The 56,887-nt window shown below is 65.8% G+C and carries 55 protein-coding genes and 1 pseudogene (2 of these 56 only partly in view); 18 read left to right on the top strand and 38 right to left on the bottom strand.

Features of this window, described 5'->3' with window-relative positions:
* The 3 genes from A5773_RS10040 to A5773_RS10030 form a co-directional block, all read right to left on the bottom strand.
* Positions 1–234, bottom strand: the 5' portion of a protein-coding gene (locus tag A5773_RS10040) for a type I polyketide synthase (protein ID WP_067790762.1). The gene continues 9,012 nt to the left of window position 1, outside the view; only the first 234 of its 9,246 coding nucleotides appear in the window; it begins with the start codon at positions 232–234; its stop codon lies off the left edge, out of view.
* Between the two features lie 539 nt (positions 235–773).
* The gene (locus A5773_RS10035) at positions 774–1,496 is read right to left on the bottom strand and encodes a DUF1906 domain-containing protein (protein WP_067260994.1); all 723 of its coding nucleotides are present in this window, start codon (positions 1,494–1,496) and stop codon (positions 774–776) included.
* A 60-nt stretch (positions 1,497–1,556) separates the two neighbouring features.
* Entirely contained in the window at positions 1,557–2,459 is a 903-nt protein-coding gene (locus A5773_RS10030) for a MerR family transcriptional regulator (RefSeq protein WP_066958613.1), read from the bottom strand.
* Between the two features lie 40 nt (positions 2,460–2,499).
* Here A5773_RS10030 and A5773_RS10025 point away from each other — a divergent pair, with 40 nt between their 5' ends.
* A complete protein-coding gene (locus A5773_RS10025) occupies positions 2,500–3,651 on the top strand; it encodes an SRPBCC family protein (protein WP_067790760.1) in 1,152 nt (383 codons plus the stop codon).
* Here the strand turns inward: A5773_RS10025 and A5773_RS10020 are convergent.
* Entirely contained in the window at positions 3,634–4,995 is a 1,362-nt protein-coding gene (locus A5773_RS10020; RefSeq protein WP_066958617.1) for a lipocalin-like domain-containing protein, read from the bottom strand. The genes A5773_RS10025 and A5773_RS10020 overlap by 18 nt on opposite strands.
* Positions 4,996–5,086: 91 nt before the next feature.
* Here A5773_RS10020 and A5773_RS10015 point away from each other — a divergent pair, with 91 nt between their 5' ends.
* Positions 5,087–6,553, top strand: a complete 1,467-nt coding sequence (locus A5773_RS10015) for an aldehyde dehydrogenase (protein ID WP_066958619.1) — start codon at positions 5,087–5,089, stop codon at positions 6,551–6,553.
* Positions 6,554–6,706: 153 nt separating this feature from the next.
* On the opposite strand, the gene A5773_RS10010 is transcribed toward A5773_RS10015, so the two are convergent.
* The 6 genes from A5773_RS10010 to A5773_RS09985 all read right to left on the bottom strand — a co-directional run bounded on the left by A5773_RS10010 (position 6,707) and on the right by A5773_RS09985 (position 11,483).
* The gene (locus tag A5773_RS10010; protein WP_067790758.1) at positions 6,707–7,252 is read right to left on the bottom strand and encodes a maleylpyruvate isomerase family mycothiol-dependent enzyme; all 546 of its coding nucleotides are present in this window, start codon (positions 7,250–7,252) and stop codon (positions 6,707–6,709) included.
* Positions 7,233–7,688, bottom strand: a complete 456-nt coding sequence (locus A5773_RS10005; protein WP_067260988.1) for a MaoC family dehydratase — start codon at positions 7,686–7,688, stop codon at positions 7,233–7,235. Before A5773_RS10005 ends, A5773_RS10010 begins: the two co-directional genes overlap by 20 nt.
* The gene (locus A5773_RS10000; RefSeq protein WP_197505333.1) at positions 7,685–8,158 is read right to left on the bottom strand and encodes a MaoC family dehydratase N-terminal domain-containing protein; all 474 of its coding nucleotides are present in this window, start codon (positions 8,156–8,158) and stop codon (positions 7,685–7,687) included. The genes A5773_RS10005 and A5773_RS10000 overlap by 4 nt, the downstream gene beginning before the upstream one ends.
* Positions 8,159–8,220: 62 nt before the next feature.
* Entirely contained in the window at positions 8,221–8,646 is a 426-nt protein-coding gene (locus A5773_RS09995; protein ID WP_067790756.1) for a nuclear transport factor 2 family protein, read from the bottom strand.
* A gap of 95 nt (positions 8,647–8,741) precedes the next feature.
* Positions 8,742–10,328: an AMP-binding protein gene (locus A5773_RS09990; protein WP_067790754.1), complete on the bottom strand. Its 1,587-nt coding sequence runs from the start codon at positions 10,326–10,328 to the stop codon at positions 8,742–8,744.
* Positions 10,329–10,349: 21 nt separating this feature from the next.
* On the bottom strand, positions 10,350–11,483 hold the full coding sequence (locus A5773_RS09985) for a Rieske 2Fe-2S domain-containing protein (protein WP_156744794.1): 1,134 nt from the start codon (positions 11,481–11,483) through the stop codon (positions 10,350–10,352).
* Positions 11,484–11,635: 152 nt separating this feature from the next.
* Between A5773_RS09985 and A5773_RS09980 the strand changes: the two genes are divergently transcribed.
* Complete coding sequence (locus A5773_RS09980) at positions 11,636–12,874, top strand: cytochrome P450 (RefSeq protein WP_066958631.1); 1,239 nt, start codon at positions 11,636–11,638, stop codon at positions 12,872–12,874.
* Between the two features lie 60 nt (positions 12,875–12,934).
* Here the strand turns inward: A5773_RS09980 and A5773_RS09975 are convergent, their stop codons facing one another.
* Both A5773_RS09975 and A5773_RS09970 read right to left on the bottom strand, forming a co-directional pair.
* Positions 12,935–13,126 carry a ferredoxin gene (locus A5773_RS09975; RefSeq protein WP_046185638.1) on the bottom strand — a complete coding sequence of 64 codons (192 nt, stop codon included), beginning with the start codon at positions 13,124–13,126 and terminating at the stop codon, positions 12,935–12,937.
* A 17-nt stretch (positions 13,127–13,143) separates the two neighbouring features.
* A complete protein-coding gene (locus A5773_RS09970) occupies positions 13,144–15,528 on the bottom strand; it encodes a CoA transferase (RefSeq protein ID WP_066958633.1) in 2,385 nt (794 codons plus the stop codon).
* Between the two features lie 99 nt (positions 15,529–15,627).
* Here A5773_RS09970 and A5773_RS09965 point away from each other — a divergent pair, with 99 nt between their 5' ends.
* Positions 15,628–16,449 (top strand): FadR/GntR family transcriptional regulator, encoded by an 822-nt coding sequence (locus A5773_RS09965; protein WP_066958635.1) that lies wholly within the window; start codon positions 15,628–15,630, stop codon positions 16,447–16,449.
* Positions 16,450–16,459: 10 nt separating this feature from the next.
* Positions 16,460–17,179, top strand: coding sequence for an SDR family oxidoreductase (locus A5773_RS09960; protein ID WP_066958637.1), 720 nt, complete (start codon positions 16,460–16,462; stop codon positions 17,177–17,179).
* A 3-nt stretch (positions 17,180–17,182) separates the two neighbouring features.
* Here A5773_RS09960 and A5773_RS09955 read toward each other — a convergent pair whose 3' ends face one another.
* Positions 17,183–18,040, bottom strand: a complete 858-nt coding sequence (locus tag A5773_RS09955) for an LLM class flavin-dependent oxidoreductase (protein ID WP_067260984.1) — start codon at positions 18,038–18,040, stop codon at positions 17,183–17,185.
* 77 nt (positions 18,041–18,117) lie between these two features.
* Here A5773_RS09955 and A5773_RS09950 point away from each other — a divergent pair, with 77 nt between their 5' ends.
* Genes A5773_RS09950 through A5773_RS09930 form a run of 5 tightly spaced genes read left to right on the top strand, consistent with a single transcriptional unit; the run spans position 18,118 to position 23,864 of the window.
* A complete protein-coding gene (locus A5773_RS09950) occupies positions 18,118–19,191 on the top strand; it encodes an acyl-CoA dehydrogenase family protein (RefSeq protein ID WP_066958641.1) in 1,074 nt (357 codons plus the stop codon).
* Complete coding sequence (locus tag A5773_RS09945) at positions 19,188–20,285, top strand: acyl-CoA dehydrogenase family protein (RefSeq protein WP_067790751.1); 1,098 nt, start codon at positions 19,188–19,190, stop codon at positions 20,283–20,285. Before A5773_RS09950 ends, A5773_RS09945 begins: the two co-directional genes overlap by 4 nt.
* Positions 20,282–21,439, top strand: a complete 1,158-nt coding sequence (locus tag A5773_RS09940) for an acyl-CoA dehydrogenase family protein (protein WP_197507868.1) — start codon at positions 20,282–20,284, stop codon at positions 21,437–21,439. Before A5773_RS09945 ends, A5773_RS09940 begins: the two co-directional genes overlap by 4 nt.
* Positions 21,436–22,371, top strand: a complete 936-nt coding sequence (locus tag A5773_RS09935) for an acyl-CoA dehydrogenase family protein (RefSeq protein WP_067790749.1) — start codon at positions 21,436–21,438, stop codon at positions 22,369–22,371. The genes A5773_RS09940 and A5773_RS09935 overlap by 4 nt, the downstream gene beginning before the upstream one ends.
* The gene (locus A5773_RS09930) at positions 22,368–23,864 is read left to right on the top strand and encodes a class I adenylate-forming enzyme family protein (protein ID WP_067790747.1); all 1,497 of its coding nucleotides are present in this window, start codon (positions 22,368–22,370) and stop codon (positions 23,862–23,864) included. Before A5773_RS09935 ends, A5773_RS09930 begins: the two co-directional genes overlap by 4 nt.
* Positions 23,865–23,882: 18 nt before the next feature.
* Here A5773_RS09930 and A5773_RS09925 read toward each other — a convergent pair whose 3' ends face one another.
* The 12 genes and pseudogenes from A5773_RS09925 to A5773_RS09870 all read right to left on the bottom strand — a co-directional run bounded on the left by A5773_RS09925 (position 23,883) and on the right by A5773_RS09870 (position 32,738).
* Positions 23,883–24,305, bottom strand: coding sequence for a hypothetical protein (locus A5773_RS09925; RefSeq protein WP_231989104.1), 423 nt, complete (start codon positions 24,303–24,305; stop codon positions 23,883–23,885).
* Between the two features lie 52 nt (positions 24,306–24,357).
* Entirely contained in the window at positions 24,358–25,176 is an 819-nt protein-coding gene (locus tag A5773_RS09920; protein ID WP_082948167.1) for an emopamil-binding protein, read from the bottom strand.
* Between the two features lie 38 nt (positions 25,177–25,214).
* The gene (locus A5773_RS09915) at positions 25,215–25,760 is read right to left on the bottom strand and encodes a carboxymuconolactone decarboxylase family protein (RefSeq protein WP_067790745.1); all 546 of its coding nucleotides are present in this window, start codon (positions 25,758–25,760) and stop codon (positions 25,215–25,217) included.
* Between the two features lie 9 nt (positions 25,761–25,769).
* Entirely contained in the window at positions 25,770–26,615 is an 846-nt protein-coding gene (locus A5773_RS09910; RefSeq protein ID WP_067790743.1) for a TauD/TfdA family dioxygenase, read from the bottom strand.
* Positions 26,616–26,642: 27 nt separating this feature from the next.
* Positions 26,643–26,978, bottom strand: a complete 336-nt coding sequence (locus A5773_RS09905; protein ID WP_066958654.1) for a hypothetical protein — start codon at positions 26,976–26,978, stop codon at positions 26,643–26,645.
* 4 nt (positions 26,979–26,982) lie between these two features.
* Positions 26,983–28,245: an aromatic ring-hydroxylating dioxygenase subunit alpha gene (locus A5773_RS09900; protein WP_067790839.1), complete on the bottom strand. Its 1,263-nt coding sequence runs from the start codon at positions 28,243–28,245 to the stop codon at positions 26,983–26,985.
* Between the two features lie 19 nt (positions 28,246–28,264).
* Positions 28,265–29,008, bottom strand: coding sequence for an SDR family NAD(P)-dependent oxidoreductase (locus tag A5773_RS09895; RefSeq protein WP_067790741.1), 744 nt, complete (start codon positions 29,006–29,008; stop codon positions 28,265–28,267).
* A 35-nt stretch (positions 29,009–29,043) separates the two neighbouring features.
* Positions 29,044–29,316 (bottom strand): annotated as a pseudogene (locus A5773_RS09890) (2Fe-2S iron-sulfur cluster-binding protein); the annotation flags it as partial.
* A 123-nt stretch (positions 29,317–29,439) separates the two neighbouring features.
* Positions 29,440–29,892 (bottom strand): MarR family winged helix-turn-helix transcriptional regulator, encoded by a 453-nt coding sequence (locus A5773_RS09885; RefSeq protein ID WP_066958660.1) that lies wholly within the window; start codon positions 29,890–29,892, stop codon positions 29,440–29,442.
* A complete protein-coding gene (locus A5773_RS09880) occupies positions 29,876–31,138 on the bottom strand; it encodes an amidohydrolase family protein (RefSeq protein ID WP_067790736.1) in 1,263 nt (420 codons plus the stop codon). Before A5773_RS09880 ends, A5773_RS09885 begins: the two co-directional genes overlap by 17 nt.
* On the bottom strand, positions 31,135–31,473 hold the full coding sequence (locus A5773_RS09875) for a hypothetical protein (RefSeq protein ID WP_197507867.1): 339 nt from the start codon (positions 31,471–31,473) through the stop codon (positions 31,135–31,137). The genes A5773_RS09880 and A5773_RS09875 overlap by 4 nt, the downstream gene beginning before the upstream one ends.
* Positions 31,470–32,738: an aromatic ring-hydroxylating dioxygenase subunit alpha gene (locus tag A5773_RS09870; RefSeq protein WP_067790734.1), complete on the bottom strand. Its 1,269-nt coding sequence runs from the start codon at positions 32,736–32,738 to the stop codon at positions 31,470–31,472. Before A5773_RS09870 ends, A5773_RS09875 begins: the two co-directional genes overlap by 4 nt.
* 168 nt (positions 32,739–32,906) lie before the next feature.
* Between A5773_RS09870 and A5773_RS09865 the strand changes: the two genes are divergently transcribed.
* The 3 genes from A5773_RS09865 to A5773_RS09850 all read left to right on the top strand — a co-directional run bounded on the left by A5773_RS09865 (position 32,907) and on the right by A5773_RS09850 (position 37,090).
* Positions 32,907–34,352 carry an aldehyde dehydrogenase gene (locus tag A5773_RS09865; RefSeq protein WP_082948166.1) on the top strand — a complete coding sequence of 482 codons (1,446 nt, stop codon included), beginning with the start codon at positions 32,907–32,909 and terminating at the stop codon, positions 34,350–34,352.
* A gap of 804 nt (positions 34,353–35,156) precedes the next feature.
* Positions 35,157–36,272 (top strand): FAD-dependent oxidoreductase, encoded by a 1,116-nt coding sequence (locus A5773_RS09855; protein ID WP_067790730.1) that lies wholly within the window; start codon positions 35,157–35,159, stop codon positions 36,270–36,272.
* 92 nt (positions 36,273–36,364) lie between these two features.
* Positions 36,365–37,090, top strand: a complete 726-nt coding sequence (locus tag A5773_RS09850) for a DUF4396 domain-containing protein (protein ID WP_232001825.1) — start codon at positions 36,365–36,367, stop codon at positions 37,088–37,090.
* Between the two features lie 75 nt (positions 37,091–37,165).
* Here A5773_RS09850 and A5773_RS09845 read toward each other — a convergent pair whose 3' ends face one another.
* Entirely contained in the window at positions 37,166–38,023 is an 858-nt protein-coding gene (locus A5773_RS09845) for an SDR family oxidoreductase (RefSeq protein WP_067790726.1), read from the bottom strand.
* A 184-nt stretch (positions 38,024–38,207) separates the two neighbouring features.
* Between A5773_RS09845 and A5773_RS09840 the strand changes: the two genes are divergently transcribed.
* On the top strand, positions 38,208–39,239 hold the full coding sequence (locus A5773_RS09840) for a hotdog fold thioesterase (protein WP_067790724.1): 1,032 nt from the start codon (positions 38,208–38,210) through the stop codon (positions 39,237–39,239).
* Positions 39,240–39,405: 166 nt separating this feature from the next.
* Positions 39,406–40,611, top strand: a complete 1,206-nt coding sequence (locus A5773_RS09835) for an amidohydrolase family protein (protein WP_067790833.1) — start codon at positions 39,406–39,408, stop codon at positions 40,609–40,611.
* Between the two features lie 71 nt (positions 40,612–40,682).
* On the opposite strand, the gene A5773_RS09830 is transcribed toward A5773_RS09835, so the two are convergent.
* The 4 genes from A5773_RS09830 to A5773_RS09815 form a co-directional block, all read right to left on the bottom strand.
* A complete protein-coding gene (locus tag A5773_RS09830; RefSeq protein WP_231989103.1) occupies positions 40,683–41,264 on the bottom strand; it encodes a DUF4396 domain-containing protein in 582 nt (193 codons plus the stop codon).
* Positions 41,265–41,374: 110 nt separating this feature from the next.
* Positions 41,375–41,914 (bottom strand): DUF421 domain-containing protein, encoded by a 540-nt coding sequence (locus tag A5773_RS09825; protein WP_231989102.1) that lies wholly within the window; start codon positions 41,912–41,914, stop codon positions 41,375–41,377.
* A complete protein-coding gene (locus A5773_RS09820; RefSeq protein ID WP_066957284.1) occupies positions 41,911–43,266 on the bottom strand; it encodes a NarK/NasA family nitrate transporter in 1,356 nt (451 codons plus the stop codon). Before A5773_RS09820 ends, A5773_RS09825 begins: the two co-directional genes overlap by 4 nt.
* 103 nt (positions 43,267–43,369) lie before the next feature.
* A complete protein-coding gene (locus tag A5773_RS09815) occupies positions 43,370–44,560 on the bottom strand; it encodes a phosphatidylserine decarboxylase (protein ID WP_066957155.1) in 1,191 nt (396 codons plus the stop codon).
* 209 nt (positions 44,561–44,769) lie between these two features.
* Here A5773_RS09815 and A5773_RS09810 point away from each other — a divergent pair, with 209 nt between their 5' ends.
* Positions 44,770–45,774 (top strand): tellurite resistance/C4-dicarboxylate transporter family protein, encoded by a 1,005-nt coding sequence (locus A5773_RS09810; RefSeq protein ID WP_066957158.1) that lies wholly within the window; start codon positions 44,770–44,772, stop codon positions 45,772–45,774.
* 59 nt (positions 45,775–45,833) lie between these two features.
* Here A5773_RS09810 and A5773_RS09805 read toward each other — a convergent pair whose 3' ends face one another.
* Positions 45,834–47,213, bottom strand: a complete 1,380-nt coding sequence (locus tag A5773_RS09805) for a PPE family protein (RefSeq protein WP_067790722.1) — start codon at positions 47,211–47,213, stop codon at positions 45,834–45,836.
* A gap of 73 nt (positions 47,214–47,286) precedes the next feature.
* A complete protein-coding gene (locus tag A5773_RS09800) occupies positions 47,287–48,498 on the bottom strand; it encodes a PPE family protein (protein WP_067790831.1) in 1,212 nt (403 codons plus the stop codon).
* 275 nt (positions 48,499–48,773) lie between these two features.
* Here A5773_RS09800 and A5773_RS09795 point away from each other — a divergent pair, with 275 nt between their 5' ends.
* Positions 48,774–49,160, top strand: a complete 387-nt coding sequence (locus A5773_RS09795) for a hypothetical protein (protein WP_067790720.1) — start codon at positions 48,774–48,776, stop codon at positions 49,158–49,160.
* Between the two features lie 6 nt (positions 49,161–49,166).
* Here A5773_RS09795 and A5773_RS09790 read toward each other — a convergent pair whose 3' ends face one another.
* Genes A5773_RS09790 through A5773_RS09780 form a run of 3 tightly spaced genes read right to left on the bottom strand, consistent with a single transcriptional unit; the run spans position 49,167 to position 51,505 of the window.
* Positions 49,167–49,499: a hypothetical protein gene (locus A5773_RS09790; RefSeq protein ID WP_231989101.1), complete on the bottom strand. Its 333-nt coding sequence runs from the start codon at positions 49,497–49,499 to the stop codon at positions 49,167–49,169.
* A 1-nt stretch (position 49,500) separates the two neighbouring features.
* Positions 49,501–50,991: a molybdopterin-dependent oxidoreductase gene (locus A5773_RS09785; RefSeq protein WP_067790718.1), complete on the bottom strand. Its 1,491-nt coding sequence runs from the start codon at positions 50,989–50,991 to the stop codon at positions 49,501–49,503.
* 13 nt (positions 50,992–51,004) lie between these two features.
* The gene (locus tag A5773_RS09780; protein WP_067790716.1) at positions 51,005–51,505 is read right to left on the bottom strand and encodes an oxidoreductase; all 501 of its coding nucleotides are present in this window, start codon (positions 51,503–51,505) and stop codon (positions 51,005–51,007) included.
* Positions 51,506–51,713: 208 nt separating this feature from the next.
* Between A5773_RS09780 and A5773_RS09775 the strand changes: the two genes are divergently transcribed.
* The gene (locus A5773_RS09775) at positions 51,714–53,684 is read left to right on the top strand and encodes a SpoIIE family protein phosphatase (protein ID WP_067790714.1); all 1,971 of its coding nucleotides are present in this window, start codon (positions 51,714–51,716) and stop codon (positions 53,682–53,684) included.
* On the opposite strand, the gene A5773_RS09770 is transcribed toward A5773_RS09775, so the two are convergent.
* The 3 genes from A5773_RS09770 to A5773_RS09760 form a co-directional block, all read right to left on the bottom strand.
* Positions 53,681–54,925 (bottom strand): acyl-CoA dehydrogenase family protein, encoded by a 1,245-nt coding sequence (locus A5773_RS09770; protein ID WP_067790712.1) that lies wholly within the window; start codon positions 54,923–54,925, stop codon positions 53,681–53,683. The two genes, A5773_RS09775 and A5773_RS09770, sit on opposite strands and share 4 nt — an antisense overlap.
* Positions 54,922–56,064, bottom strand: a complete 1,143-nt coding sequence (locus A5773_RS09765) for an acyl-CoA dehydrogenase family protein (RefSeq protein ID WP_067790710.1) — start codon at positions 56,062–56,064, stop codon at positions 54,922–54,924. The genes A5773_RS09770 and A5773_RS09765 overlap by 4 nt, the downstream gene beginning before the upstream one ends.
* Positions 56,065–56,159: 95 nt before the next feature.
* On the bottom strand, positions 56,160–56,887 hold the 3' portion of the coding sequence (locus A5773_RS09760) for an alpha/beta hydrolase (RefSeq protein ID WP_067260964.1). Its footprint extends 241 nt past the window's final position; only the last 728 of its 969 coding nucleotides appear in the window; its start codon lies off the right edge, out of view — the gene reads right to left on this strand; it ends in the stop codon at positions 56,160–56,162.

The following is a 56,887-nucleotide window of genomic DNA, read 5'->3' as shown; positions in this document are numbered from 1 at the left end:
CTCGAGCAGCAGTTCCACCTCACCGGCCAGCGTTGCCAAGTCGGATTCGATGCCGGCGGACGACACGAGTTCTTCGAGGGTTTCCAGCCAGGCGCTGCCCTGGCCGCTGAACGCAACGGCGTACGGCTCGCCGGCCGTCAGTCGGTCGACCAGAGCGTGGGTGTCACCGGCTGCCGCGTGGGGGCCTTTTCCATCGCGGTCAGCGGACATCCGGTCGTGCTCGTGGATCGTCACGTCTGTATCTCCCTCAATGCGTCATGTACGTCTTACGTATCAGTGCGTTCAGCCGGTCCGACGGGGACAGGAACTCACGGAGTCCGTCGATTCCGCATCGAATCGCGACCGAAAATCTGTCTGGCTGGTGCGTTGTCGGCGGACCCCCCGGGTTGAGCGGCGCGGCGGACTGCATCGGCTGTACTAAGAGTGTCATAAGGACGGACCCCCGTTTTGTGTCGTGATCGGTTACTGATGAGTTCTACGCATGGGTAACCGTGTCGCGGATAACACCGGGTTTAATCCGCGGCGCGGGCGCCGCGAACAAACCTGCTGCATGCAGGTGGTTACGGTCGAGTAGCTATAACTGCCCTGATCAAAGCAGTTTTGTTATGTAATCGTTATGTAAAAATTTCGAGCCGTGGAGTCGCGTCAGACGCGCTTCCGCGGCGTCGTCGAGACACGCTTCGCACCCGCCGCGCCGGAGAATGAGCGAACGAGTGTTTGCTGGGATCTCTAAGAGTCGCGGCCGGCCGATGGCCGGAGCGGGTGCGGGGAGGCTAGGCCCACTGCCCGAATTGCGGCTTGAGGATCTCGTTGACGTCGACGCCAACCCCGCCGACGCTGCGTTTGTCGATCTCGACCTGGTGCAAATGGGCGGCCGGGTGGGCGAACCCCTTGGGTGAACCCCAGTTGTGCTGCCAGAAATAAGAGCCCAAACCGTCGTGCAGCGCCCAGTCGATGGTCTTCGAATTGGCGTACACACCTGTGCGCTGATGACCGATCACCGACTCCCAAGACCGCAGATAGGGAGCTATCAGCTGTTTGTACTGGTCATAGGACGGGTCGTCGTCGATCGAGGCGTAGATCGGCGCGCTGGCGGGCCCGCCCGCGGCGGCATGCAGTTGCATTCCGCGTTGCGCGTGCTGGAGACCGGCGTTGGCTCCGCCGAGCCAATCGGCGGTGTTGCCCTTGCCGTACTGGTAGCACGAGACGATCTTCAGTCCATTGCTGTCGAGGTCGCGCGCCTCGGCAACCTGGATCGGCTTGCCCAGCATCCAATTGCCGCCGGGGCGCCGGTCCGACACGTACCTGATCGAGCCCACGGCGCCGGCGGCCCTGATCTGGCTGGCTGGGATGACCCCGGCCGCGTAGTCCAACAGCGTGCCCAGTGACGCCGATGCCGGTGCCGGACGCAGCGACGCACCGGCAACGCCCAACCCCATTAAGGCAGGGGCCGCCGCAGCCAATTTGAGTACGTCGCGTCGCGAAACCGATGACACAAGCGCCAGGGTACGACAGAAACACCACCAGACACATGGACCACACAGGTCACATCTGCATCACAGTGGCGGGTTTTTGGTTTGGGTCCGCACCGCAGCGGGCAGCACGATGACGCTCACGGCCTCCAGGCCGCGGCGAGCGGCCTGACGGGCGATCTCGTCGAGGAAGTGGGCGGCCGCCGTGTTGATCGATCCCGCCCAAGCACGGAATCCCTGCACGATCACGGGGTCACGTTCCAGCGACGGCTGCACCCCCCGAAGCACGTTGACCACGTCGTCGGGCAACGGGTCGGCGAGCTGCCGGTCGATCCAGCTCTGAGCGAGTTCCGTTGCGGCCGCCCGGTCGTCGCCCAGCCCGATCACGTCGCCGGCGAGCTTGCGCAGCCGATCGAACAGCACTTGACGCCCCGGCGTCTCGGCCAATTGCGCCAGCAGGGTGCTGGCCGCCGGCGGTAGAACCATCTGCCCGAACAAGACCGGTACCGGCAAGTCCCATTCGTCGAACAGGTCGGCATACATGGTGGCGATGGGCGCGGCCAGCGGCGCGGTGAGCCGCCCCATTACCCCGATGCTGTCGCGGTGGGTGGTCGCCAGCCGGCGCAGGATGTCCTCGCTGACGTCGGAGTCGGGGCAGTCGGTGGCCGCGCGGGATTGGTCGATGGCCGCGATCAACTCGTCCAACCGGTCCCGCTGGCGCATCAGCAACGTTCGGTGCTCGTCGAGAACACCCGCCAGCGTCGTGCGCCCACCCGCGATCAGGCGCTGGATGTCGTTGATGCTCACGCCGAGACTTCTCATCAGATCGATGCGCAGCAGGTCGAGCACCTGTTCCACGTCGAAGACCCGATAGCCGTTGGACAGATGTTCGGCGCGCAGCAAACCGATTTTCTCGTAATGGCGGATGCGACCGGAAGCGATCCCTGTCAGGGCCGTGACGTCGCCGATCAGCAACTGCTCAGCCACTCCTTGACCTTACAACTGTCGCAAGGTCTGTACTGAGCGGATGGAACGCGAGCAGCTGATCGACCTCACCCGCCGCGCCTTGAAGTTGGCGCGCGACAAGACCACCGATCTCGCCCCCGCCGAGCACCGCGTGGAGGCGACGTCCTATACGTCGGCCGAGCGCCACGAGCGAGACCGGGCCATGATCCTGGCCAGCCCCCAGTTGGTCGGCTACGTCTCGGAGCTGCCCGCCCCCGGCACGTACTGCACGAAGACGGTAATGGGCCGGTCAATCCTGCTGACCCGAACGGCCGATGGATCGGTCAAGGCGTTCGACAATGTCTGCCTGCATCGCCAGTCGCAGGTCGCAACCGGCTGCGGCAGCGCGAAGCGGTTCACCTGCCCGTATCACGCGTGGACCTACGACAACACCGGCCGGTTGGTCGGCCTGCCCGGCCGTGAGGGGTTTAGCGGCGTGACCGTCCAGGCCGACGGCCTGACCGAACTTCCGGCCGCCGAATTCGCCGGATTCCTCTGGGTCGCACTGGATCCCGGAGCCAGCCTGGATGTCGCCGCACACCTGGGCCCCCTGGCCGACGAGCTCGATTCGTGGGGCATCGGGCGGTGGGCGCCGTTGGGTGAGAAGGTGCTCGACTGCCCGATCAATTGGAAGCTCGCGGTCGACACCTTCTCGGAGAACTACCATTTCGCCACCGTGCATCAGCAGACGTTTGCCACCATCGCCCGTAGCAACTGCACGGTGTTCGACGCGTTCGGCCCGCATCACCGGTTGATCTTCCCGCTCAACACGATCCTGGCACTGGACGACGTCCCCGAGGAACAGTGGGATCCGTTCCAGAACATGGTGGTGATCTACGCACTGTTCCCCAACATCGTGTTGTCGGTGACTATCGCCAACGGCGAGCTGTTCCGGATCTACCCCGCCGACCGGCCCGGGAGATCGATCACCGTGCACCAGAACTCGACACCGCTGGACATTTCCGACGAATCGGTCGCCGCCGGCGCGCAGGCCGTGTTCGACTACGCCCACGCCACGGTGCGCGACGAGGACTACCGGTTGGTCGAACGCCTGCAGACCAACCTCGAGTCCGGTGCCCGCGACCATCTGCTGTTCGGCCGCAACGAGCCCGGCCTGCAGCATCGCCACAGCGCCTGGGCCCGGGCGCTTGGCGAGTCAGCCGCTCTCGGTTGACGCGTCGGCGGACAGCACCGCCACGAGGTCGTCCAACAGCGTTGCCAGCGGGTCGGTTTGCGCGGGGCGCACCGTGGTCAACAGCCCGACCGCTTCGCGTCGGCGGCCGCGGGCCAGCAGCTGCACGAGCAGTCCCGCCGCCATCTGTAGGTCTCGGTCGGCCGGTTCCATGTTCCCGACGGTGGTGGCCAGCACCTCGGCCAGCTCCCAGTCCCGGTAGAGGGCCAGCGAGCGCTCGTTGAACGCGAAGCCGGTCACTGGCTGGCCCCAGAGGGTTCCGCGGTAGCGGTACGGGCCCTCCATGTATTCGATGGGCAGGCCGTGCGCGGGGGCGGGCACCAGCGGCTCCCCCACGATGTCGAGTTGCATGGTGCGGCAGGTGATCCGGTGCCGGTCCGGCATGTAGCGGGCGGCCGCCTGCGGCCGCACCAATGGTTGCACCGCGTCCGGCCACCGCACGTAGCTGCTGACCGTCACCTCGACGTCTTCGGCACACTCCGGCGGCATGCCCGGGTCCGGATGGCTCGTCGTCACACCCGTAAATGGCTGCAGCGCATTGCCATTGGTGCGGTCGAACTGCCGCCAGATGCTCAGGTCCACGCCGTTGTCGAAGTTGATGGTGCGCCACTCGTGGGATCTTGCCCGGGGGTCCCCCCCGGTCCCCCCGCCGCCGGCGTATTTCGGGAACCACTGCCGGTCGATGTGTCCGCTGCTGCCGGAGACCTGCTGGACGAGGTCTCCCCAGCGCAGGGTGCCCGTCATCGCCATGCCGGTCTGGAAATACGAGTAGGTTTCGGTCTGGCCGAAGCAGCAGATCTTCCCGTTGTAGGTCGACGCACCCACCGGTGTCGGTGCGCGCGTTGGTGTTACGGCCAGGTCCAGCCGCATGGGCCGACCCGACTGGTCCTCGCCGACCAGGCTGACGCGGTACGTGTAGGGCAGCAGCTCTCCGTCGCCGTCGCGGCAGGTGGTCCACGACGCGGTGCCCGCCGCGCTGGAGTAGTGGATGTCGAGATGACCCGGGGCCAATGTCAGCTTGCGCCGCGCCCCGGGTTCCATGTTCGCCGGCGGCATGTCGTAATCCGTGAAGGTGCCGTAATCGCCGGTGTCCAGATCGAAGAGCGCCATCGTGTAGAAATCGGCGACCACGGTGCCGCCGGGCCGGTTCTTGTTGAAGATGGTCAGGAAGGCAAACGACCGGTCGGTCTCGGCGGCATCGAGCTGCCCGGCGATGAACCAGGTGTCCGACTCCTGATCCGGGTGTTCGCCCTCGGCTGAGGGGAAATCCAGTTGGCTGTCGCCGGGCACCAACTGGAACGGATAACTACGCCAATCGCTGGTCATATCGGCCCTCGCTGCTTTTTTCGCTATGTTAGCGTCAATAGAGAAATCCCGGTCACTGGCTACCTGCGCCCAACCCCCGAGGAAGTGCCCGATGACAGAAAACTCTGGCCACCGGTCTTATGACGAACTCTTCATCGGGGGTCAGTGGCGCAAGCCCGCCAACCCCCAACAGCTCGCCGTCATCTCCCCACACTCCGAAGAACCGGTCGGCCATGTTCAGCTGGCCGGGCCCGAGGACGTGGACGCCGCCGTCGCCGCCGCGCGACACGCTTTCGACCACGGGCCGTGGCCGCGGATGACCCATGCCGAACGGATGGCCAAGGTCGAACAGCTCGCCGCGATCTACGCCGGCCACATCGAAGAGATGGCCGACCTGATCACCGATGAGATGGGCTCGCCGCGCAGTTTCAGCCGAATGGGCCAAGCGGCTGCCGCGGCGTCGCTCATCCATCTGGCGCTGGCCGCCGCGCGCGAGTTTCCCTGGGAGGAGCGGCGCCAGGGCGTGCTCGGCGAAGTGCACCTGCGCAGGGCCCCGGTCGGCGTGGTCGGCGCGATCGTTCCGTGGAACGTTCCACAGTTCCTGATCATGCCCAAGCTGATCCCCGCGCTGATCGCGGGCTGCACGGTCATCATCAAGCCCGCACCCGAAACCCCCTTGGACGCTTTGTGGTTGGCGGAGATGATCGAGCAGCTGGACCTGCCCGACGGGGTGGTCTCGGTGTTGCCCGGTGGACCGGAGATCGGTGAGGCGCTGGTGCGCCATGCCGGGGTGGACAAGATCGCGTTCACCGGCTCCAGCGCCGTCGGGCGCCGCATCGCGGCCCTGTGCGGTGAACAGCTCAAGCGGGTCAGCCTGGAACTCGGCGGCAAGTCCGCGGCGATCATTCTCGACGACGCCGACATCGGCAAGACCGTCGCCGGATTGAAAACAGCCGGCCTGATGAACAACGGCCAGGCGTGCGTCGCCCAGACCCGCATCCTGGTCAGTGATCGGCGGCACGACGAGGTCGTCGACGCGCTGGCCGACATGATGTCGGCCCTCAACGTCGGCGACCCGTCGGACGACGCCACCGACATCGGACCCCTTGTCGCGCAACGACAACAACGCCGTGTCCAGGACTACATCAAGTCCGGCCAGGCCGAAGGCGCCCGCGTCGTCCTGGGTGGCCAGGACAGCCCGTCAACACGTGGCTGGTATGTGCAGCCAACGCTGTTCGCCGACGCCACCAACGACATGCGCATCGCCCGGGAGGAGATCTTCGGTCCGGTCCTGACCGTGCTGCGCTACCGCGATGAGGACGACGCCATCCGAATCGCCAACGAGAGCGACTACGGCCTGGCCGGTTCGGTGTGGACCTCCGACATCGCACACGGCCTGGAAATCGCGGCGGGCGTGCGCACCGGCACCTACGGCATCAACATGTACACGCTTGACATCGGCGCCCCGTTCGGTGGGTTCAAGCAGTCGGGCATCGGGCGCGAGTTCGGCCCGGAGGGCCTCCACGAGTACGTCGAGCTGCAGACGCTGGTATGCAAAGGGCAGCTGCCGCCCCTGTAGGCGCCGCAAGTGATCGCATCGGCCACGCCCGTCCCGAGAGCGGGACCATAAGCCGGTTTCCATTTGGGATATCGCCGGCGATATCGGGATCGCAATTCTGCCGATGGACGGTCGGGCACGGGCTCGCGTCCCGGCACCCGGCGCTGAACCGCCCTATGAAATATCCGGCCGCCATGCAGGATCGCGCCCGAGCCGCGCGAGAAGCTTTCCCTGCGAATCTCTTTCGTCCGGTACTGCGACGGGTGGATTGAACATCCCCGAGGAAGTCAACGCGAGCGCGTCCGTGGGCAGGGTGTCGTAAAACAACCGGCACCACGCGGCGTCAAGCCGGTCGTCTGTCCCTACCGCACGGGCGAGGTCCCATGTGTGCACCAGAACGTCGCGCGTGAGGTTCGGTACCAGCTTGAACGCATCGAGTTGGGTGGCCTTGTCGGGTTCGAAGGCCGCGGTCAGCGAGTCATAAGTCACTTGCCATCGTGCCCGCGGGTCCTCTCGTGACCGGTCGGGCTTCAATCCCAAGGGGCGCAAGATGAGTACGTCATGAAAACCGATCACGTGCTCGAGCACCGCCCGGGCATCCCATTGATCGCACGGCGAGCGACGATCCCATCTGCCATCGGCGGACCACACGGCCTCGCCGAACCGTCGGCACACCGCGAGATGCAGTGCGGCTACTTCGTCATCGCTCGGTTGCGCCATGCGGCATCTGCAGGGTGAGCTCGACCGGACAGCACAGCGCGCCGTGCTGATTGGTCACCTGGATCTCGATGTCGACGAGGCAGCGCGGCGGGTCCACCGAGGCGTCGCGCCGCTTGGCCACCGCGCGTCCCCGGCCGATCATCGTGTCACCGGCATACACCGAGCCCGCCAGCCGCAAGGAGCGCCGCACCACCCGGCTGCTCGGGCCCGCCCAATCGGTCGCGATGCGGTCGGCGAAGCCGGCGAGGTGCATCGTGTTGACGTAGATCGTCGGGTTGCCCTGGCGCCGCGCATATTCGGGATCGAAGTGGCCCGGGAAGTAGTCCCACGTCGCTCCCGCGTTCTCCACCACTCGCTGGTAGCTGATGTGGTCGACCACCTCGGGCAGGTCGACGGGAACGGTGATGTCGTCGAAGTCCAGGCCGTCGCCGGTCACGGGGATGCTCCGGGCGTGAAGCGGAACAAGGTGTTCCGGCAGGTGGCGACCACCGTTCCGTCCTGGCGGCGGTAGGTCTCCAGCGTCTCGACGAAATGACCCACGCCCAGCCGGGTCCGCTTCTCCGGCGACACCGACACCAGCTCCTCGACGACGGTAAGGACGTCGCCCTCGACGATGGGCACCAGGAACTCGACATCGTTGGCCGCGTTGATGAACGTGGTGCCCGGCAGCGGCACTCGCAGCACCAGCGATGCCGTCGGCGGCCTGCCGTGTGGCTGCCACGGCGGAGGGATCAGCCACCCCATCAGCAAGGCCGGGGGCGCCAGCAGACCTCCCCATTTCCGGTGGGCGAACTCGGCGTCCCAGTAGGACCGATTGCCATCGTGGACCGTCGCGGCGAACAGCTGGATTCGTGCACCGCTGACCGCCGTCGCCGCGGTGCGCGGCTCGCTCGTCGCGCCGACCATGCGCAGCGCGTCTTCATAGGTGCCGAAGGCCAGCTGGTAACTGAGATCCGGGTCCACGCGGCTCACATAACGAGCGGGTGCCGACTGGGCACCGAATCCCATTGCAGCACACGGGAAGTGAAGTACCAGCCACCACGCTCATAGATCAACGTGTCCCGGAAGATCCCCGTGGCACGCAGCGTGGTGTCGCCGTACATGCTGGCGAAAAGCAAGACGACGCAACGCTGGACGGCGTTGACCCCGTCGACCCGGATCTCGTGGTCGACCGTTACCAGCCGTTGTCCGTCGCCGCCGTCGAACGCCGCACGCAGATCGTCGAACGTGTCGCCATCACGTTGGTAGGTGGCGCCGGCGTGGCGGAACGTGGCAATCCAGCGCTCGCGGTCGCCCTCCGAGTACGCCCGGTTGTGCCGGGCGTTCAGATTGAGGATGGCAGCGCGGCCCGTGGCGGCCTGCAGCATTTGCTGTTCCTGATAGGACATGGTCATTTCGGTCTCCAGCCTCTCCCGGGAAACGACTGCCAACGAGCGGACGGATGTAACGGTAAAGTCACTTGCCGACTAGCACGTAACATTAACGTAACTTACCGGCTAACGATATAGCCCTGAGCTTCACGATCCCACGCCTCTCTAGTCACCCCCCGCTCGCGCAACAAGTCCTTACGTATCCGCCCGATGACAGTCTTCGGCAGCTCGCTCACGATCTCCACGTATCGGGGCACGCAGAAGTACGGCATCCGCGCCGAGCAGAAATCGAGCAGCTCGGCGTAATCCACTGTGGCCCCGGGTCGCAATGTCAGGACCACCAAGATGTCGTCTTCCCCCAACGCGCTGGGCACCCCGACCGCGGCGGCTTCCGCCACGGCGGGATGGCTCGTGACCACGGTTTCCACCTCGACCGAGGAAACGTTTTCACCGCGCCGACGAAGCGAATCTTTCCTGCGGTCGACGTACGTCAGGTTTCCCTCGGCGTCGATCCGGCCGACATCGCCGGTGCGAAACCATTCCGGGTGTGCAATGACCCGCATGCCTTGCGCGACATAGCCTTCGCTCATGACGTGCGGGTACCGGGACCGGCAGGCGATTTCCCCGGCCGCGCCGACGGGCACGGGGTCGCCGCCCGCGTCGACGATCCGCACGTCGAAATTCGGATTGGGCCGGCCCGATGTTCCGGGCACCCCTTCGTCGGCCAGGGTCTTGACGGCGATCGGAAACGCCTCGGTCATCCCGTACATCGTGACGATGCGGCAGCCGTAACGCTTTTCGATGTCGCGATAAGCCTTGGCGTCGATCGGAGCCGCCGAGATGAACCGCAGCGGCAGCTCGGCATCACGCGGATCCGGGGGCAGGTTATGCAACATCGACACCATCGCGCCGGCGCCGGCGAAGCCGACGGCACCGCGGGCGCGTATGTCGTCCCACACCTCGGCGGGGTGAAACGCTTGCGCCAGCACAGTCGTCGCGCCGAGCAGCATCGGGGCGAGCACGCTGGGTGCCGCGCTCAGGTGGAACAGCGGCATCGCCGTCCACAGCACTTCCCCCGCGCGCAATTCCCAGGCCGACGCGACCGTCGCGGCGACCGTGAACAGGTAAGGCCAGGTCGTGGCAACCGCTTTCGACGACCCGGTGGTGCCCGACGTGTAGAAGAGACAGCCCACGTCGTCCGCCGCCGCCCCGACGCCTGCGACCGGACGGGCGCCGCCTCGGCTCAACTCCGCGTCAAGTGAATCACCTTGCAGCACAATGGTCGGCGCGATCTCCAACGCCCCGGCAACCTCGTCCACCCGGGGCCGACGCTCAACGTCGGCCAGAATCACCTTGGCCTGCGACAGCCGCAAAGCGTGCAGCAGGAAGTCCCCTTTGTTCGCGGCATTGACGGCGGCGCTGACCGCGCCGATACGCGCCGCCCCCAGCCAGAAGTAGACCCATTCCGGGCAGGTTCCGGTGAACAACGCCACGCAATCGCCGCGGCCGACGCCCAACTCCGTGAGTATGTTCGCGGCGGCGCCGGAGCGCTGCCGCATCTGCTCGAAGGTCACGTCAACGCCGGCGATCGACATCATCACCCGGTCGGGATATTGCTCGGCCCGCCGATCGAGCACGGCCGCGACCGTGAAACTTTCGACGCCGAAGTCGGCGGGCCCGAGAGGTCCGCTCCGGTCGGGACTCATGGGGCTTCCAGGGGCTTTCGCTCAGGCTTTCGCGGCCGCCGGGTCGGGCTTACCGTCGGCCGTGTACCCGAAGTCGGACGGGGACGGCTGCGGGCCCGGGTAGAAGCGGTGGGCCCAGCGGCGAAGGGCCGCATAGTCGTGCGCCTCTTCGGGAGCCAGGTTCGGCTTCTCCAGGTACTTCATGTTCTCCCACGTGAAGAAGTCCTGCTTGATGACCTCTTGTTGCAGGGCCAGGAATTTGGCCGCGCGACCCGTCGGCACGTCGCCGGTGTCGCCCGGCTCGCGGACGGACGCCTGCGTGTAGAAGTAATCGGTGTAGTCCTCGTCGACCGGAGTCTGCCCGGTGACCTCGATGGTGGCCACCAGGTCACTCGGAAACCGGACCAGCCCCAGCCCCAACGAGTAGTTGTCGTAGATGATCTTGGCGTCGACCGGCCCGTTGGGGGTCAACCACGTCTTTGCTCGGCCCCCACCGAAGTGGGCGTTGACGGTGGCGTGCAGGTGATAGCCAGCCACTTCGAACGAGGCGGTATTGGCGGGGTTGGCGGCCTTGTGCACGTACTGCACGTGATACGGGTCGGCCGCATTCTCGATGATCATCTGCGCGTGCACCTTGACCCGGTTGAGCATCCGACTGTGCGGGTGCAGCGGGTAGTACTCGCCCGTTTCCAGCTCGGGCAGCGTCGGCGGCTGCCAGTACGGCGCCCGGCCGTGGCGTTCGTGCCAGACCAGGATGAAGCCGTACCACTCCATGCACGGATAGGTGCGGATGCGGACGTTGTTCTTGCAGCCGATCTTGCTGTACGGGATCAGCGCGTTGGAGCCGTCGCCGCGCCACCGCCAGCCGTGCCAGGGGCAGACGATGTTCTCGTCTTCGACGGTACCGCCGACGCCCATATTGGCGCCGAGGTGCTGGCAGTAGGCGTCCAGCACGTTGACCTTGCCGGAAGCGGTGCGGAACAGCACCAGCTCCTCACCGAAGTAGTGCAGGCGCTTGACCTCACCGGCGGCCAGGTCGGAGCCGAACGCGACGATGAACCAGCCCGTCGGGAACCGATAGGTCGACAGCGCAATGCCCGACTGCCCGAACTCGCGTTCCGATGGATCCCCATCCCCGGCCGAATCCGACGCCGGGTCAGAAATTGTGTGCGTCACGAACTCTCCATATCCCGCCCAGACCAAGGCGAGCGGAGCGCAATTTGGCCGCCCTTCACTCACCGCGGTTCGACGACAAGGTCTATTTTTACTATTTTAAGCATTGAACGTCAACGCGGCACCAGACGAGCCCGGGCAGAGCGGAGTATCAGATGACGGCGGCGGCAGTGGATCTTTCCGATTTCTCCCTGTGGCGCAATGGGTTTCCCGACGAATTGTTCACGGAGTTGCGGCACAGCCAGCCACTTTTCCGCCACGACCTGACCCCGGGCGTAGCCAAGACGGTCCAGCGCCAGTTCTGGGTGGCCACCAAGCACCGGCACGCAATCCGGCTGCATCGCGATGTCGAGTCCTTCACCGCGGTCGACGGCCCGCTCATCCAGCCGGTCGGGATGTTCTCGTCGTACCCCACCATCATCAACATGGACCCGCCCGGGCTGAACAAGCGCCGCAAGCTGATCTCGAACGCGTTCAATCCGCGGGCGATCGCCAAGCTCGAGGACGGCATCCGGGCGAGGGCCGCGCGCATGATCGACCGCCTGCTCGCCGAGGGCGGCGGCGATTGGATCGAGGACGTCGCCGACGCCCTGCCGATGACAGTCATCGGCGACATCATCGGCATACCGGAGGACGACCGGCCCCGAATCTTCGACGGCCTGGACCGCATCTTGAAGGCCAACTCGCCGGAGGTGCAGCTGAGCCGGCAGGACGAAACCGACCTCTACGCCAACATCTTCGGGTACGCAATGGACCTCACCGCGGAGAAACGACGCAATCCCACCGACGACATCTGGAGCACGTTGGCGACCGCGGTGATCACCGGCGAAGACGGTGATCACTTCAGCTTGCCACCGCACGAACTCGAATTTTTCTTCTTCGTGTTGGCGTTCGCCGGCAGCGACACCACCAAGAATGCGCTGGCCATCGGGCTGCAGGCGTTCGTGACGAACCCGGAGCAGATCGAGCGCTATCGCGAGCAGGAAGCAGTGCGGCCCAGCGCCATCGAGGAAGTGTTGCGCTGGGCCTCACCGGTCGCGTACTGGACGCGCACCGCGAAGGTCGACGTCGAGATGGACGGCCAGCGCATCGCGAAGGGCGAGCGGGTGGTGTCGATGCTGCGTTCGGCCAACCGCGACGAGGAGGTCTTCGCGTCTCCGTTCACCTTCGACATCGGTCGTCAGCCGAACCCCCAGGTGGCCTTCGGTGGCGGCGGACCCCACCACTGCCTGGGCGCCATGCTGGCGCGCGCGGAACTGCGCGCGGTGTTCGATGAACTGTTGCTGCGTTGCGACAACATCGCCCTCGGCCCGGCGAAAGTGGCTTATCCGAACCTGACCACGAACATGTCGATCTACGACGAAATGTCGATCTCACTGGGCGAACGCAGATGAGGATTGCCCGACTTCTTATTCGCGCCGTCCCGGCGCTCGCCGTCGTCAGGCGCTGATCCCTCAGTCGATCAGTCGCAGCGCGGCCTTGGGGCATTGGTCCACCGCGGCGCGCACGTCGATCTCCAGCCGCGGCGGCACGGGCCCGTCCGCGATCTGCACCACGTCCTCGTCCCCCAGCTCGAAGACTTCCGGTGCCAGCGATTCGCAGAAGCCGTTGGCCTCACAAAGGTTTTCGTCAACTGTCACGCGCATCAGATGCCCTCCACTTCTCACAGGCCCTTGGGTCGGGTCCCGATCACCCCGCTGGTTGCGAGGCGTGTCAGCTCTTCCTCGGTCAGCCCGCACCGCTCACGCAGTATCTCTTCATTGTGCTCGCCCAGCCGCGGCGGTGGCCGCAGCAGCCACCTGTCCTGGCCGGCCAGCTGGGCGAACGGCGGGCAGGGATAGCGGCCGGCGCCGGTGCTGGGGTGGTCCAGGGTCTCCAAGAATCCCCGATGACTCAGTTGGGGGTTCTCGATCACCAACGACGGCGACACCACCGGTGCGGCGGGGATGCCGGCGGCCGCCAATTGCTCCACCGTCGAGTCGAGGGGTTGGCGCGCGAACCAGTCCGCCAGCCGGCGATCGACGTCGTCGGCCCGCTGTCGCCGTCCGGCGACGGTGGACAGCTCCTCGTCGCACCACGCCGGTCGATCCATCACCTCGACCAGGGCACGCCAGTGCCGGTCGTCGCGCACGGTGACCGCGATCCAGTCGTCGTCGCCCACACACCGGTAGATGTTTTGGATCGCGTCGCCGTGACCGCGGTTGCCCCGCCGGGTCAGCGTTATCCCGAAGACCTCGGATTCGATCGCCTGGATCGCGGTAGCGTTCAGCACCGTTTCGAGCATCGGCAGCTCGAGTTGCTGCCCCGAGCCGGTGCGTTCGGCGAAATTCAGCGCGGCCAGCACCGCGAACGCCGCGTGCACACCCGCCAGCGGATCGCACGCCCCGCGCGGCGTGACCGGCGGGGTCTCGGGCAATCCGGTCACCCAGGCCAGGCCGGCGATCTGCTCCATGGTGGGGGCGAATCCGACACGGTCCCGCCACGGTCCGTCCAGCCCGAACGCGGGCATCCGGGCGACGACGAGCCTGGGGTTGACGTTCAGCAGCGTATCGGCCGTCAGGCCGAACTGGTCCATCACCCGCGGTGAGAAGTTCTCGATCACCACGTCAGCGCCGGCGGCCAGCTCGCTGAACAGGCGGCGCCCGTCTTCGGAGCCCAAATCCAGTGTGACGGAACGCTTGTTGGTGTTCATGGCGTGGAAAACCCAGCCGTACTCCCACCAATCGTCGACATCGGTGCGCATGCCGCCCGAGTATCGAATGCCGTCCGGTCGCTGTATCGACTCCACCTTGATGACGTCGGCACCGAACGCGGCCAGTAGGTGGGTGGCCGCAGGACCGGCCCAGAACGCGGTCAGGTCGACGATGCGCACACCGGCCAGGGGCAGCCCGACCGCGGCGGAGGCTTCCATGGCTTCCCTTCGGGACCAAGGGATCTCGTCATTGGCCTCGCCGAGGGCCGGCGTCGCCCGCGGCGGGGCGGGCGCGCACGCTGACATCAACCAGGGTGGCCGGGGCTGGTGGAAGCCCGCGGGGTTGCGGACGAATGCCCCGCGCTCGGTCACGTATTCCATCTCCCGGATCGTGGAGCCGTTGCCCAGCGCCGCGATGGGGAGCCGGAACAGTTGGCCGAGCTCGACGATTTCCTCGACGGTGCGTTCGGCCAGCCATGGGCCGATCTGTTCGCGGATCAGGTCACGATAGGCCCACCTGCCGATCTGGAAGCGGAGCTGTTCGATCTCTTCGAGCTGCGGGCATTCGACCATGGCAACGAAGTCGAGCCATTGCTGGCCGGTGACCATGGTGATCCCGACGTAGCCGTCCTTGGCGGGCTCGATCGACGGCACTTCGAGCGTGCGGCGGATCGGGGGCACGCGAAGCAGCTGCGAATGCAGCCATTCGCTGCTCTGCATCGCGGTCAACGCCTCGAGCATGGAGAGATCGAGGTGCTCACCGGGGCCACCGCGCTCGACGCGGCGGCGCACGGCCAGTACGCCGAACGCGGCGTAGACGCCGCCCATGTACTCCCCCAGGTCGCCGCCGATCGCGATGGGCGGCCCCGCGGGATCGCCCCGGAAGCCGGGCGAGCCCGCCCACGCCTGCAGGGTGAATTCGCTGGCTGCCCGATCGGCGTACGGTCCCGTCCAGCCGAAGTCGGAGATCGTGACGATGATTGCGCGCGGACACTGTGCCAGCAGCCGCTGCGGGTCGACACCCAACGCCGCGGCCTGCTCCCGGCCGGCAGTCACCACCACCACGTCCGCGGCGGACAGCTCGGCGGACAAGCGCCCGGCGTCGGGCCGGTAAGTCATGCTGCGCTTGCCCGCATTGAGGTAGGCGAAGAACGGCGAGCTCTTTCCGTCCGGCACGGGCGATCCGGTCGCCGAATAACGGCGGAGCCAATCCCCCTGCGGCGGTTCAAGTTTGCACACCTGCGCCCCGGCATCGACCAGCAGCTTGCCGCAATAACTGCCGGCGATCCGGTCACTGATCTCGACGACACGCAGGTCGTGCAGCGGTGTGGGCCGGCTGTCGGACCGCTCGCTCACTTACACCCGCCCTCCCGATCGACACGCGATCGAAGAAGCTATTTATACCATTACTGCTAAAATAGCTAAGCCAGCGAGTTGCTATGCATCGAGGATCGGATGACCGCCTTGGGAATTGGGAGCGACGCCCGTCGCCGATTGTCGGCGCCGCGGATCGCAGAAATCGTAGCCGACGAGTTGCGCCGCCAGATCATCAACGGTGACCTCGCCGACGGCGATCTCTTGCCGCGTCAAGAGGTGCTTGTCGAGCAGTTCAACGTGAGTCTGGTTTCTCTGCGCGAAGCGCTGCGGATTCTGGAGACCGAGGGCCTGGTTTCGGTGCGACGGGGCAACCGTGGTGGCGCCGTTGTGCACGCCCCGGCGAAGACCAGCGCCGCGTACATGCTCGGGCTGTTACTGCAGAGCGAGTCCGTAGCGGTCGCCGACCTCGGCATGGCCTTGCAGGAACTCGAGCCCGCGTGCGCCGCGCTGGCCGCCCGGCGGCCGGACCGGGCGGACACCTTGGTCCCAGAGCTCAACCGGGTCAACGACTCCATGGCCGAGAACATCGAGGACGGCGGGCTGTTCACCGAAATCGGGCGTGAATTCCACGATCTCGTGGTCCGTGGCTGTGGAAACCACACCATCATCGCGGTGGTCGGCAGCCTGGAGACGCTGTGGACCAGCCACGAACAACAGTGGGCGGACGAGAGCGCGGCGCGAGGCACCTACCCCTCGCTGGCCCAACGCCGCGCGGTGCTCAGCACGCACGTCAAGCTGACCGAGACCATCGCGGAGGGCGACGTCGACCGGGCCCGCCGCATCGCGGGCCGCCATCTCGCCGACACCCAGACCTACGTACTCTCCGGTCGGCACGATCAACGAATTCACGCGCTGTCACCGCAGGCATTGTCGCGGACGCGGGATTTCCGTCAAACCTGAGAGGCAGCCCGTGAGAACGGCATTGGTCACCGGCGGCAGCGGCGGGATCGGCAAAGGGTGCGGTCGCAAGTTGGCCGAGCTGGGTTACGACGTGGTGCTGGTGGCGCGACGCGAGGCCCCGTTGCGCGCAGCGGCCGAGGAGATCGGCGCGCGCCACATCGTGGCCGATGCCTCGGATCCGGACGGATTCGCCGCTGCGACAAGCGCATTGGAGACCATCGACCTCGTCGTGCACGCCGCCGGCACGCTGGGTGGAACGTACGCGCGCAAGCAGACGTTCGAGCAGTGGCGGACCATCATTTCGGCCAATCTGGATTCGTGCTTCGTGGTGACCGCCGCCGCGCTGCCCAGGATGCGCGCGGGTTCGCGGTTCGTGTTCATCTCGTCGTCGGCGGCGCACGAACCGATGATGGCGCGAACCGCCTACTCGGCATCGAAAGCGGGGATGAACGCCTTCGCGCGGGCCTTGGCGCTGGAAGTCGACCGTGACGGCATCAGCGTCCACATCGTCACCCCGGGCCCGGTGGAAACCGAGATGCTTTCCGACGTTCCCTTCGAGATGTACGCCATCCAGGTCTCGGACGTGGCGGACGCGGTGGCCTGGCTGGACACCGTCGACCCGTCGGTCGACCTGCCGGAGATCCGGCTCAGCGCGGTCCAGCGCGGGCCGTTCGCCCGGCCGCCGGTCGTTCCCACGGAAGCGCGGCGGCGCGCCGAGCAACGGGGTTGACGGCTACGGCGCCGGGAAAGCCTTGATCACCGTTTCGCCGAACTCACGCAGGGAATCGGGTACGGCGAAATCGGCAAACCACACGTAGAACCGCTCGACGCGCTGGGACGCCAGCCCGCTGAAGTGGCCGATGAGCTCGTCGGCATCGCCACACACCAGCCCCGCGCCCAGGTGGCCGAATCGCCGCGTGCTGACCTCGCGCACGGTGTCGGGGTCGGTACCCGATCGTACGAACCCCACCATCTGCTGAACGGAAAGCCGGGCCGTGCCGGCCGCCGGGGCCAGCGAGGGCAGCTTGTCGAGGTGGTTCGCCGGCAGGTTCCACCAATCCGCGTATCTGCGAACGAGTTCCATCATCCGGCGCCCGGTGCCGCCCAGGACCAGCGGTATCGGATGAGACCTCGGCGGGGCTTGCGGAGCTGAGCCGGCGCCCGGATCGTCACCCCAGTACTGCCGCAGCAACGCCAGGTGCCGATCCAGCTGCTCGACCCGGGCGACCGCGTCCTGCTGGCCGACGTCGAATCTGGCGAACTCCGCGGGCCAGGACCCCGCACCGAGGCCCAGGTCGAACCTGCCCTCCGACGCGTCCGACAGGGTGACGGCTTGTTTGGACAGCACGGCGGGATGGCGGAAGGCATCACAGAGCACCAGATGGCCGATGCGGAGCCGCTCCGTCTTGGCCGCCACCCAGCTCGCAATGCCCATTGCTTCCCAAATGCTTTCATCGGGCAGACCGGGCGCCTCGAGGTGATCGATGAACGCGATGCCGTCGAAGCCACTGGCCTCGGCGTGGCGGGCCCGCTCCACGATTTCCGTCGCCGACAGCCGCACCTGCGGCAGGAACAGATACCACTCGACCATGCGCCCACCTATGCGTTTGTTCCTGTGCGATTGCGACAGGGCCGCTAGTTTACTATTTTTATTATGTTAGGGGTCTTATGGATGTCGGACTGAATTCGGAGCAGTTGTCGCTGCGCGACACGGTGCGCGACGTCCTACGCACCGAGTGCCCGCCCGACGCCGCCCGCCAGGCGATGACGGATCCGGAACGGTGGCGCACGCTGTGGAAGACGGTGGTCGATCTCGGTTGGACGGAACTGGCCGCGCCCGGGGCCGGCGACTACGGACCGGTCGAACTCGCCCTAGTGCTCGAGGAATGCGGTGCCGCGATCGCGCCGATCCCGTTGCTGAGCAGTGTCGGCTTGGCCGCCGGTGCATTGCGGGGCACGGGTCTCGACGCGGTTCTCGATGACATCGCCGGCGGCGCCGTCGCCACCCTGGCCGTGCACGCCAGGGGATCTCGGCTGCCCGGGGTGCCGATGACCCTGCGCGGCGGACGCCTGCGCGGACGCGCGGTCGCGGTCCCCAACCTGACCCGCTCCGAGCTGCTCGTCACGCTGGCGCGCGCCGACAGCGGCCCCGATGGCACGGTGGTGGCGGTCGCACGCTGCGGCGACGGGATGACCGTGATCGCGGGCGAATCGACGGATCCCGCGCAGCCGCTGGCAGAGGTCGAGGTCGACGCCGAGCCGGTGGCTATCGCGCCCGTCGATATCGAAAGCGCGTTGACGGCGCCGTTGGTGGCCGCGGCGGCCGACCTGGTAGGCACGGCGAGCGCAGCCCTGCACCGCGCCGTGGAGCATGCCAAGACGCGTCGTCAGTTCGGCACCCCGATCGGTGCGTTCCAGGGGATCAAGCACGCGCTCGCCAACAACTACGTCGGCCTGGAGCGCGCCCGCAGCCTCACCTACGCCGCAGCCGCCCGGCTCGGCGATCCGGCCACGACGCCCGCGGATGCCTGGACCACTGCGGCGCTCGCCAAGGCGGCGGCGGGTGATGCGGCCGCCAATTGTGCGAGAACCGCGGTCCAAGTGCACGGAGCGCTCGGGCAGACCTGGGAGCACGACGCCCACCTCTATGTCCGCCACGCCTGGCAGGTCGCCGCGATGCTGGGCGACAGTCGCGTGCTCTATCACGAGGTGGGCCGCCGGTTCGCGGGAGGTGCGGCATGACCGCGGTCCTCGACGAATTCGGCACCTGGTTAAGCGAGTTCCTGCCGAAGGACTATTACGAGAATTATCGCGAGTACCGCTGGGACCTGGCGCTGCGGCGCGATTATCAGCGAGCGGCCTTCGAGGCTGGATGGATACAGCCAACCTGGCCGCGCGAACACGGCGGCCGATCGCTGGGTCTGCGCGATGCGATGGAGGTCCGGCTCGAGGCGGCGCTGCGGTCCGCGCCCAAGCTGCCCAACATCGCGGGCCCCAATGTGGCCGCACCCGGCATCCGTCAGTTCGGCACCGCCGCCCAAATCGACCGCCTCCTGGCTCCCCTGCTGCGCGGTGACGAGTGGTGGGCGCTGGGCATGTCCGAACCGGAAGCCGGATCCGATTTCGCCGGCCTGCGCACGCGAGCCGAGCGCGACGGAGACGTGTTTCGGGTCAACGGCCACAAGATCTGGACCACCCAAGCCCACGAGTCGCGGTGGTGCACCCTGTATGCCCGCACCGATCCGGAGGCGCCGAAACACCGGGGCATTTCCTGCCTGATCCTCGATCTGCATTCGCCGGGCGTGCGCATCGAGCCGATCCGGATGGCGTCGATTTCCGACGAGACATTCTGCGAGGTCTTCCTCGACGATGTAGAAGTTCCGATGGAAAACCTGCTGGGTCCGCTCCACGGTGGGTGGAACGTCGCGCTGTCGTCGTTGCACCACGAGCGCCAGATGATCTGGATCATGAACTGGGTCGAGATCAAGCGTGGACTCGAGACGGTACGCATGGCACAGCCGACCGCGGATATCTGCACCGAGCTCGGTTCCCTGCTGGCCGACGCCGAAGCGTTGCGGGCCACCGGATACCGCGCCTTGGGCAACGAACTGGCGGGCCGACCGAGCCCCGAAGCGGACACCATGAAGCTGCTCGGATCGATTACGTTGCAGCGGGTTTGGGAGCTTGCTGCCGTTGCCCAAGGGACGCCGTCGCTCAGCGACCGGGATCTGCTGTTCGAACGCCAGGACGCGCTGGCCGCGACCATCTACGGCGGAACCTCGGAGGTCCAGCGCAACATCATCGCCGAGCGGCTGCTCGGGCTGCCGAAGGGATGACGACGATGGATTACGACCTCGGCGACGACGCCGCCCAACTGCGGAACCACCTGCGCGAGTTGGTATCCAACCACATCCCCGCCGACTTCCTGGGCGCCTGTACCGAGAACCCGCAAGATCTCGCCACCACCGAGACGTTCTGCAAATTGCTGGCCGCCGAGGGCCTGCTGGCGCTGGCGTGGCCGAAAGAGCATGGCGGCGGCGGTGGTTCGGTGTGGCAGCAGACGGTGCTGCGCGAGGAGATGTGGGCCCAGCACGAGCCCCGCGGTCCCCAATACATGGGGATCAACTGGGTGGGCCCCGCACTGATGCGCTACGGAACCGCCGAACAGAAGGCCAGGCACCTGGCCGCCATCGCCGCCGGGGACGTTATCTGGTGCCAGGGTTTTTCCGAGCCGGAGGCCGGTACCGACCTTGCCTCGTTGCGTACCCGCGCCGTGCCGGACGGCGACGGCTGGCGCATCACCGGGCAGAAGGTGTGGACGTCGTATGCGTTGATGGCGTCCTGGTGTGTGCTGGCGGCGTGCACCGACCCCGAGGCCCCAAAGCCCAAGCGGCTCACGCTTTTTCTGATTCCGATGGATCGGCCCGGCTTCACGGTCCGGCCTATCGGGTCGATGCTGGGGCCGCATCATCTCAACGAGATGTTCCTCGACGACGTGCAGGCGTTCCCCGGTGATGTTCTGGGCGAGGTCGGCGACGGCTGGCGGGTCATGCGCGAGGCGCTGGCATTCGAGCGCGTGGGCATCGCCCGCTACGCGCGCTGCGAATCGTTGCTCGACCGGATGAGCACCCAGCTCGGCGACGATTGGGGCGCGCTTCCCGAATCGCTTCGCTCGCGGTGGGTGCGGGCGCTCGTCGATCTACGGGTGGCCCGGCTTTTGGCCTATCGAGCCGTGTCGCTCCAAGATGACCCGGCGGCGGGCGCGGCGGCCAGTGCGGCCCGGATCGCCACCACGACGTGCGACCAGCAGGTCGCCGAGCTACTTTTCGACGTGTTGGGCCCGGTCGCGCTGGACAGCGGCGCCGGCGCCGCGCTGCACGGGGCGATCGAAGACCATTGGCGTTACGCGCAGGCCGCCACCGTGGCATCGGGCACCATCGAAGTGCAGAAGATGTTGGTGGCCCGGGACGTGTTGGGAGAACACCGGTGAAAACTGAGCTGCCACAAGACATCAGCGACTTCGCTGCGGTCACGACCAAGCGGTTGGGCCGGCTGGGCGGGCCACAGGCGGCGTTGCGCGCCGAAACCGACGATGGCATCCGGGACGCGGCCCGGACTGCCCTGAGCGAGGTCGGCGCGTTCGAGCTCGATGTTCGATCGGCGCCCGACGACCTGCTCGCCGCGGCCGTGCTGTGCCGCGCTGCCGGCGCAACCGCGTTGCCCTATCCCCTCGTCGAGGAGCTGCTGGCGATCGACGGCGCCCGCCTTGCCCTGGTCGACCCCGGCGCGCCGCGCATCGACCATGGTGACCTGCCCGGTGACTGGGTCGCCGCCGACCTGGACGGCACCCGGTACCACCCGCGGCCCGCTTCGCGGACCAACGCCAAGCTCGGCCCATTCCTGGTGCCCGCTTCCCTCGGTGAACCCGATGGAACTGTTCCCGCCGGCGACGTTAACCTTCATCTCGTGCTGGGATCATGGCGGATTCTGGGAGCGGTGCAGCAGGCGCTGCAGATCGTCACCGATCATGTGCGCGCCCGCATCCAGTTCGGTAAGCCACTGGCGGACTTTCAGGCTGTCCGGTTCGCCGTGGCGGAGGCCGCGGTCGCGGTGCGCGGACTGCACGAATTGGCGAAATTCACCATCTGCCGTCCGGAATCGCTACCTATAGAGGTTCGTTCGGCCGACGCGCTCATCCTTCGGCTCAAGGCGTCCGACACCGCGCGACAGGTGCTACGCACCTCGCACCAACTGCTCGGCGCGCTGGGCTTCTGCGATGAGTCCGATGTCAGCGTGCTCGACCGGCATACCCAGCCGCTGATCCGTCTGCCGCTAAGTGCCGAGGCGCTCGCGTTGCGCCTCATCCCGGGCATCCCGGACGGCTCCTTCGAGACACTGTTCAGCGGGCCGGTATCGGCGTGACGGAATCGGCCGCGGCCGAAGCGACGGCCAACCCGTTAGCGGACGGAATCCCGTTCGGAACCAAGCTTCAACAGCTCGCCGAACAGCGTCGTGACGACATCGGCGTCACCGTCGTCGCCCTCGACGGCACCGCGCAGTCACTGACATTCGGTGAACTCGACGCCCGCGCCAACCAGTGGGGCCGCGCACTGGCCGCCTACGGCGCGGAGACCGGTTCCCTTGTCGCCCTGGCCATCCCCAACTCAGTGCACCTAATTCTCGCCACGCTAGGTTGCTGGAAGATCGGCGCCGTTCCGGTCCCCATGCACTGGGACCTGCCTGAGTGGGAGCGAGACCGAGTGCGCGAGGTGATCAACCCCGCCGTGGTCGTCGACGAGGCGAGTCGGTGGCGCCTCGACGCGCAGGCGGCGGCCGAGCCCGACAGCGCGCTGCCCGAGGCCGTCTCCGCCAATGTCAACGGAATCTGCAGCAGCGGTTCGACCGGGGTACCGAAAGTGATCCTCAGCCTGGCGCCGTCGCTCTGGACCCCCCAGCACGGCGAGCCGTTCCTGTCGAACTGGACGCCGGTCGCTCAGCCACAGACCATCATGGTGCCCGCGCCGATGTATCACACCAACGGCTTCGCCACCTTCTTCTTCCTGCTGGCCGGAGACCGTTTGGTGGTGCTGGAAAAGTTCGATGCCGCACTGGTTCTGGATGTGATCGAACGCTTCAAGATCACCAACTTCACCGCCACGCCGACCATGCTGGCGCGCATCGCGGCCCGGCCGGATGTCCGGGAGCGCGACCTGTCCAGCATCGTATTCATCCTGCAAGGCGCCGCCGTGATGCCGCCGTCGCTCATGCATACCTGGTTCGAACTGCTGAGCCCGCAGCATATCGTGACGGCATACGGCATGACCGAAAACCTTGGGCTCACGGCCTTACGCGGCGACGAGTGGCTCGCTCATCCGGGCAGTGTCGGCCGCGGCTTCCGGGATACCGAGATCCGGATCCTCGACGCCGGAACGAAACAGCTTGGCCCCGGTGAACACGGCGAGATCTACCTGCGCGCACCGATGAGCGCGGGATCGCGCTATGTGGGCGGCGCGGCGCCGCTACCGTCCACCGAAGATGGCTTCCGCTCCGCCGGCGACATAGGTTACCTGGACGAGGATGGTTACCTCTACATCGTCGACCGCCGAGTCGACATGATCGTCACCGGCGGCGCGAATGTCTTTCCAGCGGAAGTCGAGTCGGCTTTGGCGGGACATCCCGACATCGCCGACGTCGTCGTCATCGGCCTTGCCGACCCGCAATGGGGACGCCGGGTGCACGCGGTGGTGCAACTCGCCGGCGGCGCGGCGCTCACCGAAGAGCAGGTGATCGAGTATGCGAAGAGCCGGCTCGCCCACTACAAGGCCCCCAAGACCGTCGAGTTCGTCGACGCGATTCCCCGCACCGCGGCGACCAAGGTCAATCGCTCGGCGATGATCGAGGCCCGGGGCGGCTGAAGGTGGACGCCGAAACCCTTACCCGACCGGTGTGATTCCCGAGCTCGATATGGTGAAGCCACGACCCGAGGTGACCGTGCACGTCACCCCACCGGTCTCCGAGCGGCATGTGAAGGGGCCGGCTCCCATCGTCTGCCCGTAACCGAGGACCGGCGTGCCCTCCGCCGGATTGGCCAGACAGCTCTCCCCTGCGCAGCGTGTAAGGGTCCCGCCGGTGTCCATCCGGACCGACGCCGGTGGCGCGAGGGTGAAGCAGAATGCTTCGTCGGAGATGCCGCGGCGCTGGTAGTCGATCTCGCAGCTGATGTTGCGCGACGGCGACAGGAAGGCCACGTAGTTGTCCTGATCCGCTACGGCCAAGGGGATGAACGCCTGCGACGCAAGAACGGTACCGGCGCCACTCAGCACGGTTGCCGCGGCGGTCAGCGCTTTTCTCAACACGTTTCAACCCTGCCATAGCGCGGTGCGGCGTGGGCCGTATTCGGTCTTCGAGCTAGGCCTGCCGCCGAACTCCGGCGTGCGCCGAAGGTGGTGTCGCGATTGCCGGGTCGACCAGCGCCGCCGTCGCGCCGACCTGGCGGGTCAGGTGGTCGACGAGGTAGTAGATGGCATACAGGACGAAATACGGAAGTATCAGGTAGGGAACGTTCTCCCCAATGAACTTGAACCACAGCCCAAATGCGCCCTGGCCTATGTCGGCGAACCCGGCCCGGATCTCAGCGACGTAGTAGGCGGTCGTTCCGGTGATCAAGACCGCGATACCGAAGAAGCTCAGCCATAGGCAACGAATTCGGGACTCGTCGGGAAGGTCGCGACGCAGCATGCGCATCCATACGACGAAAAGCAGGATGCCGGCTAGGACAGCGCCGAACTCCACGCCGAAGATGAAATTGTCGTCGCTGCGATAACGGGTATCGGCCAGACCGTATTGCCACCAGAGCCAACGCCATCCCGGATCCGACGACGTGCCCCAGAGATTGAACGGATGGCCGATCAGAAACGGCAGCTCGTATGTGAGTTGGCTTCCGGCGGTCAGCGGGATGTAGATCATGACCAGTTCGGCGGCCAGTCCGAGCCGGGAGCGTTGCTCACCCCGCGCTTTCCAGAGCAAGACGAACGGCAACACGATGACTGGGGCGCCGAAGATCAAGTTCGCGACCACGTCAACAGTCCGGCTCGGCGCCACCAGTCCCGTGCCGGCGGCGACCGTCATGAACACGAACACCGCGCCGACGAACGAGAGCATGACGACATAGATCCTCAGGCGGTGTGGCGCAAACGGCCGGGCCAACTCGGGGTGGGTTGATGCCATGGGTCGCCTCCGATGCGTGTCTACGAGAGCTTGAACGCTCACGAATGTTCGCTCTGCACACCAAGGGTGTTGACGGCCAACGCCAGCAGCAGGTAACCGCCGATGGTGAACACCAGGTCCATGCGTTGCTGGTCGCTGAACGCGCCGCCCAGCTCGTCCCACGTGGGCTGGGTGATGGTGTGGTGCTCCATCAGCTCGTCGACGGCGCCAACGACCATCCGGTCCACGCCGTCGGTGGCCACGCCGGATCTGATCGCGCTGATGTCCTGTGCACTCAAACCGGCTCGCTCGGCGATCGGAATGTGGTGATCCCAGAGGTATTCGCACTCGCCGCGCGACACCACTCGCAGCAGCGCGACCTCTCGAACCCTGGGCGACAACGTCGAGCCCCTCAGCAGGTAGGCGTTGAACGGCAGGTAAGCCCGTGTCAGATCGGCATGACGTACCAGGGTCGACAACACGTTTCCGGCCCCGCTGGGATTCGCCCGCTCCGGCGGTATCAACGACGCCAGCGATGCGCGGGCGCGCTCATCCCAGTCCTCGGCCGGCAAGGGCGTCAACCGAACTGGGCGCGAGTCGGTCATGGGGTTGCCCTACTGGATGGGTTCGTCGCCGAGCACGGTCGTGCGCAGCATCTCGCGCGGCGAGGCGGGGTCGTAGGGAGCCGCGCGGTGCAGCACGCCGCGGTTGTCCCAGATGACGGTGTCCCCCACCGACCAGTGGTGGCTGTACACCTTGTCCGATCTGGTGGCGCGCTCGAGCAACTCCTCAAGCAGCGCTCGGCCCTCATCGAGATCCATGCCCACCACGTAGTCGGCCGACGCGCCCAACACCAACGATTTGCGGCCGCTGCGGTGCGTCCACACCAGCGGGTGTTCATGGGTGCGCCGGGATCGCCAGCGGGCCACCTGTTCTGGCGAGGCGTCGGGGTGGGCGCGCCGCTGAGAGGCCTCCAGCGAATGCACGACGCGCAGCGGCCCCAGGCGATCCTTCTCTTCGTTGGTCAGTTCGTTGTAGGCGGCATAGGAGTTGGCGAATTCGGTTTCGCCACCCCACTCGGCCACCTGCACCGCCGACAGGACGGTGGCCTTCTGCGGGCATTCCTCGTCGAGCGGCGTGCATCCATCGATGTGCCAGTCGAACGTGGCCTTCAAGATTTCCGCCGAGGAGTTCTTGGCCGGGTTCAGTGAGATGGGATAGATGCCGGCGACCGGGTGATGGCCGTCGGCGGAGTGATCGACCTCGCCCAGTAGACGGCAGAAACTGACCTGGTCCTCTGGATCGAGCTGCAGACCGCGGAAGACCAGAACTCCGTTGTCCTCCAACGCATCCAGGACTGCCTCACCGACCGGGTCGTCGGAAGCCAGGCGGCCCGGATCGAGGCCGGTGACTTCCGCGCCGACGGACGCGGTCAGCTTGTTGATGGTGAGCAGACTCATGGCCTGTCCTTCCTGATCGATGCCCGCTCAGGGCATCGGCTCGACGGTGCGGATCATGACCGCGTCGGCGGCACTGACGGGCGCGGGTTGGTGCATGATCTCCACCGCCATCGCGACCATGATCAACGAATAGATCATGTGCAGCAGGTTCAGCGCGTCGTCCGGCAGGTTGTCGAGCGGGAACTTGTCGCAGTATTCGATGGCATCTTCGAGCCGCGGGAAGAACGCGTCGTAGAACTCGTGCATCTCGGGCATCGTGCTGGAGATTCGGGCGTTCCAGCGTTCGGTTTCGGTGGCCAGACACCACCTTTGGGCGTACTTTTCCAATTCGGCGAATGCGCTGGGCAGCATGGCGTCTGACATGGGTTCACACTCCTGCCGAAGCAGATTCGCGCTGGAACGCGTCGACCCAGTCGGTGACGACCTTGTGCAGGTGGCGTACCAGGATTTCCTGGTCGTTGAGTGGAAACTCATCGACGATTCCGTATTCCAGTGCGGCCTGCGTGCCACCGAGCATCCCCGCGTCCTGCAACGCGAACTCCTTGAGCACCACCGACGCCACTTCGTGTTCGATGCGTTCGCGCACACTGCTGGCGGGGTGGAAGTACGTATACGCCTCGAAGCGGTGCGTGTTGTGCGAGGTGGGCCAGTACCGGTACAGCAGATACCAGCCGCCGTAGATCAAGATCTCGATGTTGGGGAAGATCTGGAAATTGCTGATGCCCCAGGGCTCGATGCCGCCCGGGTTGAGGCCAGGGGGCAGCGGGCCGAGATCCGGTGTGCGCCAGGGGCCGACCAGTCCGCTCTGGGTAACCCGCTCGATCGGGTACATGTACTCCGGGGGCAGCAGCCAGCGCCGACGCCCGGCGGTCGACACCAACCGGTGCGGACCGTCGAGCTGGAAATGCCCACAGGTGAACCCGGCATTGGGGTCCCGCACGTCAGGGGGCACTTGTTGCGGATGCAGCGAAGGTACGTGGTAATACTCCTGGAAAGCGTCGGCGAAGATCTTCCAGTTGCTGTTGTTGTGTGCCACCCACTCGTAGCGTTCGGTCAATTTGTCGAAGGGGTACCCGTCGAGGCCCGTGACCATGGGCCCGAGGAATTCTCGCAGGGTCTGCCGCGGTTCGGGATCGAAGTTGATGAAAACGAACCCGTTCCAGACGTCACAGGGCACGGGCCGCAGCCCGTACTCCGACAGGTCGAGGTCGAAGAATTCGCCTTCCTGCTGCACGAATTTCAGGGCGCCCTCGAGGTCGTAGCGCCATCCGTGGTATTTGCAGGTGAATTGGCGGCAGGTGCCTCGTGTTTCCTGATTGGGAAAGTCGTTCCACACCAGCTTGTTTCCCCGGTGACGGCAGACGTTGTAGAAGGCGCGGATGCGCTCGTCTCGCCCCTTCACCACGATGACCGACGTGCCGACCACCTCGAGCTCTTTGGTGAGGTAGCTGCCCGCGCGGGGCAGCTCCTCGGCCCGCGCGACGTTCAGCCAGGCACGTTTGAAGATCGCCTCGCGTTCGAGTTCGTAGAACTCCGGCGACGTGGAGTCGCCGAACGACACCGGACCGGTACTCAGGTCGGGATAGTGTTCGGTCCAGGAGCCCTCAGCGGGCCGTCCTGATCGCGTCATCTGCACCTCCTGATCGCCGTCACATCACCGCTCCACCGTTGACGCCCAACACCTGCCCGGTGATGAATCGGGCCTCCTCCGAACACAGGAACCCCACCGCCGCGGCAACATCCGCCCCCGTGCCCAGGTATCCCAGCGGGATGTTGGCGGCGATCTGCTCGTTGGAGGGCAGATAGCCGGCGGCCTGACCCTGATGCTGCATCGGTGTTTCGATGCCCGACGGCGGGACGTTGTTGACTGTGATCCCGTACGACGCGTACTCGCGTGCAAGCGACTTGGTCAAGGTGATCACCCCGCCCTTGGAAGCCGCGTAGTGGGCGGCGAACGGTGAGCCGCGCTGAGCGCTCGACGACGAAATCATCACGATCCTGCCCCAGTTGGCGTCGACCATGTCGGGCAGCGCGATCTGGCAGCAATGAAACGTGCCGGTCAGATTGACGTCGATGATCCGCGCCCATGATTCGGCGGTGATCTCGGCGAAGGCGGAAAAATCGAACTGCCCGGCGCTGGTCACCAACACCGTGACCGCACCGAGCTCGCTGCGGACCTTGGCGAAAGCCTGCTCTAACGCCGACCGGTCGGTGACATCGGCGCTTACGCCGATCGCGGTGACGCCATCGGCGCGTAGGTCTTCGGTAACGCGTTGCGAGGCTTGCTCGTTGACGTCGAGGACCGCGATCTTGTGGCCGCGCCGGCCCAGTTCGTGGCAGGTGGCCTCGCCCATGCCCGAGGCGCCGCCCGTCACCACGGCCACCCGGCTCATCGCATCCGCTCCATTTGGGTTGCTCTCCCGTCCATTCACTCGTAGACGACGTGCACCGTGCGGCTGGTCGGCAGCGCCTGGCAGGTGAGCACCCAGCCTTCGTCAACCTCGTCCTCGTCCAGCGCGTCGTTGTTGAGCATCCGGGCGCTCCCCTGCGTCAGCCTGGCCATACACGTTGCGCAGGAACCGGTTTCGCACGAGGACGGCGCGGCCAGACCCGCCATCCGGGCGGTCTGCAACAAGGTATCGCCCGCACTGTAGGGCACCGTGGTGGCGCGCCGATCCAGCACTATGGTCACTTCCTCGGTCACGACCCCGTCGCTGTTGCGCGGCCCCGCCCCGGCGGCCGCAGTGGGTTCTGACATCCCCCCGACAATATCAACTACTTGTCATTAATATCAAGTACTAGAGACGTCCCGATGACCTTCATGTCAGTCCTGGACGCGGTCGTTGAAAAGCTCATGGCCGGTGCCCTTTTCGACAACGCGGCCCAGCAGTTCACGCAGAGTCTGCTGCTCCTGCTTGCTGAGGACGCCGAACACCTCCTCGTGGGCGGCGATCGCGTCGTTGACGACCGTCGCGGCGACGTCGCGCCCCTCGCCTGTGAGGTAGGCCTGCAGAATGCGGCCGTGCTGGGGATCGCGCTTTCGTTCCACCAGGCCGCGGCGCTCCAGCGCGGTCAGCGCGAGCTGAACCCCCTGCGGGCTGATCAACAGGCGGCGGGCCAGTTCGGCGCCGGAAAGGCCGGGCTCATTGGCGAGTTGGCGCAGCACACCGATCTGGGCGGTGCTGACGCCGTGCACTCGCATGGCGTCGTTGATGGTGGTCAGCGAGTAATAGAAAGCCTGCTTGAGCAACCACAGGATGTTATCGGTGAGTTCCATGGTTGCCTCCCTGTTTGAAAACCTCGCCGCCCTTCATGACAAACGGCACCTCGAGCGTGGCGTCGATGTCCAGCGCGGGATCGCCGGGCACGGCGATGATGTCGGCGAGGTAGCCAGGCGCCAGCCGGCCCAGCTCGTCGTCGGCATCGATGAGCTCTGCGGCCACGAGCGTGGCCGACCGGATCGCCTGCATGGGCGTCATACCGCGCTTCACGAGCGCGCCAAGCTCCTTGGCGTTGTGGCCGTGCGGAATCGCCGGTGCGTCGGTGCCGCACGCGATCCGCACTCCGGCGGCAATCGCTTTCGGCAGCATGGCTTTTGCCCGCGGGAACACCTCTTCGGCTTTCTTGCGCAGCTCCGGGGCGATCCGGTCGACCGCCATCGCCTCGGTCAGATACGTGGTAGAGACCAGGAAGGTACCGTGGTCGACCATCATCTGGATGGTCTCGTCGCTGGCCAGGAATCCGTGTTCGATGCAGTCGATGCCGGCCCGGATGCATGCCTGGATCGCGCTGTCACCGACGGCGTGCGCGGCCACCCGCACGCCCGCCCGGTGGGCTTCGTCGGCGATCGCGGCGAATTCGGCGTCTGAGTACTGCTGGGCTCCCGGGGCCGTGCTGTGGGACATCACCCCGCCGGAGGCCGACACCTTGATCAGCTTCGCCCCGTGGCGAATTTGGTAACGGACACAGGCGATCACGTCCGGGACACCGTTGGCGATGCCCTCGGCCACCGACAGCGGCATGATGCCGGGCGCGAGCCGCTGGAAAACCGTCGGATCCAGGTGCCCGCCGTAAGGGGTGACGGCATGGCCGGCGGGATAGATGCGGGGCCCGGCGTGCCAGCCCTGGTCGATGGCACGCTGCAGCGCCACGTCGAGCAGGTAACCGCCGGTCTTCACCATCAGCCCCAAGTTGCGCACGGTGGTGAAACCCGCCTCCAGGGTGGTGCGCGCGTTGACGGCACCGCGCAAGGTGCGATAGGCCGGGTCGTCCTGGACACCGTGCATCGGCGACGGCAAGCCCTCCGGCCCACCGGGACCGCCGATCAGCAGGTTGAGTTCCATATCCATCAGGCCCGGCAGCAGCGTCACGTCGCCCAGGTCGATGACGGTGGCCCATTCCGGCACGCCGCCTTCGGGATTGATGGCGGCGATGCGCTCACCCTCGACCACCACCACGGCCGGTGAGTGGACCTGGCCGTCGACCACGTCACCCCACCGCGCCGCCCGCAGGACGGTGGTCATGGAACGGGCTCGGACACGCAATCCAGCGTGGACGCTCCGGAGTCGGGCACCCGGGGTTGCTTCCAGCACTCCACCGGAAACGACACCATGATCATCGAATACAGCAGGTGCATGAGATTCAGCACGTCTTCGGGCAGGTCGTCGAGGGAGAACTTGTCGCAGTACGCGAGGGCCTCTTCCGCGCGGGGCGTGATCGCGTCGTAAAAGGCCTTCATCTCCGGCATGGTGCTCGCCAGTCTCTTGGCGTAGCGCTCCGGTTCGGAAGGCAGGCACCAGTCCGCGAATTGCTCCAGGTCGGCGAATTCGCCTGGCAGCATGGGAGACATCGCGGTCACACCCCTGCCGTAGCCGTGCGACGATACCGATCGATCCACGCCGCGGTCTCTTTGTGCAGATGCCGGATCAGGATTTCCTGATCGCAGAGGAGGAACCGGTCGAGGACCCGGGATTCGATCATGCTTTGAGTCGCCTCCAGCGTGTTCGCGTCCTGCAGGCCGTATTCCTTGAACGAGACAGCCGCAAGTTCCTGGGCGACGCGTTCGCGCGGCGTGCGCGGCTGCGGGAAATACAGCGTGCCCTCGAAGAGGTGGGAGTTGTAGGAGGTTGGCCAGTAGTGGTACGTCAGATACCAACCCTGGCCCCAGAACAGGATTACGAAGTTGGGGAAGAGCTGGAAGGAGTCCAGCCCCCACGGATCGCATTTCGCCGGGTTCAGCCCGTCGGGCATCTCCGGAAGATCCGGCTTGTCCCAGGGACCGAATAGGCCGCTCTGGCAGATGTCCTCGATCGGCTTGCGCATCTCCGCCGCCATCTCCCACGCCCGCACGCCCGACGTGCTCACCAGTCGATGCGGGCCTTCCAATCGATAGTGCGGGGCCTCAAAACCGGCCTCGGCGGCCGCCTTTGAGTAAGCGGTTGGCGACTGGTTCGCGTGTAACACGGGGGCGTGATAGAACTCCTGGAACGCGTCCATGTAGAGCTTCCAGTTCGCCTTGACCTCCGAGCGGTAGTGCCAGCGCGAGGTCATCCGGTCGAACGGATACCCCTCCAGCGCGGTGACCATCGGCCCGAGGAACTCCCGCAGCGGCTGTTCGGGCTGCTTGGCGAAGTTGACGAAGATGAAGCCTTCCCAGACCTCGCAATGCACCGGCACCAACCCGTAGCGGCTCTTGTCGAGGTCGAAAAACTCCCCCTCCTGCTGCACGAACGTCAGGTTGCCGTCCAGGTCGTACCGCCAGGCGTGGTATTTGCAGGTGAATTGGCGGCACACACCGCTGGTCTCCTCGAGCGGCATGTCGTTCCACACCAGCTTGTTCCCGCGGTGCCGACACACGTTGTGATACGCCTTGATTTCCCCGGATCTGGTGCGCACCAGGATGATCGAGGTGTTGACTGCCTTGAGCTCCTTGGTGAAGTAACTACCCGTACGCGAAAGCTGTTCAATGCGGCCAACATTGAGCCAGGCGCGCTTGAAGATGGCCTCTCGTTCCAACTCGTGGATTTCCGGGCTGATGGAATCGTCATACGAGACCGGTCCGGTTCCCAGCTCGGGATAATGCTGCGTCCAGCTGCCCTCCGGCGGCTTGGGGAATCGAGCCATGAACGCTCCTATCCGATCCGATGTCACACGGGCCGCCCCACGCCCGGTTCACTCCGAATGGCCGCGCAGCCACCGGTTTCAGTGATTTCGCAGGACCTCGTCAGGGCCGACGGTATATGCTCCACGACATAATCGCAAGTAGTTGATATTGCCGAGGGGAGTCTTTCGATGGAGCAAGACCTTGGGTTGCGGATCGCGCCGGGCCGCTCGGTGCTGTCGCACGGTGAGGTATTCGAGGTCATATCCCCACACACCGAGGACCCCATCGCCCATGTGGCCGCTGCCGGAGCCGCGGACGTCGAAACGGCCGTCAGCGCCGCGCGCGCGGCGCTCGACTCGGGGGCCTGGAGCCGCACCGGCCCTGCCGACCGGATCGCTGTGATCCGGCGACTCGCCGACGTCTACGACCAGCGGCGCGCGGAGATGGCCGCCCTCATCACGGCCGAGATCGGCGCTCCGATCTCCTTCGCTCAGCGCGCCCAAGTCGGCCTGCCCGCGATGATGATGCGCGCATTCTGCGACCTGGCCGAGCGCCACACCTGGAAGGAGTCGCGCCGCGGCTTCTTCGGAGCCGATGTGCACGTTTACAAGGAGCCTGTTGGCGTCGTCGCCGCGATCGTGCCGTGGAACATGCCCCAGTTCCTCATCGCCACCAAACTGGTGCCCGCGCTGCTCGCCGGCTGCGCGGTGGTACTCAAGCCCGCACCCGAATCACCCTTGGACGCATTGCTTTTGGCGCAGATTCTCGATGACATCGACCTGCCGCCCGGCGTGGTCAGTGTCCTGCCCGGCGACAGCGCCGTCGGCGAACTCCTGGTCTCGCACCCCGGGGTGGACAAAGTGTCGTTCACCGGATCGACGGCCGCGGGGCGGGCCGTGGCGGCCGCCTGCGCGGCGAACCTCACGAAGGTCAGTCTGGAACTCGGTGGCAAGTCGGCCGCCATCATTCTCGGTGACGCCGCACCGGAGGCCGTCGCGGCCGGCGTGCGATCGGCCAGCCTGTCGAACAGCGGCCAGATCTGCAACGCCCTGACCCGCGTACTGGTCCCCCAGCACCGCCACGACGAGTACGTCGACGCTCTCGCCGCCGAGATGACCGCCCTGCGAGTCGGCGATCCCAGCGATCCGGGCACCCAGCTGGGTCCGCTGGTCTCCCGTCGGCAACAGCAGCGCGTCCGCGATTACATCCAGATCGGCCAAGACGAAGGCGCGCGGCTCGTCACCGGCGGGACCCACATGCCCGACGGGCTCGACCGCGGCTGGTACGTCGCGCCCACCCTGTTCGCCTCGGCCAACAACATCATGCGCATCGCCCGCGAAGAGATCTTCGGCCCCGTGCTCACGGTCATCCCCTATCGCGACGAGGACGACGCGGTCGCAATCGCCAACGACTCCGACTACGGCCTGGCCGGATCGGTATGGAGCGCTGACACCGAGCGGGCTCTGTCGATCGCGGCGCGGGTGCGCAGCGGCACCCTCGGGATCAACCAGGGCTACACCATGGACCCGTTCGCTCCCTTCGGCGGTGTCAAGGGCAGCGGCTACGGCCGGGAACTGGGACCCGAGGGCATCGACAGCTATCTGGAAACGAAATCCATCGCGGTCTCGTCGTAAACGACACCCACACCGGAAGTTTGGTGTCGGCACGAATCTATACCCTGTATGGGTATTGATCGACACGCGGATATAGTGAAAATCCGATCCTCTTTCCTGAAAATTCGCTGACAACAACCTGATTCGTCATAAAAACGACCGTTCGTACTGCCAGCGCGCGTTCGTGTGGAATATACCCCCGGGGGGTGATAGCATCGCCACTGCTATGCGCCTGCACACCGTCCGGACAAACCAGTGGCTGCGGTACACCACCGCGGTCCTGGCCCTTTTCTGGGCAGTGGGCTTCGCCGCGGGGTGCCATCTGCCCCACGTGGCGACAGCGGCTCCTGGGATGCCGTCCCGCGCGGCGGCCGCCGCCGGCCACGACGTTGCCACGCCGGCTCGCCTCGCACCGGCCGACGGCGGCTCATGCTCGCCGCTGGACCGGGCCTGCAAGCACGTGGCACAGGCATGCTCGACAAGCGATCTAGTGGAACTTGCCGTCGTCATCGCGGTGGTGCTGGCCGGTTCACTGGCTTGGCCAGTGGTTTCGGCACCGCGGGGTCCACCTCAAACCGCCGGGTTCGTCAGTCACCGTTCGGGTCGAAATATCCTGACCCGCTTCTGCATCGCTCGTATCTGATCGGTCAGCGTCAAGCCGTCGTGGGTTCCCCCGTCGGCCGATCGCCGCTGTCCTTATTCGTCGCCGCGCGCAGATCCCGTGGCGTTCAAATCGAGAAACGAGAGATCCATGAGTTTTGTCCTATCGACATGTGCCGATCAGTTTCGCTGCGTCAATACCGAAAACCGGTGGGAGGCGCGGTCATGACGGCGCACATGGACCGGCCGAGCGCGCTGGTGATCGGGGCCGGGGTGAGCGGGTGGACCACGGCGCTGGTGCTGGCCCGCCGGGGCTGGCGTGTCGTCGTTGCCGCCGATCGGTTCGGCATCGATACGGTGTCGACGGTGGCCGGCGCCCTATGGGAATGGCCACCATCGGTGTGCGGCCGCCACCACGACCAATCCGTACTGGGTCGTTCTGCGGAGTGGGCGCGGCACTCCTACATGCGCTTCGCACGGCTCGCCGCCGACCCGCGAACCGGGGTGAGCCTGCGCCCGGCGGTGTTCTACTTCACCCGCCCGATCGATGAGGATCCGGCCGAGCTGGCGAAGATGACCGAGGTCGGACGGTTCGTACCCGGGTTCGTACGCAACCCCGACCTGATCGCCGCCCACGGTGTCAGCCCCGACGCCGGGGTGGTGGACGCCTATTCCTACCTGGCGCCCACCATCGACACCGACTGGTACCTCGCATGGCTGGCCCGCCAAGCCGAGGCAGCCGGTGTGACCGTCAGCCGGCGCAGCATCCACGGGCCGCTCAACGAGCAGCAGGACAAGCTGCTCGCGGAGTACGGGACCGAGCTGATCGTCAACTGCTCGGGACTGGGAGCGCGCGAACTGGCCGGCGACCCGACCATGGTGCCGCACCGGGGCGCGCTGCTGCGAGTGATCAACGACGGCAACCACATGGCGCGCGTGACCGCGGCCCACGCAGTGGCCAACGATGCGAGCACCGACAACCAGGACATGGTCTTCATCGTGCCCCGCGGGGCTAACCGGCTGCTGCTAGGCGGCCTGGTCGAGCCCGGTGAGTACCGCACCGACCTCGGCTTGGACAGTTATCCCCCGCTGCGGGAGATGCTCGACCGCTGCAGGGAGTTCTTGCCGATTCTGCGCGACGTCCGACTGGACGCCGTCGACCCGGTTCGGGTCGGGCTGCGGCCGTTCCGCGAAGGCGGTGTGCGGCTGCAGCTCGAACCTGGCAGCCGGATCGTGCACAACTACGGACACGGCGGTGCGGGCGTCACCCTGTCATGGGGCTGCGCCGACGAGGTCGTCCAACTGGCCGATGCCCTGCTCGCCCAGCAGGGCGTCGCCTGAATCGCCATGACGATGACACAGGACGAAATTTTCATCCTTACAACGAGATTCAGTTTTCCGCCGAAACCGAAAGGACCAAGATCATGATGGCTATGCCCGCACCCGAATGGGTGACGCTCTTGGCGTGGATTGTGACCGGCCTTGGCACGCTCCTGGCCGGAACCATGCTCGCGGATATCTACGTGGGTGGTTATCGGCAGCCACTGCGCGCGATGGAGGCAGTCTGGCCGATCACCGCTATCTACGCCGGTCCGCTGGCGTGGTGGGCCTACTACCGCTGGGGCAGGCCGGCGACCCCACGCTGGCAGCGACAACACAGGCGCACACCCGCGCTGGGCCCGGCGGCGACGGCGGCCGTGCAGACGATTCCGGGCGGTGCCGTCTCGTTCGTTGGCCACATGATCGCCATGCCGTTGGTGATGTGGACCGGGATGACGATTGCCGGTCAGGGAGTGTGGCCAATGATGTTGCTGATTGCGGCTTTTGCGCTCCCGCTGCTGATCGCCTTCGAGTATCACTCGCTGTCGCTGACCGGCCGGATCCACCCCGTGCGCCACCGCCTGTGGGCCGCGTCGCAGATCTCGGTTCTCGCGATCGTCGCATTCGACGTGGGCATGGGAGCCTCCATGCTGCTCGTCGCGTTCGTCTTGGGCTACTCCCCGGCTTCCATGGCGTTCTGGCTCGTCATGTGGGCCGGCATGTGGCTCGGGTTCGCCACCGCCTATCCGATGGTCTGGTGGCTGCTCTCCAAGGAGGCGACCAAGGCGAAGGGCACGTCTGCGATTACCCGCGCCCCGCGGGTGGAGACGGCCCACTAACCGCTCGCGACCTCGAAAGCCGTTGATGCCGTAGTCATTTCCACAACCCGAGGACAGGCACCGGCGCCCAGGCCGTCAACCCGCCCGCGGCGCCGCGGCCTGCTCCATTCCGCGAGCGTGCCTGAGCATTCCTTTGGCCGCTCGCATCGACAGCGCCGGCGAGAGCCGCTCGAGGTACCAAAATGCCTTCCACCAGGTGGGCACCACGATGATCGCATCCCCACGCAAGACGGCTCGAAGCGCGCGCTCGGCAAATTTTTCGGGCGCCATCGGGTGCAACCGTTCCCACATCTTGAGGATTTCCTCGTTGCTGATGCCTGCCAGATCAGTCCGTCCGTACTTGCCGCCGGTAAGGATCGGGGTCCGGATCACACCAGGGCAGAGCACCGAGACCTGAACCCCGTGGCGCTCGGCCTCTAGCCGTAACGATTTCGACAACGCGACGACGGCGTGTTTGGTGGCGGTGTAGCTTGCCTGGCCCGCGGTTGTCATGAGACCGGCCATGGAGGCCGTGTTCACGATATGCCCGGAGTGCTGCCGGATCATGATCGGATACACCGCTTGGATACCGTGCACGACACCGCGCAGGTTCACGTCGAAGACGTCGTTCCAATCGTCGAGCGTGTACTTGTCGACCTCACCGGCGACTCCGATGCCGGCATTGTTGAACAGGTAGTCGATCCGCCCGGACTGCTGCACCGCCTCGGCGACGGCGCGCTCAAACGATGGGTAGTCGCGCACATCGAGTTCGATCGCGTGCGCCTTACCACCGCCGCTGTTGAGGCGTTGTGCGAACTCCCGCGCAGGGCCGATCTGCCGATCGGCGATCCAGACCTCGGCGTGCCCGTCGACCAGCGCGGTGGTCAATGCCGCGCCGATGCCGGACGCGCCGCCGGTGACGAATGCAACCTTCCCGGACATGCTCGCTGCCATTTCAGCAGCCTAATCCCTGAATCGCGGCTGGTAGAGCGGATCGTGACAACGAAGCCGCCGAGGCGACCCACGTCTCTGTGAACCATGTGTCGGCCGGAATCGCCGGTTTCTCGGATACACAACGTGCCCGCGGTAACCTCATTCTCATAGCGCGCAACGCGCCAGGGAAGGGGACGAATCGCTCATGACCGACCTTGGCGACGACGTCGAAGTGACGCGCGGCGACCGCTTCATCAAGACGGCGGTCGAGATATTGGGCGAGACGGGACGCACCGACTTCACCGTGCAGGAGGTCGTCGCCCGCTCCAAAACGTCGCTGCGCGCCTTTTACCAGCATTTCAGCAGCAAAGACGAGCTGCTGCTCGCGCTGTTCGACCGGACCATCGCCCAATCGGTTCTGACGTGGCGCGCCGAGACGGACGGGCTGGACAGCACCGCGGCGCTGAAGCTGGTGATCGATCGCATCAGTCAGCAACCGGAATCGACCACCCAAGACAGCCTCAATCGCGCACTGACCCTCTACAACCAACATCTGGCCGAGACCCGTCCACGCGACTACGCCCGGGTGCTCTCACCCTTGCATCGACTCATTCGCGACCTCGTGGGGCAGGGCATCACCGAGGGCGTCTTCAACCCGGGAGTGGACGTCGGGGCGGCGGCCGCCATCGTCATGCAGACGGTGATGGGGGCACAGCGATTGCATTGGCTGGGAACGGAATTGAACGGAGCTCCGGTCGACGTCGGTCAACTGTATGACTTCTGCAGTCGCGCCCTGGGTATCCGGGACGGCGAAGAAGAATCGAGCACGCCGTCGCTGAGCGAACTTTTCGCGCAGATCGGCATGCGGCCGGGAACCCGCGATGGCGAATTCGCGATGACCATGCCGGTCAGCCCGGCCGTCGTCAACACGTCCGGGGCACTGCAGGGCGGCCTGATCGCGACGCTCGTCGATGTAGCGGGCGGACAATTCGGGCTGGACTACCTGCAGTCGGACACCACGATGACGACGGCGGACCTCTTCATTCGGTACCTGCGCCCGATCCGCCAGGGCTCCGCCTTCGCGGTCCCCCGGATGCTGCGGGCCGGGCGACGGGCGATGGTGATGCAGGTGGACATCTACGGCGAGGCCGGCGACGAGCTCGCCGCGACCGCGACGGTGAATTTCGCCGTCATCAACGGGACGACGCCGGAGCTTCCCAACTGGCCAGACGCTTAGCCGGGGCTACGAGCGTCACGCCAGCGTGGCAGTTGCCATCGAACGTCACGCCAGCGTGACGGCCAGCGCGACGACCGGGCCCCGGTGGCGCTACACGCGGCGGGACCAAAGTGGTAACGTCATTACCACCTACCGAGAACCCGAGTACTTCCGCAAGGAGATCGCCATGCCGTCTCGCGAACTTTCCTTCCCCGTTTTCGACGCGGACAACCACATGTACGAGCCGCAGGAGGCACTGACCAAGTTCCTCCCGGAGAAGCGCAAGAACGTCATCGACTACGTGCAGGTGCGCGGCCGCACCAAGATCGTGGTACGCGGCCACATCAGCGAGTACATCCCGAACCCGACCTTCGAGAAGGTCGCCAAGCCGGGCGCCCAGGAGGACTACTTCCGCAACGGCGCGCAGGGCAAGAGCTACCGGGAGATCCTGGGTGAGCCGATGAAGGCCATCCCCGCCTTCCGCGAGCCGGGCGCGCGGCTGGAGGTCATGGACGAGCTGGGCATCGACTACGCCCTGATGTTCCCGACCCTGGCCAGCCTGGTCGAGGAGCGCATGAAGGACGACCCGGAGATGACCCACGACGTCATCCACGCGCTGAACCAGTGGATGCACGAGCAATGGTCGTTCAACTACAAGGACCGCATCTTCGCCACCCCGGTGATCACGCTGCCGATCGTCGACCGCGCGCTAGAAGAGCTTCAGTGGTGCCTGGAGCGCGGCGCGCGCACCGTGCTGGTCCGCCCAGCGCCGGTGCCCGGCTACAAGGGCAGCCGGTCGTTCGGCCTCGAGGAGTTCGACCCGTTCTGGCAGGCCTGCATCAAGGCCGAGATTCCGGTCTCGATGCACGCTTCGGACAGTGGCTACTCGGAGTTCGCGAACGTGTGGGAGCCGGGCGACGAGTTCCTGCCTTTCAAGCCGACCGCGTTCCGGAGCTTCGCGATGGGCCACCGGCCGATCCTGGACGCGATGGGTGCGCTGGTCTGCCACGGCGCGCTCTCCCGCAATCCCGAGCTGCGGATCTTGTCGATCGAAAACGGCGCCGACTGGGTGCCGGACCTTTTCAAGGGCCTCAAGGGCGTCTACAAGAAGATGCCGCAGTCGTTCAGCGAGGATCCCATCGAGGCGTTCAAGCGCTGCGTCTACATCACCCCGTTCTGGGAGGACCGGTTCACCGAGATCGTCAAGATGGTGGGTACCGACCGGGTGCTGTTCGGCTCGGACTGGCCGCATCCCGAAGGCCTGAAGGACCCCATCTCCTTCGTCGACGAGCTCACCGACTTCGACGAGGCCGACGTCGCAAAGATCATGGGCGGCAACCTGATGAAGCTGATGAAGGTGTCGGCGCCGGCGAAGAAACCCGTCTCGGCCTAGGGCGCTGGCCGGAACGGACTCCGATGCCCGGTGCCGTCGCGCGCCCGACCTGCTAAGCGCACACGAAAGAACTACATCGCCTCCTTGATCCCTCGTCGGATCAGCCAGACATTCGCCGGCCAGGCCGTTGCGAACCCGATGATCATCCCGATCTGCATCAGGAACCAGTACGCGGCCGAATCGGGATGCAGGGGCGACGGAAAGAGAGCGAACGACATCACGGCCATCCAGCCGAACAGGCCAACTTCAAATGCGGTGAGCGACAAGACGTCAGCCTTTGCCGCCGCGAGCATGCCTTTCCGGAAGCTCAGCCCGCGCATCGGGGCGATCGCGAAATACTGGAACAGGACACCCAACGCCAGGGCGGCGGCATAGTCGCCGATGTATTCGGGCAACAAGGCGCGCCCAAGCAGCTCCAAGCCGAGTGCGAAGACAGCGAATTCGGCGATGATGTCGCCGAGCGTGCATCCCGCGCCACAGTGACTTACCCCGATGGCGGTGGTAGCCCAATCCGGCTTATCGGGCGGTCGGTCGAGGTCGTGCTCGCGTAACCAGCGACGGCTGTTCGGACGGCCGTAGCGCCAATACATCCACAGCGCTACCGGCCCGAAATAGAGCGCGGTAACCGGCCAGACGGCCTCCATGATGCCCATCCGCTGTCGGTATCCGCGGGCGTAGATGTCGCCGAGAATTACGGCCGCCACTGTGAAGCCCAAAGCCAACGAGACCCATGAGACGGCGGTCAACCAGGTAGGTGGAACCATTATGAATCACCTCGCAGCGGGGTTGTCGTTTGCGTCCTGTCGGGACCGCCGAAGACCGAGACCACCCCTTTGGTCTCGAATAGCGCCAAGTGGACATCGGCAGCGGTTCGGTGACCGTGCTGGCGCAGGATCACATCCATGTCCTCGTGAGTCAGTCTGCAACGCAGCAGGTTCCGCTCGTCGAGTTGGCCATCACGGATGAGCACCCGTACCGGCGGATCGACGAGTCTGCGCACCCATGGAATGAACCGCAGGCGCGCGACAATGTCGTGCGCGGCGATCAGGGTGAGCAGCGCGGCCGCTCCGGTCAGCCACGAGGTGCCGGCGGCCGTCGCTGTGCGACCGACGATGGCACCCACCGCGACGGCGGTGACCCAGTCGAATGGCGTGAACTCAGCGATCGTGCGCCGCAGCGTCAGCCGGAAAGCCGCGGCGGCGGTGAGGAACAGTGCTAACGCCTTGACGGCCGCGTACAGCGCCGGCCGCCACCCGTTGTACAGCTCGAGTAATAGGTCGTGCATCACGATCACCCGTTTCACTCTCGATCGGTGCGCACATAACAGAACCACGTCAGGATCGCGAACCCGATGTAGCACCCGAGGAAGATCCATAAGGCCGGCGTCTCGGTGCGAGCGGTCAGGTAGGACTGCCGCAACACAATGTCGATGGCGAATCCACCGAACGCGCCGATCGAGTCGGCGAACCCAACCATCGCTCCCCCAACGTTTTTCGACCACTGCTTGCGGTCGTCGTCACTGAGATCGAGCGACCTACTGCGGGCCTCGAATACCGAGGGGATCATCTTGTATATTGATCCGTTGCCGGCCCCGGCTAGAAGGAACAGGCAGACGAAGCCGACGCCGTAACAGACTATCGACGTGGCGGTGAGGCGGCCGCCGTTGTTGTCCTCGAGCGTGCTGGCGAAGACGAGTAATCCGGCGGCGAGACTCATACCGCCGAAGACGGTCAACGTCACCCGGCCACCGCCTAAACGGTCGGCGAGCTTGCCCCCGTAGACCCGCGCCACTGACCCCAACAGCGGTCCCACAAAAGCGATTTGGGCCGCATGTAACGAAGCGTGGGCGGAGCTTTGCCCCGCTTCGGTGAATTTCATGTGCAGCACTTGGCTCAGCGCGAAGGAGAATCCGATGAATGAACCGAAGGTGCCAACGTAGAGCAGCGAGAGGAGCCACGAGTCGCGCTGCTTGATCATCTTTTTCATGGCAACGAAATTGACCCGGTACTCCTTGATGTTGTCCATGAACATGAAGGCGCCGATGCTGGTCGCGGTCAGCAGCACCATGTAGAGCCCCGACACCCAGTACGGCTGCCGGTGGCCGGCCACCGCGATCACCAGCAGGCCTACCAGCTGGATCGCCGGCACACCGATGTTGCCGCCGCCCGCGTTGAGCCCCAGCGCCCACCCCTTGAGCCGCTGCGGATAGAAGGCGTTGACATTGGTCATGGACGCGGAAAAGTTGCCGCCGCCGAGCCCGGTCAGCGCCGCACACACCAGATATGGCCACAGCGGCAGGCCTGGATTGGCCAGCAGGACGATCGTGCCCGCGGTGGGTATCAACAGCACCAGAGTGGAAACCACCGTGAAGTTGCGCCCACCGAAGATGCCGATCGCGGCCGTGTAGGGAATGCGCATCAGCGCACCCATTAGCGTATTGACGGCGACCAGGAGGAACTTGTCGCTTGCCGAAAACCCGTAGACCGATTCGGGCATGAAGAGCACCAGTACCGACCACAATGACCAGACGCCGAAGGCCACGTGGTCGGTCGCGATCGACCATGCCATGTTTCGGTGCGCGACGGCTTTGTTGCCGTCCTCCCAGGCCTTGGTGTCTTCCGGGTTCCAGTGCAGGATGTCGTGTGAGCGGGCCATGTTGACCGCGTGCCCGACCGCGCCTCTGGCAAACCCCACACACCGAATGATTGGCTGTGACTTACCTATTAAGTCGTTGTGAGGTGACCAAGCTATCCCATCCTCATCGGGCCCGGCCTTTGCAGCGGGCTGCTGGCGTGCCGAAGAGTCGGTACCCTTCGCCGGTGTCGATCTGCGGGTCCACCCCCTCCTGGAAGAGGATGATGATGTCCGAGCCGCCGAATTGGAAGTAGCCGAACTCGTCGCCCTTTGCCATTTGTGTGTTTTCGACTGCGGTCAGCGTCACCGACGATACGTGCGCCATACCAACCGGAATCACCGCGACGACACCGATGTCGCCGCAGTCGGAAGCCGACGTGTCGATGGTGACCACGCCGCGGTTCTGAAAGAACTCGTAACCGGTGGTTGCGCTATCGCTGGACTTGAACTCGTGGCCGTCGAGAGACACCTGCATGAATACCTGTCCGCTGATGAGGAAGGTCTCTTTCACCAGGCCAGAGACGGGCAGGTGGTAACGGTGATACGAGTTGGGCTTCAGCATGTAGTGCACAAACGTCCCTCCGCCGAAGCTCTCGCTGTATGCGCTACCCTCAATGAGCTGCTTAATATTCCCAAAAGTGTTGACGCCTTTGAGGGTTACCGGCGGGATGTTGGAGTCGGTGTCGATGTCGTAGGCGTGCTGGAAGACGCAGTCGGCGGGAGAGGTCACCACCAAATTGCTGCCGGGTTCGGCGATCGGGCGCAGTCCCCCGTTCAATTCACGACCGAAGAACTGGTTGAACGTCAACCAACCGCTGGGCATGTTGGGCTTTCCGTCGACCAGCGACTCATGCACCCGATACTCGGGCGCGAAATCGATGAAGGACTGCAGGATCTCCGGGCTGAACGAATCAGCGGTGTCCAAGAAGCTGCCCCACTGCCGCGAGAACTCGGTCATCCAGTCGCGAAAGACCTTGGAGCCCTGCGGCGCGGCCCCGTCCACCCCCTGGTCAACGAGGAAGAAGAAGTGTGCTGTCCGGTCGCTGACCTCTTGGGCCTGTCGTTCAGCGGGGTCGGCCCCTTGCCATGCCTCCGCATCGGACTGGCGGGGCACCCATCTGACGAAGCTCTTCAGATACTCCTCGTACTCATCCAGGTTGGCCGGCCACTCCAGCGCGGCGAACAACTCCGGCCGCAACTCGGCCTCGGCCGATTCGCGAGCCTGCTTCAACGACCGCTCGAGGAGGTCCGCCAGTCCCTGTTCCTTCTCGATGACATCGCGCAGCTTTCGGATGATCGCATCAGGATCGCTCATCTCACTTCTCCCACGGTCATTCCCGACATGTTTCGTTCGTGAGGCGTACCCCCTCAAAGCCGAGATAACATAGGCCGCCGTGCGGCGGTCAGGCCAAGGGGACCGGCGAGCGAGTCCTTTTCCGGATTGCATTCGACCGTGATGGGTAGTCGGCGGTTGTGGTCGGGCTCATAGCTGAGCGATGATTCAAACGTAAAGAAGGCCCTGGCATGGCGATTCGACTGAGTAGCATCAACGTCTCCCCTGACGCGTTCGCAGCGGTGATGGCGACCGGAATCCTCTCCACCGCCGCCAAGGATCATCAGTACACGTCAACCAGCAACGCGCTCAGTGTGATCGCGCTGCTGGCTTGGGCGGTCTTGGTAGCACTTGCGGTGGTGCTCGCCACGGCCAAACGCCGGCTACTTCCCTGGGGCTTGGCGGAGCTCGAGAATTCGCTGCCCCTGTTCACTTTCGTTGCCGCATGCGCCGTGCTGTGCAACCGGCTTTCGTCCGCCCACCCGCTGATACTTCCGGTACTTGGCGCCATTGCCGGTTCGGCTTGGCTGGGCCTGGCTCTATCCAGCCTGCGCAACCTGGCAACGCAGCGCTTGACTGCGTCGCGCGACCAGGTCCACGGCGCATGGTTATTGTTCAGCGTAGCCACGTCCGGCCTGGCAATCGTGGCCGCCAAGCTCGCAAGCAGTACCGGGCACGGTCAATGGTTGATAGCCGCGGTGGTTACGTGGGTTTTGGCACTGGCCATCTACATCGCGATGACCGCATTGATTGTGTGGCGCGCCGTCGACGAGCGGCTGGACCGTGAAGGATTCCAGCCTGACACTTGGATTTTGATGGGCGCGCTTGCCATCGCCGTGGTGGCTGGCCACGAAATTCACGTCCAAGCTCCAAACTGGCTGGCGGCGGGTGTGTTTGCGATCATGCTGACGGCGTGGGCAGCGGCAACGTTGTGGATACCGCCGTTGATCTATTTCGGTTTGCACCGCGTCGAGCAGCGGCCCAAGCTTTTGCGATTCACCGGCTCGTGGTGGACGCTCGTGTTCCCGCTGGGGATGTATTCGGTGGCCATCAACATGATCGCCAGCGAGGCTAATATGCGATCGCTGCACACCGTTGCACTAGTGTTCTTCTGGGACGCGCTGTTGGCCTGGTCGATAGTGGCGATCGCCGGTTTATTGCGCATCCCGCGAGCCCTCGCCGGTGCGCGCCAATAACGGCGCGCCGCCCCCGCCAAGTGGTTGTCCGGAGCCGTATTCGTCCGGGCCTGCGTCCGTTACGAACCCGGCAGCGTCACCCTGGGCTTTCCGTTCTTCACGTGTACCGCGTGCGTACCCGGTTTTTTTCGCAGTTCGTCCAGTAAGCCATCAAGGTGGTCGGGATCGGTGTGCCAATGCTGCACACTTTCCGGGTTCTCCGCCATGTCAGCCACAACGCGTTGCAAGTTTTCAGGCGAATCACTGTCTTTGAGACTTGCACCGTCTTTGGCCGAGCGGTCACGCCCCTTGCCGCCGGCGCCCGCCGCGGCCCTGGGCAGTGCGGCGCCGAGCGCGCCTCCGACCATGCCTGCCGCAGCCAACCCGCTGAAAAAGCTGCCCTCGCTCACCACGGCCGCGCCGATGGCGCTCTCCGAAGTGCCCGACAACACCGCGGCGGCGGTCCTGATCGCGGGAGTGGCCACGGCCCAACTCGGTGGAACCGCTAGCCCTCCCACTAGGCCGGCCTGACCGACAGCCGCCGACACGGTCGTTCCCAATGCCGTTCCCGCCGAACCCAACCCGGTCGCGAGACTTGGGGTCGCGGCCTTGACCGCGACCGTCAGGTCACCCAGATGCCGCGCCCCGATCACCAAACCCATGATGGTGCTGATCATTACGTCATTGGCCGGCAGGACCGCCTTGGGTATCAGCTCCACGTTCCCGGCGAGCTTCGCCAGTGGGGAAGAGTTCAGGCTGCTGAGAAAGCTCGCCAATGACGAGGACGACGGCGGATCCACCGCCGCCGGAGCCGCAAGGCTTCGCAGCGCGGTGGGAGTCGCGGATGTCAGCTGGGACAAGGCGGACTGAGTGTTCGTTCCGGCTGAGGTGCCGACGCCCTGGTTCACGGCGGCGGTCTGCGCCGCGGTGCCGGCCGGGTTTGTATTTTGCGCGGGCGAATCGAACGGCGTTACGGCGGAGGCCGCCGCGGATTGGCCGGCGTAGCCGTACATTGCTGCCGCATCACGGGCCCACATGCCGGCGTATCGTGCCTCGTTCGCGGCGATGGCCGCGGTGTTCTGACCGAGTGTGTTCGTGGCAATGAGCGACTCGAGCTCGGCGCGGTTCGTTTCGATCACCGGCGGCGGTACGGTGGCCGCGAAGGCGGCCTCGTAAGCCGCCGCCGCCGCCCTGGCTTGGTTTCCTGTCTGTTCGGCTTGCGCAGCGGTGGCGTTCAACCACGCGGCGTATGGCGCGGCAGCGGCCGCCATGCTCGCCGATGCCGGACCCAGCCATGCGGTGGTCAGCCCCGAGATCACTGACGAATAGGAGGCTGCGGTCGAACGGAGTTCGGCGGCCAGCCCATCCCACGCCGCGCCGGCGGCCAGCATCGATCCCGATCCTGGGCCGGCATACATGCGCGCGGAATTGATCTCCGGTGGCAATGCCCCGTAATCCATTGCTAGCCTCCTTGATTCGCCGGGAGTGCGCTGGCGGTTTCAGCCGCTGATGGTGACGTCGCGCCGGTCGTCATCATTCGCCGGCCTCGTGGATCACAAAGATGTTGGCCGTGGTGGCCTCGCCGGCGGCGGGGGTGGCGCTCCCCATGCCGGCGGAACGGGCTGCCGCCCCCCCGGTTCCAGCCACGGCGCGGCCGGCCAACCCGGACAGGGCCATGTTGCCGACGAGGCTGCCCTGGCCGTCGGCGACAAGCGCCGCCGGGGCTGCAGCCAGGCTGCTCTGGGGCAATGTCGCGGCAACCGCCTTGATCTCGGGGGCGGCCGTTGCCCAGCCTTGCGGCACGGACAATCCGCCTACCACGCCCGCGCGGCCAATGCCCGCCGACACGGGCGCGCTGACCATGCGCGGCACTCCTACAGTGGTTGCCTTGGCCAGTGCTTTGGAGTAATTCTCCGCCGACCTGGTCAAGTTCGCCGCGGCCTGCGGGAGCAGATAACTTTGCGTGCCAAGGAGATAAGGAACGCCGGGAATGGTGAACAACGATCCCGGCGACAACGGACCCGTGATGAAGCCGTCGAGTGCCGAAAACAGCGATGGCGGATCGGCAGCCGCGGCGGGCGCCGCGGATTGCATGGGCGCGGCGAGGGTTTGCAGCGCCTCGGGCGTCGCGGCTAACAATTGCGGCAGGTGCGTCGCCTGGGCGCCGGCCGCCGTGCCGGTGGCTTGGCTGACCGCCGCAGCCTGCCCCGCGACGCCGGCCGGGTCGGTTGTCTGCGGCGGCGGCTGAAAAGGCGCCACCTGCGCAGCCGCCGCCGAGGAGCCGGCGTAGCCGTACATGGCGGCCGCATCCTGCGCCCACATCTCCAGGTACTCGGCCTGGGTGGCCATGATCGCCGGGGTGTTCTGCCCGAACAAGTTCGTCGCGATCAGCGCCAGCAGCCGAGCACGGTTCGCCGCCACCGACGCCGGCGGCACGGTCGCTGCAAACGCGGTCTCGAACGCGGCGGCCGCGGCCCGCGCCTGGGCTGCCGTCAGCTCGGCCTGGCCGGCCGTAGTACTCATCCACGCCGTGTAGGGCGCGGCTGCGGCCGCCATCGCCATCGACGCCGGACCCCGCCACCCGGCCGTCAACCCGGAGACTACCGAGGTGTGATTCGCCGCCGTGGCGTGCAGCTGCGCTGCCACGTCGTCCCATGCCACCGCCGCCGCCAACATTGGTCCGGCACCCGGGCCCGTATACATGCGAGTCGAGTTGATTTCCGGCGGAAGCACGCCGAAATCTATTGCCACACAATACCTCCTACCCAGGTCCGCAAATGGATCCACAATCCACCCCAAGCGCGGTGCATTGCTTCTTATCCCTCGGCGACTTCCCGGTTTGGCCGTTTATACGCTTGGAGTGGACGTACCGAATCCTGTCGATATCCTGAAAACAATTACTATGCGCAACTGTTTCTTGATGCATTATTTGGGGCATCGCATGTTGAAACGATGCCCGCGGGGTACTCCCCGACCGATAGCGATGCCGGACGCTGCAGGGTGCGGGAAAGGAGGGCCCCATGAGCACGGCACCGGACGGTCATGTGCAAGTCAGCATCGATGACGACGTTGAGTTCTTTGCCGAGCAACTCAAGAGGTTGAAGGAACTCGGCGAGCAAAAGGAGGCGGAGGACGTCTTCAGCGACGAAGACATTTACGACCTCAGCATCCGATGGGGAACGGCGCTCGCCGGACGGCTTCCGCGGATGGCGCACTACAGTTCCATCGGTCTGCTCACCGACGCCGACGAGCGCCGGTTTCAATCGCTGTGTGACGAATTTCGGGCGGTGTCGCCCTTGATCGAGAGATTCAAGCTGGCGCGGCCCAATCTCACGGATTTGCGAGAGAGCGGGACCAACAGGCGGGTGCGGCGCGCGGCGAAATGGCGACGCCTCCTTCGCCCATAGCTGGTGTCACGCGATTGTGGACCTGAGGGACACGGCGCGAGCCATTTGCTCCTCGGACAGGAAATCCTTGCCGCTCAACCTGATCGCGGTCCTGGGCTTGGGGCACTCGGGGTTGCGACACGTCAGCGCTACCAGGAAAGCGTCGGCGTCCTCGTCGAGAAAGAGAAAGCCCATGATCATCGCATCGCCGACCGCGAAATCCGTCGCGCCACAGGCCTCGCAATGTCCGCCTTTGACGGCGATCAGGTCGAGTACGCACTGACGCGCCACGGCATCCAAACCGATCAGCTCCGGACGCAAACCGACTTGCTCGCTGGCTCCCTCGGTCATGTCGGTCATCTCAGATCTCCACGTCCTTGTCGTAGAAGACGCGGTCCTCGCGCCAGCCCCCCGTCCCGAAGCCGATGCCGGCGAAGTCCTCGACGAACTCAATCTGGTTGATCCATTTGGTCATTTTGAAACCGACCTGAGTTTCGACCCGCAACCGCAACGGCGCACCATGCTTGATCGGTAGTGGCGCCCCGTTCATTTCGTAGGCCAGCAGCGTCTGCGGCTTGCGGGCGAACTCCAGATCGATGACCTCGTAGAACTGGCCACCGCCATGTGAGGCCGGTTCGTCGGTGCTGTTGTCTTGCATGCTGAGGAAGCAGACGTATTTTGCCTGTGGCAGGGGGCGCACGAGTTCAACGAGTCGGCCCAAATGCAGGCCCTTCCATTCGGCGATGCTGGTCCATCCCTGTACACAGTTATGCATGACGCACTGCGACTCCGGCTCCGCCAGAGACCGCAGAGCGGCCAGGTCCAGCGTCACAGGATTCTCGACGAGGCCACCCACTCGCAGTCGCCAGTCAACGAAGTTATGGGCGGCCATCACTTTGAAGTCGATGCCCGTTGGGGGCTTGCCGTTGACTCGGTGTTGCTGAGAGATCTTGCTCGGCGGGTAATTCTGCCGGGAGTTGAGCGGCCGCAACAGGAGTAGCCGCGCACCGGTGGTCACGGCCCCGAGTGCGCGCTGCACCGACCGGGGACTGCGATGGCTCCAGCTGGTGGCCGCCCAATGAATGGCGACAACGGCGCCGATAATCACGAAGGACAGCGCCGTAGCCCAATAGGCGTTGCGCACCGACCCGAAGATCATCAAGGCGGTGAGCCTGCCCCAGCCCCAGAAAAAAATCATCGACAGATGGATCGCGATGAACACGATGAACGCGAGCAGTCCGAAAAAATGGAGGCTGCGGGCCTTCTGACGGCCGCCGAACATTTGCACATACCACGGAAACCGCGCCTCGATCGCGGGAGACTGGGCGGCACCGGTCAGGATCTGGAAGGGTGCAAGCAGAAAGACAACACCCGCATAGGTCAGCTTCTGAATGGCATCCAAGGGTTCTCCGGGGAGCAGCGGCGGCAGGTTGAACGACATGTAGGTGACGATGTCGTTCCATGCCTCAGGAAAGATCGACCAGGAATACGGCCAATACCGGTGCCACTGCCCGGTCGCGAACAGCAGGATGTAGTAAGACAGCCCCACCAATATCCAGCCGATGACGGAGATGAAGTGCCAATGCCGCCCCATGCCCAACTGCGCATGGCCGGGCAGCGCAACGATCGGGTGATAGTCCTCTTCTTCGTCGAGCGTGTCGTATAACCGGTCCCGCGGCATGACTTTGCGGGTGAAGCGCGCCCATTCGCTGCCGGGTCTGCTGTCGTCCTGCCCATACAGCTTCGGGTGGGTGGAGAGGATTTCGATGCCGCTGCGAATGAGCAGCGTCAGAAACAGCACGTTCAGCCAATGGTCCACCCGCAGCCACACCGGGTAGTCGAGCGTCGTCATGCCTGGGCTCCCGTCAGTCGTACCACTGCTGCCGTTGCGGGTAGGCCACGTTGACGCCGGACAGCACCGTCGTGTGCACCGCGATGAACGCGGCGGCGAACACCAAAGCGAATGTGCCGGGCGCCAGATCCCATCGGCCGGTCAGCGACTCCAGCCCCGGCAGGCTGACCCAACGGCTGACCAGGTAGATCGCGATGAAGGCAAGGCACCCCGAGCTGCCGAGGTACCACCCCGCCTGTGGCAGACGCGGTTTGAAGGCGAACACCATCGCGGCCGCGGCCGTCAGACAACAGACTGCAAGCAAACCCGAGTAGACGGCGAAGTACCAGGGAATGCCCGGCGCCCTGATCCAGACGTAGGCATGCACCGCCACCAGGCCCACCAGCAGCGAGCCGCCCAATGCGGTCACCGTTCGCGGCAGGTTGAAGGCCACCCAGCCGTTCAGAGTGAGCACCGGTGAGGTCACGATGCTTCGCGAGACCGAGATCAACCGCCGCGGGACGACATTGACCATGCGAGCGTGGTACCCACGCTGATTAATTACAAACCGTCCTGGTTAAATTGCCGGGCTCGAGCCGGCCCGCCCGCCACGCTGGGAAACTGTTGCGTTGAGCATGCGGCTGCCATTGATACTCTTACTGTCTGTGCCTGGCGAGTGCTTAGCGCTTTATGACCAGCTTGCGAGACTCAGCCCGAGAAGGGGTCCGTAGGAGGAACGGTCAATGGCGGCCGAAAGAAACTGGGACAAGACCGTGGGCGCGGCCGACGACGTCCGCCGCATTTTCGAGAATGTCCCCGCGCTGTTGGTTGGCCTCGAAGGGCCCGACCACCGATTCATCGCGGTCAACGCCGCTTACCGAGCGCTCAGTCCGCCGATCGACAGCATCGGGCTGCTGGTGCGGGAGGTCTATCCCGAGCTGGTGAGCCAGCAGATCGTGCAAATGTTCGACCGGGTCTACGAGACGGGCGAACCGCAATCGGGAACCGAGTGGCGGGTGCAAGCCGACTTCGAGGGCTCGGGGACGGCACAAGAGCACTTCTTCGACTTCATCGTCACGGCCCGGCGCGGCGACGACGGCTCGATCGAGGGGGTCCAGCTCGCCTTCGTCGACGTGACCGAGCGGGTGCGGGCACGGCTGGCCGCCGAGTCGCGCATGCAGGAGTTGTCCGAGCGGTACCGCAACGTGCGCGACTCGGCCACCGTCATGCAGCAGGCACTGCTGGCGCCGTCGGTACCCGTCGTTCCGGGCGCCGACGTGGCCGCCGAATACCTTGTCGCCGCGGAGGACACGGCCGCCGGTGGCGACTGGTTTGACGCGATCCCACTCGGGGATCGGCTGGTGCTCGTCGTCGGCGACGTCGTCGGCCACGGCGTCGAGGCGGCCGCGGTGATGTCGCAATTGCGCACGGCGCTGCGGATGCAGATTGTGGCGGGGTACCCGCTCGCCGAGGCGCTGGCGGCGGTCGATCGCTTCCACGAACACGTGCCCGGCTCGAGGTCGGCCACCGTGTGCGTGGGGTCGCTCGACTTCGGCACGGGTGAATTCCAGTACTGCACGGCCGGGCACCCGCCGCCGCTGCTCGTCGGTTTCGAGAGCGATTCGCGTTACCTTGAGCCGTCCGGCGCCGGGCCGCTGGGCAGCGGCACGGGTTTCCCGGTTCGCACCGAATTCCTGGGCGTTGGCGACGTGGTCATGCTCTACACCGACGGTCTTATCGAACGTCCCGGCCGGCCGCTGGCGGCCAGCACGGCCGAATTCGCCGACTTGGCAGCCAACATCGCCGGTGGCCAGGGCGGGTTCGTGATCGAGTCCTCGGGGCGGCCCATCGACCGCATCTGTTCGGAGACGCTGGAACTGCTGCTGCGGTCGACCGGCTACAGTGACGACATCACACTGCTTGCGGCGCAACGGCGTACGCCGCCGCCACCGCTCCAGATGACGCTGGATGCCACGATTCATGCCGCACGCGCGGTTCGCTCCCGCCTGCGTCAGTGGCTCTCCGAGGTGGGCGCCGCCCCCGATGACATTTCCGACATCGTGCACGCAATCTCGGAGTTCGTCGAGAATGCGGTCGAACACGGTTACGCCACAGAGGTTTCCGACGGGGTCGTCGTGGAGGCGTCGCTGGCCGGAGACGGCAACCTGTACGCGTCGGTCATCGACCATGGGCAGTGGAAGGATCATCGCGAAGGCGAGCAGGGGCGCGGCCGTGGCCTTGCCATGGCCGAAGCCTTGGTGTCCAGCGCCCACGTCAACCATGGGCCCGGCGGAACCACCGCCAGCTTGACGCAGCGCCTGTCGCGCCCCGCCAATTTCGTCACGGACACGCTCGTCAGCCGGGCCGATCGGCAGCAGCGGTCGGCGGACTCCGAATTCGTCTCCGTGGTCGCCGAACCGGGCCGCATCGTCGTCAGCGGCGACGTCGACTCCACCACCGCGTCCACGCTGGATCGCCAGATCGCGGTCGAAAGCCGTTCCGGCGTAGCGCCGTTGACCATCGATCTCAGCGCCGTTACCCAACTCGGGTCGGCCGGCGTCAGCGCGCTGGCTGCCGCGCGCGACCGCGCACAACGACAGGGCAGTGAGTATGTGCTGGTGGCCCCGCCGGGGAGCCCGGCGCACCATGTCTTGTCGCTGGTACAGCTCCCGGTGGCCGGCGGGCTCGCCGAGAACCTCGTCGCCGAGGGCTAGGGCCGGTCGGATCGCTGGCCGTGCCGCACCTGCTTGAACGGCACGCCTCGGTCGGCTGCATATTCCCGCGGAAAGCCAAGCACCCGCTCGCCGATGACGTTGCGCGCCATCTCCGTGGTGCCGCCGCCCATCGCGACGGTCTGGCGGGCCAGGTAGCGCAGACCGGTTTCCAGGCCGTCGCCGGGTTCTCCGACCACGCCAGCACTTCCCGCGATCGCCATGGCGGTGTCGACATCCACGAACACGGTCTCGGCGTGGAACAGCCTGATGAGCGTGCCGGCGGCCGGCGGCAGCGTGCCATCTCGGACGCTGCGGTACACGTGACCGATCAGCTGCTCGGCCACCGCACGTTGTACGAGTGCGCGCCCGGCCATCTGCTGCACGCGTTCGTTGCCGGCCTGACCCGTTTTCTCGACGAGGGCCACGTAGTCAACGGGATTCGCGTTGCCGCCCTCGCTTCCGCTGCCACTGGCGAACTCGGAGCCCTGCCCCACCGCCCTGCGCTCGTGGTACAGCTGCCGCGACGCCACCGCCCAGCCATGATTGACCTCCCCGACGACGGCGTCGTCGCCGACATCCACCCCGTCGAGGAACTCCTCGCAGAACTCGGTGGAACCGCTCAGCATGGTGATGCGCCGCAACGTAATTCCCGGATGAGCGATGGGCACCAAAAACATCGTCAAGCCCTCATGCTTGGGCACATCCCAGTTCGTGCGGGCCAGGCACAGTCCATAGTCAGCGGCGAACGCGCTGGTGCTCCACGTCTTGGCGCCGTTGAGTACCCAGCGGTCGCCCTGGCGTTCGGCCCGGGTCAGGACGCCGGCCAGGTCGGATCCGCCGCTCGGCTCGGACAGCAGCTGCACCAGCACCTCGTCGCCGCGCAGTGCCGCCGCGATGTGTTGCTTCTTCTGATCCTCACTGCCGGTGTCGAGCAGCGTGGCACAGCAGATGGTGAACGTGGGGGTGTTGAGGATCAGCGGCATCTCATAGTCGATGGTCTCCGCGTCGAATGCCTTCTGATATTCGTAGTCCAGACCGAGGCCGCCGTACTCGCGCGGGAAACAGATCCCGGCGAATCCGCCTTCATACAGCCGTTTTTGCAATTCTCTGGCCCGCTGCCAGGATCGTTCGTCGTCGCGCGGGGCGGGCGGCGGGCACTCGGGATCGATGCGGGGCATGTTGTCTGCCAGCCATTCCCTGGCCCGGGCCGCGAACTCGGCAACGGATTCGGTCGGCGTCATTTGTTTAAACGCCCCGCCTTCTCGTGTTCATACACGCGCAGGTTGTGGTCCTCCGGTGTTCCGAACATGGAGCGATACAACGTGATTCGGCGTAGGTAGAGGTGCAGGTCGTGTTCCCAGGTGACGCCGATGCCGCCGTGCATCTGCACGCAGGCCTGGACGATCTGGCCGGCCATCTCGCCCACGTAGGACTTGGCGATGCTGGCCGACAGGCCCGCCGCGGGTGAGTTGGCGGCGACGTCGGCGACCGCCGCGGCCGTGGTGGCCCGGCAGGCTTCCAGCCACAGCTTCATGTCGGCGAACTTGTGCTTGAGGGCCTGGTAGGACGCCAGCGGGCGCCCGAAGGTGTGCCGGTCCAACGCCCACTGGACGGTCAGGTCGAACACCGTCTGCAGGACGCCGACCACCTCGGCGCACTGCAGGGTCTGCGCGATTTGGCTCTGCCGGTCGATCAGGGTGGCGGTCTCGCCGGCGGTGCCGACCACCGCCGTTCGATCCACCATCACACCGTCGAAATGCACCCGGGCATATTGCTTGACCAGGTCGACCGACTGCTGGGGCTCGATCGTGACGCCGGGCGCGTCCGTGGGGACCAAGAACTGGCGGAGCTCATCACCGCTGCGCGCCACCACCAGCAGCACCGCGCTCTGCGCGCCCGCCTCGACCCGGTCCTTGGTGCCGTCGATGCGATAGCCCGAATCGGTCGGGGTGGCCGTCACCGACGGATTCAGCGGCGCCCACCCCTGGCCCGGCTCCGAAACCGCCCACGATGCCACGCTTTCGCCGGACATCAGCGCCTCGATCGTGTCCGCGTGCGATTGCCGGTCCGCATACTCGACGAGCGCGGTCAGTACGACGCTGACCGGATACAACGGCCCGGGCGCTACGGTCTTGCCGAGCTGTTCGGCGACCATGGCCAGATCCGCCAAACCGCTGTCCGAGACGCTGCCGCCGCCCAATTCCTCTGGCACCAAGAGGCCCGTCCAGCCGAGCTCCGCGGCGCGCCGCCACCATGCCGGATCAAACGACACCCCCGCGGCGTGCAACTCCCGCACGCGCCGCAGCGGCGCTTCCTTTTCCAGAAAAGCCTGGGTGGTCGAGGTGAACAGCGTCTTTTCGGGAGAGTCGAGTGTGGTCATGCTGCCTCTCGTGGCGAGTTCTCCGGCGTTTTCGATGGTAGCAACGAGCACTACGGTAAGAGATACCGGAGTTCCGTCGATAGCGCTGCTCAGCGTTACATGGCGAACACACGGCGCAGCGATCGCGCGTGCAGCGCCCGGTTCTCCTGAGAAACCACCCAATCGGGAACCAACGAGTCAAACCCGTTGAATGCCGCTGCGATGACGTGCAATTCGGTGTGCACGTAGGCGTGCAACAGCCTGTTCGCGTAGTCGATGGCTTCGTCGCGGCACGGATCGATCTCCGCGCAGCTGATGAACGTCGGCGGCAGGCCCTCGAGGTTCGCGCGGTGCGCGGGGACGTGCTGGCCGTTGGCACTCGCATGACCGAGGTAATGGCCCCACGCCCGGCTCACGGCCGGCCCATTGAGGCCCGGCGTGCGCTGGAACTCGCGCCGGGATTGGGTGGCGTCGGAATCGAGCATCGGCTGGTGCAGGATCTGCACCAGAATCTGTGGGCCTTCGTCATCGAACATGCGCTGACTCAGGCCCGCGACCAGCGCCGCACCCGCGTCGCGGCCCATCACGGCGATGCGGTTGACGTCCGCCTTCAGCTCGGCGCAATTGCGGATGGCGTAGTAGAGGCCGGCCTCGACGTCGTCCAACGCGGCCGGGCACGGGTGTTCCGGCGCGAGCCGGTAGTCCACCGATACCACCAGGCATCCGGCTTCCTTGGCCAGCTCTACACACGGTGCATGATCGGTGTCCAAGTTGCCGGTCACGAATCCCCCGCCGTGGGCGTACAGCACAAGGGGTGCACCTGACCCGGCTTGATCGAGGTCGG

The organism is Mycobacterium sp. 852014-52450_SCH5900713 (genome assembly GCF_001667075.1).
Lineage (GTDB): Bacteria > Actinomycetota > Actinomycetes > Mycobacteriales > Mycobacteriaceae > Mycobacterium.
This window is presented reverse-complemented; position numbering and strand designations above follow the sequence as displayed.

Coding starts and splice junctions, on each gene's coding strand:
- A5773_RS10025 (WP_067790760.1), top strand. CDS start 2,500: ATGGAACGCGAGCAGCTGATCGACCTCACCCGCCGCGCCTTGAAGTTG.
- A5773_RS10020 (WP_066958617.1), bottom strand. CDS start 4,995: ATGACCAGCGATTGGCGTAGTTATCCGTTCCAGTTGGTGCCCGGCGAC.
- A5773_RS10015 (WP_066958619.1), top strand. CDS start 5,087: ATGACAGAAAACTCTGGCCACCGGTCTTATGACGAACTCTTCATCGGG.
- A5773_RS10010 (WP_067790758.1), bottom strand. CDS start 7,252: ATGGCGCAACCGAGCGATGACGAAGTAGCCGCACTGCATCTCGCGGTG.
- A5773_RS10000 (WP_197505333.1), bottom strand. CDS start 8,158: ATGGTCGGCGCGACGAGCGAGCCGCGCACCGCGGCGACGGCGGTCAGC.
- A5773_RS09995 (WP_067790756.1), bottom strand. CDS start 8,646: ATGACCATGTCCTATCAGGAACAGCAAATGCTGCAGGCCGCCACGGGC.
- A5773_RS09990 (WP_067790754.1), bottom strand. CDS start 10,328: ATGAGTCCCGACCGGAGCGGACCTCTCGGGCCCGCCGACTTCGGCGTC.
- A5773_RS09980 (WP_066958631.1), top strand. CDS start 11,636: ATGACGGCGGCGGCAGTGGATCTTTCCGATTTCTCCCTGTGGCGCAAT.
- A5773_RS09975 (WP_046185638.1), bottom strand. CDS start 13,126: ATGCGCGTGACAGTTGACGAAAACCTTTGTGAGGCCAACGGCTTCTGC.
- A5773_RS09965 (WP_066958635.1), top strand. CDS start 15,628: ATGACCGCCTTGGGAATTGGGAGCGACGCCCGTCGCCGATTGTCGGCG.
- A5773_RS09955 (WP_067260984.1), bottom strand. CDS start 18,040: ATGGTCGAGTGGTATCTGTTCCTGCCGCAGGTGCGGCTGTCGGCGACG.
- A5773_RS09950 (WP_066958641.1), top strand. CDS start 18,118: ATGGATGTCGGACTGAATTCGGAGCAGTTGTCGCTGCGCGACACGGTG.
- A5773_RS09945 (WP_067790751.1), top strand. CDS start 19,188: ATGACCGCGGTCCTCGACGAATTCGGCACCTGGTTAAGCGAGTTCCTG.
- A5773_RS09940 (WP_197507868.1), top strand. CDS start 20,282: ATGACGACGATGGATTACGACCTCGGCGACGACGCCGCCCAACTGCGG.
- A5773_RS09920 (WP_082948167.1), bottom strand. CDS start 25,176: ATGGCATCAACCCACCCCGAGTTGGCCCGGCCGTTTGCGCCACACCGC.
- A5773_RS09915 (WP_067790745.1), bottom strand. CDS start 25,760: ATGACCGACTCGCGCCCAGTTCGGTTGACGCCCTTGCCGGCCGAGGAC.
- A5773_RS09910 (WP_067790743.1), bottom strand. CDS start 26,615: ATGAGTCTGCTCACCATCAACAAGCTGACCGCGTCCGTCGGCGCGGAA.
- A5773_RS09905 (WP_066958654.1), bottom strand. CDS start 26,978: ATGTCAGACGCCATGCTGCCCAGCGCATTCGCCGAATTGGAAAAGTAC.
- A5773_RS09900 (WP_067790839.1), bottom strand. CDS start 28,245: ATGACGCGATCAGGACGGCCCGCTGAGGGCTCCTGGACCGAACACTAT.
- A5773_RS09895 (WP_067790741.1), bottom strand. CDS start 29,008: ATGAGCCGGGTGGCCGTGGTGACGGGCGGCGCCTCGGGCATGGGCGAG.
- A5773_RS09885 (WP_066958660.1), bottom strand. CDS start 29,892: ATGGAACTCACCGATAACATCCTGTGGTTGCTCAAGCAGGCTTTCTAT.
- A5773_RS09880 (WP_067790736.1), bottom strand. CDS start 31,138: ATGACCACCGTCCTGCGGGCGGCGCGGTGGGGTGACGTGGTCGACGGC.
- A5773_RS09870 (WP_067790734.1), bottom strand. CDS start 32,738: ATGGCTCGATTCCCCAAGCCGCCGGAGGGCAGCTGGACGCAGCATTAT.
- A5773_RS09865 (WP_082948166.1), top strand. CDS start 32,907: ATGGAGCAAGACCTTGGGTTGCGGATCGCGCCGGGCCGCTCGGTGCTG.
- A5773_RS09855 (WP_067790730.1), top strand. CDS start 35,157: ATGACGGCGCACATGGACCGGCCGAGCGCGCTGGTGATCGGGGCCGGG.
- A5773_RS09850 (WP_232001825.1), top strand. CDS start 36,365: ATGCCCGCACCCGAATGGGTGACGCTCTTGGCGTGGATTGTGACCGGC.
- A5773_RS09845 (WP_067790726.1), bottom strand. CDS start 38,023: ATGGCAGCGAGCATGTCCGGGAAGGTTGCATTCGTCACCGGCGGCGCG.
- A5773_RS09840 (WP_067790724.1), top strand. CDS start 38,208: ATGACCGACCTTGGCGACGACGTCGAAGTGACGCGCGGCGACCGCTTC.
- A5773_RS09835 (WP_067790833.1), top strand. CDS start 39,406: ATGCCGTCTCGCGAACTTTCCTTCCCCGTTTTCGACGCGGACAACCAC.
- A5773_RS09830 (WP_231989103.1), bottom strand. CDS start 41,264: ATGGGCATCATGGAGGCCGTCTGGCCGGTTACCGCGCTCTATTTCGGG.
- A5773_RS09820 (WP_066957284.1), bottom strand. CDS start 43,266: ATGGCCCGCTCACACGACATCCTGCACTGGAACCCGGAAGACACCAAG.
- A5773_RS09815 (WP_066957155.1), bottom strand. CDS start 44,560: ATGAGCGATCCTGATGCGATCATCCGAAAGCTGCGCGATGTCATCGAG.
- A5773_RS09810 (WP_066957158.1), top strand. CDS start 44,770: ATGGCGATTCGACTGAGTAGCATCAACGTCTCCCCTGACGCGTTCGCA.
- A5773_RS09805 (WP_067790722.1), bottom strand. CDS start 47,213: ATGGATTACGGGGCATTGCCACCGGAGATCAATTCCGCGCGCATGTAT.
- A5773_RS09795 (WP_067790720.1), top strand. CDS start 48,774: ATGAGCACGGCACCGGACGGTCATGTGCAAGTCAGCATCGATGACGAC.
- A5773_RS09790 (WP_231989101.1), bottom strand. CDS start 49,499: ATGACCGACATGACCGAGGGAGCCAGCGAGCAAGTCGGTTTGCGTCCG.
- A5773_RS09785 (WP_067790718.1), bottom strand. CDS start 50,991: ATGACGACGCTCGACTACCCGGTGTGGCTGCGGGTGGACCATTGGCTG.
- A5773_RS09780 (WP_067790716.1), bottom strand. CDS start 51,505: ATGGTCAATGTCGTCCCGCGGCGGTTGATCTCGGTCTCGCGAAGCATC.
- A5773_RS09775 (WP_067790714.1), top strand. CDS start 51,714: ATGGCGGCCGAAAGAAACTGGGACAAGACCGTGGGCGCGGCCGACGAC.
- A5773_RS09770 (WP_067790712.1), bottom strand. CDS start 54,925: ATGACGCCGACCGAATCCGTTGCCGAGTTCGCGGCCCGGGCCAGGGAA.
- A5773_RS09765 (WP_067790710.1), bottom strand. CDS start 56,064: ATGACCACACTCGACTCTCCCGAAAAGACGCTGTTCACCTCGACCACC.